We start from the raw sequence: 55,529 nt of genomic DNA, 5'->3' as shown, positions 1-55,529 counted from the left end.
GCGGATGACTCACCGCCGGGGCTTTTTTACGTCAAATGCTTAACGAGCGATTACTTGATCACTTTTACGCTTTTGACGTCCACTTCCACAGAGTTCCAGTCTTTATCGACTTTACCTTCAATGCGGATTTTATCTTTTGGCGAGACGTTCTGACCCTGCCAGCGTTTACCGTCGATCTCCACGTTGAGCGTACCAGTGCTGTCGCGGAAAATATATTTGTCGTGATCGACGCGCTGATCGAGGAAGCCTTCGAGCATCACCCACTGATCGTCTTTCATCGTCTGCACATCTTTCACTGTGCTGAGCGCGGTAGTGCCGGTGAATCCACCCTGCGCCGCCGGTTGTGTTTGGGCTTCCTGCGCGGAAGGGCCGCTGAACCCGCCTGTTTGTTGTGCGAACGCTGTCGCTGAACAAAGTGTAATGAGGGTTGCCAGAGTGATCTTCTTCATCATAATAGGTCGTCCTTAATTTAACGTTTCCAGAGTACATTCCGGCAACAGTGAGATTTTTAAAGCCGTTGCCGCGTTGAGAAACAGTAAAGCAGATTGTTCTTAACAGTTTCTTAAGCTGCGTTGATTATTGTTCAATTTCACTTTGTTTGAAGGAATGTGTTTCACGTTTATGAATCCGGATGATTATAACGATCACGGTATGTTGCGGTTACCTCTGTGGTTCTGGACAATCCTGATTTTGCAGGCCCGCACGTGGCTGCTGTTCGTCATGGCGGGTGCCTCGCGCCAGCAGGGCAGCGATATGCTGTCGCTGTTTTACCCTGATCCGCAGAGTTTCTGGTCCGGCATGTTGCTGGGTTTACCGCCCGCACAGGTTTTCCTGCTGAGCGGACGCCGGCATCTGTGGCCACGCACCTGGCAGGCGGGTTACTGGCTATTGCTGGCGGGGATGTTCGCGACCTTTGCCTTGCAGGGTTTAGGCGTATGGCAAAGTACCGATACGCTGTCGGCAGTGGATATCATACTGGCGCTGCTCGATGCGGCCGCGCTGGCGTACTGGTTGCTCAGCCGCCGTTTGCGCGCCTGTTTCGATGCCGCGCGCCGTCTGGCCTGATGCCATTTCCCGGCCCGCGCTGAACTTTTTCGGAAAGAAAGTACTCGAACTGGCGCTTAACAACGATTTCCAAATAATAAATATGCTGCTGATTTATCCGTCAGGCCGCCCCGGTTTGCGGAAATTTGCAGGAAAGGAGTGTACCGAATGACTGTTCGCTTACGGGCCCGCCCGATGTTGCTGGCGTTACCGCTTTTTCTCGCCGGTTGCTCGTCAATGCCGTCCATGCCGCATATGTCATGGTCAGGTCTGAACCCGCTTAACTGGTTTGGCAGCAGCCTGACCGTGACCGATCAGGGCGTTGGCGGTATCACGGCCAGCACGCCACTGACGGAAACCGCCATCAAAGACGGGCTCAACGGTAACTATTCCCTGCGCAGCGGTATGTCGATGAGTGATGGCAAAATGCTGAGCTTCTTCCAGGCGATGGACGGCAAAGACGTGAAATTGTCCGTCAGCGGCGAGCCGAAAGGTAACGTGCAGCGGGTGGATGTGATGGATCCTGAAGTGGCGAGCGAGTGGGGCGTGAAAATTGGCACGTCGTTCAGCGATCTCTATACCAAAGCGTTTGATTCGTGCGTGAAAGGTGAAGGCGACGATGCGCAGAACGTGGAGTGTAAAGCGCCGCAAAGCGCGCATGTCACCTATGTGTTTAGCGGGATCTGGCACGGCCCGGAATCCCTGATGCCTTCTGACGACGCTCTGAAAGACTGGAAAGTCAGCAAAATCGTCTGGCGCGCGAATCCGCTGCAAACCGGTCAGACGCAGTAACGCCGCTTTTCGCTTGCCGGCGCTTTAGCCTGCAAAAGAAGTCCTCAATGCCTTGCCTTCGCGCAAGGCATTTTTATTGACATCCGGTATGATGGCGCCGGTCAATTTAACGAGGATGAGAAAAATGACTCAGGTTCAGAGCGGCATTTTGCCCGAACATTGCCGTTTCGCCATTTACATTGAAGCGAAAGCTCAGGGCGACCTGGATGCGCTCAGGCAGGGCTGCCGTGCATTTGTGGCCGCATTAAACGATATGCAGCAAAAATTCCCAGCTGAACATGTGGGTGCGGTCGTGGCTTTTGGTCACGACGTCTGGCGCGACCTGTCCGGTAATCAGGGCGCAGACGAGCTGAAAAACTTTGAGCCGCTGGGCAAAGGGCTGGCTCCGGCCACGCAGCGCGACATGCTGCTGCACATTCAGTCATTGCGCCATGATGTTAACTTCGCACTCGCACAGGCCGCGCTGAAAGCGTTTGGCGGTGCGATTGCGGTGCTAGAAGAAACTCATGGTTTCCGGGCCCTCGAAGAACGTGACCTTAGCGGTTTTGTCGACGGCACTGAAAACCCGAAAGCCGACGCCCGCGCTCAGGTTGCCATCATTCCTGAAGGTTCTGTGGATGCAGGTGGCAGCTACGTGATGGTTCAGCGCTGGAAACATAATCTGGTGCAATGGGAACGTTTCTCCGTGCAGCAGCAGGAAGAAGTGATTGGCCGCACGAAGGACACCGACGAAGAATTGGATCCGGAAACGCGCCCTGAAACTTCCCACGTCAGCCGTGTGGATCTGAAAGAAGACGGCAAAGGCCTGAAAATACTCCGCCAGAGCCTGCCTTATGGCACCGCCAGCGGCGAGCACGGCCTGTATTTCATCAGCTATGCCGCGCGTTTATGGAACATTGAGAAACAGCTGCTCAGTATGTTTGGCGATCTGGATGGCAAACGTGACGCGATGCTGCGTTTCACCCGTCCGGTGACCGGCAGCTATTTCTTCGCGCCGTCCCTGACCCGTCTGGCTGCACTGTAAGTTCTTTTTGCCGTAAGCTCTCTGTGCTGTAAAAAATATGCGTTCAGCGCGTCCGTTCCCGGGCGCGCTTTATTCCTTCCCTTCGTGTTTCTCCCTGCGTTTGTTAATGCCTTATAGCTTTTCATGCTTGAAAATCACCAAATGGTATATAAAACCGTTACAGCCTGAACCTCAGTTATAAATACACTGTGTGATATTGAGCGGCTTTTTTGACGCCGCATATCGGTTCATTCACCTGAGGCTGAGCATGAAAACGACGGATTTTGCTGGAAATTTGCTGAAAGGTTCGCTGGCTGCATTGTTGCTGACCAGCGGGGCGGCGTCTGCCACCGAATTGCTGAACAGTTCTTACGACGTTTCCCGCGAACTTTTTGCCGCGCTGAATCCGCCTTTTCAGAAACAGTGGGCAGATCAGAACAACGGCGACAAGCTGGAAATCAAACAGTCGCATGCCGGTTCATCCAAACAGGCGCTGGCCATTTTGCAGGGTCTGAAAGCCGACGTGGTGACTTACAACCAGGTGACGGACGTCCAGATCCTGCATGACAAAGGCAATCTGATCCCCGCTGACTGGCAAAGCCGTCTGCCGAATAACAGTTCCCCGTTCTATTCCACCATGGCGTTTCTGGTGCGCAAGGGAAATCCCAAAAACATCCACAGCTGGGATGATTTAGCCCGTCCCGGCGTCGCTCTGGTGTTCCCGAATCCGAAAACGTCCGGCAATGGCCGTTATACCTATCTCGGTGCATGGGGCGCTTACAATATTGAAGACAACAAAAATACCGCACAAACCCGCGCGAAAATGGCGAGTTTCCTCAAAAACGTGCAGGTGTTTGATACCGGCGGTCGCGGCGCAACAACGACGTTTGTGGAGCGCGGTCTGGGCGATGTGTTAATCAGCTTCGAGTCCGAAGTGAACAACATCCGCAAGCAGTATGGCGATGACAAATACGAAGTCATTGTGCCGAAGGTCGACATTCTGGCGGAGTTCCCGGTGGCCTGGGTCGACAAAAATGTCGAGAAAAACGGCACGGAGAAGGCAGCAAAAGATTATCTGAATTACTTGTGGAGCCCTCAGGCGCAAAAAATCATCACCAGTTTTAATTACCGCGTGTATGACAAAACGGCGATGTCGGCGGCAAAAGGGCAGTTCCCGGACACCAAACTGTTCAAGGTTGAAGACCAGTTCGGCGGCTGGCCACAAGTGATGGAAACCCATTTCAGTACCGGCGGTGAGCTGGACAAACTGTTAGAGCAAGGTCACCAGTAATGTTGTTGACGAGCAAACGCGTATTACCCGGATTTACCCTGAGCCTCGGCAGCAGCCTGCTGTTCGTCTGTCTGGTGTTATTGCTGCCTCTGAGTGCGCTGGTGATGCAGCTTTCCCAAATGACGCTGGCGCAATACTGGGATGTCATTACCAATGGTCAGGTGGTGGCGGCGTATAAAGTCACGCTGCTGGCGGCGGGCGTAGCGAGTATTTTCAACGGCTTATTCGGCATGCTGATGGCCTGGATCCTGACGCGTTATGAGTTTCCGGGCAAAAGCCTGATTGATGGCCTGATGGATTTGCCGTTTGCGTTACCGACCGCCGTGGCCGGTCTGACGCTGGCCGGGCTGTTTTCCACCACCGGTTTTTACGGCCAGTGGCTGGCGCATTTTGATATCAAAGTGGCCTACACCTGGCTGGGTATCGCCGTGGCAATGTCATTTACCAGCATTCCGTTTGTGGTGCGCACCGTGCAGCCGGTTCTGGAAGAACTGGGGCCGGAATATGAAGAAGCGGCCGAGACACTGGGCGCATCACGCTGGCAGAGTTTTCGCCGCGTAGTGTTGCCGGAAGTGATGCCTTCGCTGCTGGCGGGCACGGCGCTGTCGTTCACCCGCAGTCTGGGGGAATTTGGCGCGGTCATTTTCATCGCCGGGAATATTGCCTGGAAGACCGAAGTGACCTCGCTGATGATTTTCATCCGCTTGCAGGAATTTGATTATCCGGCGGCCAGCGCCATTGCGTCGGTGATCCTTGCGGCGTCGCTGCTGTTGCTGTTTGCGATTAACACCTTACAGAGCCGTTATGGCCGTCGTCTGGGAGGCCAGTAATGTCTGATATTCCGGCTTTTGCAGGCGAAACCCGCCAGCGTATCGACTGGGTGAAATGGCTGCTTATCGGCACCGGCGTGCTGATTTGTGTTCTGCTGCTGGTGATCCCGATGATCAGCATTTTTGTGCTGGCGTTTTCGGACGGCATCGCGGCGGTCTGGAAGAATTTGTCAGATTCCGACATGTTGCATTCCATCTGGCTGACCGTGCTGATGGCGCTGATCACCGTGCCGGTTAACCTGATTTTCGGCACGCTGCTGGCCTGGCTGGTGGCGCGGTTTAACTTCCCGGGGCGTCAGTTGCTTCTGACGCTGATCGACATCCCGTTTGCCGTCTCGCCTGTGGTGGCCGGTTTGCTATATCTGCTGTTCTACGGCACCAACGGCCCGCTCGGCGGCTGGCTCGATGCGCACAACATTCAGTTTATGTTCGCGTGGCCGGGCATGGTGATGGTGACGATTTTCGTGACCTGTCCGTTTGTTATCCGTGAGCTGGTGCCGGTGATGCTGAGCCAGGGCAGCCACGAAGATGAGGCAGCGGTGTTGCTCGGGGCGTCCGGCTGGCAGATGTTCCGCCGCGTGACGTTACCCAATATTCGCTGGGCTTTGCTGTACGGCGTGGTGCTGACCAATGCCCGCGCGATTGGCGAGTTCGGTGCCGTGTCGGTAGTGTCCGGTTCTATCCGTGGCGAAACCTACACGTTGCCTTTACAGGTTGAATTACTGCATCAGGACTATAACACCGCGGGCGCGTTTACTGCCGCCGCGCTGCTGACCCTGATGGCGATTGTCACACTGTTTCTGAAAAGCGGCCTGCAATGGCGTCTGAAGCGCCACAACGACCGTCTTGAGCGGGAGGAAAATCATGAGCATTGAAATTAACGGTATCAACAAATACTTTGGCCGCACGAAGGTGCTCAATGATATTTCGCTCGATATTGCTTCCGGTGAGATGGTTGCGCTGCTCGGGCCATCCGGTTCCGGCAAAACGACGCTGCTGCGCATTATCGCCGGTCTGGAGAACCAGAGCGCCGGTCGCCTGAGTTTCCATGACAAAGACGTGACCCGCGTGCATGCCCGCGATCGTCAGGTCGGTTTTGTGTTCCAGCATTACGCACTGTTCCGCCACATGACGGTGTTCGACAATATTGCCTTCGGCCTGACCGTTTTGCCGCGTCGCGAGCGTCCGAACGCCGAAGCGATTAAGCAGAAAGTGACAAAATTGCTGGAGATGGTGCAGTTAAGCCATCTGGCAAACCGCTATCCGGCGCAGCTTTCCGGTGGTCAGAAACAGCGTGTTGCGCTGGCGCGTGCGCTGGCCGTGGAACCGCAGATTCTGCTGCTCGATGAACCGTTTGGTGCGCTCGATGCGCAGGTGCGTAAAGAACTGCGCCGCTGGCTGCGTCAGTTACATGAAGAGCTGAAATTCACCAGCGTATTCGTGACTCACGATCAGGAAGAAGCCATGGAAGTGGCGGATCGCGTCGTGGTGATGAGCCAGGGCAATATTGAGCAGGTGGGCGCACCGCAGGAAATCTGGCGTGAACCGGCGACCCGCTTCGTGCTGGAATTCATGGGCGAAGTGAATAAAATCAGCGGCGACATTCGTGGCTCACAGCTGTATGTGGGCGCACATCACTGGCCGCTGGAGAACCCGCCGCTGCATCAGGGCGCGGTGGATTTGTTCCTGCGTCCGTGGGAGATGGAAATTACCGCCCAGAGTACGCCACGTTGCCCGCTGCCGGTAAAAGTGCTGGAAGTCAGCCCGCGTGGTCACTTCTGGCAACTGATTGTGCAGGCCGAAGGCTGGCATGACGAACCGCTTTCCGTGGTACTTTCTGATACTCACGGCAACGCGGCTCCGCAGCGCGGCGATCGTTTTTATGTCGGCGGGCTGAACGGACGCCTGTATGCGGGCGATCAGCCGCTACAACCCGTTGCGTTAGCGAAGAGCGCCTGATATTTTTTAATCAGCAGGTTTCTCCGGGCGGTCTCTGAGCCGCCCTTTTTATCGTCTGATATCTCTTTATGTAGTTTTTATCAGTTCATAGTTCGTTTTGATATAAGGCAAGCCCCGTGAGTACGCTCGAACATTACATCGGTAATACACCGCTGGTGAGATTACAGCGATTACCCAAAGATCTGGACAGTGAGATTTGGGTCAAGCTGGAAGGCAATAATCCTGCCGGTTCGGTCAAGGATCGCGCTGCGCTGTTTATGATTGAACAGGCAGAAAAGCGTGGTGAAATCCGTCCGGGCGATACGCTGATTGAAGCGACCAGCGGAAATACCGGGATCGCGCTGGCCATGATTGCCGCGCTCAAAGGTTATAAGCTGAAATTGCTGATGCCGGAAAATATGAGCCTGGAACGGCAGGCGTCAATGCGCGCCTATGGCGCAGAGCTTTTGCTGGTCAGTCGTGCGCAGGGCATGGAAGGCGCACGCGATCTGGCGCTGGAAATGGAAAAGCAGGGGCTGGGTAAGGTGCTGGATCAGTTTAATAATCCGGATAACCCGCTGGCGCATTTCACCACCACCGGCCCGGAAATCTGGCAACAAACACACGGGCGCGTCACGCATTTTGTTTCCAGCATGGGCACTACGGGCACAATCACCGGCGTCAGCCGCTTTTTGCGCAGCCAGCATGCGGGCGTGCAGATCATTGGTCTGCAACCGGCGGAAGGCAGCAGCATTCCGGGCATCCGCCGCTGGCCGCAGGCGTATCTGCCCGGCATTTTCAATCCTGAGCTGGTGGATGAAGTGATGGACATGGGGCAGGGCGAAGCAGAAGACACGATGCGCGCACTGGCGCGTGAGGAAGGGCTCTTTTGCGGCGTGAGTTCCGGCGGCGCTGTAGCAGGCGCGCTGCGCGTTGCCAGAAGCCATCCGGGCAGCGTGGTGGTCGCGATTATCTGCGATCGCGGCGACCGTTATCTCTCGACGGGCGTTTTTTCTGACTAAGAACTCCTGACGTAAAGCGTGGTCACATTTAACAGGCAGGCCTTTGCGCCTGCCTTTTGCTTTCTGTTAAACGCTAACAGATTGATTTTAATCTTCTATAATAGTGATAGCGTAAAACACGTTACCTTTATTCCTTACACTCGGGTTTCTGCGGGATGAAATTCTGTCAGAGACTGTGTAAAAAAAGAGTAAAAGCGGCTGCGTAATGCAGGCTTAGTGGTAAAAATGACCAAAATTTTAGCCAGGCGGAAATAAAGAATGAAAATTTTGTTAGTCGATGACGATCTTGAATTAGGCACCATGCTCAGTGAATACCTGATCGCAGAAGGTTTTGACGCCTCTCTGGTGCTGACCGGTAAAGCGGGCGTGGAAGGCGCGATGTCTGGCGAATATACCGCAATGATCCTCGACATTATGCTGCCGGATATGAGTGGTATTGATGTACTGCGTCAGGTGCGCAAAAACAGCCGTCTGCCGATTATCATGCTGACGGCCAAAGGCGACAATATTGACCGCGTGATCGGCCTGGAAATGGGCGCTGACGATTATATGCCAAAACCGTGCTATCCGCGTGAACTGGTGGCGCGCCTGCGTGCGGTGCTGCGTCGTGTTGAAGAGCAGCAGGAGTCGCATTCTGATTCCTCATCGGTTAACTACGGCGACCTGACGCTGAATCCGGCGACCCGCAGCAGCGAATGGCGCGGTGTTCCGTTTGACCTGACGGCTTCAGAATTCAATCTGCTGGAACTGCTGCTGCGTTCGCCTGAACGCGTGGTGTCAAAAGATGAGCTGTCGGAAAAAGGTTTAGGGCGTCCGCGTGAAGCTTACGACCGCAGTATTGATGTGCACATCAGTAACATCCGTCAGAAACTGGGGTCACTGGAAGGTGGCGATATTCTGACTATTGAAACGGTGCGAAGCATTGGCTATCGAATCCGCTAAACGTCTGCGCGGAAGGTTGTTCTGGAAAATCCTCCTGGGATTCTGGTTTACCTTCGTGGCAATCACTCAGGGGCTCTGGGTGGTTTTTGCTTTCTATAATCCGCATGAACCGCCGGAAAGTGGCATTGCCCGGCGCTTTGTAAAGCTACAGATTACCTCGGCAGTTTCCACGCTCCATTCCGGGGGCCTGCCCGCGCTAAATGCCATGATGGCCGACTGGCCGGAAGATGATCGTCAATTCTTCTCGGTAACGCCTTCACTGCTTCCTGCGCAAGGCAGCACGATACAGGATCTGGAGCCGGGTAAGATACCACATGAAGTGGTGGAGTTCGTGCAAGGGCCGGACGGTCAAGGTTACAGGCTTCGTTACGACGTCGCCGGGCTGATGGACGAGTACCGGCCAAGAAGACACCGGGAATTGCTAAACATGCCGCCGCCGTTGCTCTGGCTGGGCGGGTTAGGCGGTCTGTTATTCAGTGCGGTTCTGGCCTGGAATCTGACAAGGCCGATGTTGCAAATGCGTAAAGCGTTCGGGCGGGTTGCACAGGGCGATTTATCGGTGCGTCTGTTTTCCAGTATGGGCAAACGGCACGATGAGTTGTCCGAGGTGGCGCGTGATTTCGACTCGATGGCAGAACGCCTGCAGGTGCTGGTTAAAGCGCGTGAAGAGCTGTTGCACGACGTTTCGCATGAACTGCGTTCTCCTCTGGCCCGTTTGCAACTGGCCATTGGTCTGGCGCGGCAAAACCCGTCTAACGTTGAAACCTCTCTCAGCCGTATTGAGCACGAAGCGGGGCGTCTGGATAAGATGATTGGCGAACTGCTTGCGCTGTCGCGAACGGAAAACAGCGAAATCCCGGACGAAGAGTATTTTGATATGTACGGGCTGGTGGAAGCGGTCGTCAATGATGCCCGTTACGAAGCACAATTGCCGGGCGTGAATATCACGATGCACCCGGAAGTTCCGGATGAAATGGATTATACCGTGAAGGGCAATGCTGAGCTGATGCGGCGCGCGGTCGATAATGTGGTGCGTAATGCCCTGCGTTTTTCCGCGCGCGGGCAGACCATCGGCGTTTCTCTTGCACAGGTTGAAGAGTATTTACAGATTGAAGTGGCAGATCAGGGGCCGGGCGTGGAAGAGGATAAGCTGTCGAGTATCTTTGACCCGTTCGTACGCGTGAAATCACCGCTGTCTGGCAAAGGTTACGGCCTGGGGCTGGCGATTACCCGCAAAGTGATGCTGGCACATGATGGCAAAGTGGATGCCCGTAATGCGCAACCTCACGGGCTGGTGATCAGCCTGATGGTGCCGCACTGGAAATCCGCTTAATAATTCGAGCCGCAGAGATTCAGTTAGTAACAGGCAATAAAAAACGGCGCTGATTAGGCGCCGTTTTTAACTTCTCGCTGAGCGAATTACTTCTTGATGCGGATGATTGGGGTTTCGCCCACAGTCACGCTACCCGTCAGTTTAATCAGCTCTTTGATCTCGTCCATGTTAGAGATAACAACCGGAGTCAGTGTAGACTTCGCTTTCTCTTCCAGCAGGGCCAGATCAAATTCGATTACCAAATCGCCTTTCTTGACGCGCTGACCTTCTTCGGCGATACGTTTGAAGCCTTCGCCTTTCAGTTCAACGGTGTCGATACCGAAGTGAACAAACAGTTCAATGCCACTGTCGGATTCGATTGAGAAAGCATGGTTAGTTTCGAAGATTTTACCGATAGTCCCGTCAACCGGAGCAACCATTTTGTTGCCCGCAGGTTTGATAGCAATACCGTCGCCTACGATTTTCTCAGCGAAAACAACGTCAGGCACGTCTTCTATGTTGACAATTTCACCAGACAGCGGCGCCACGATTTCAATGATGCCAACGTCTTTTTTATCATCCGAAACCAATGATTTCAGTTTATCGAACAAACCCATGATCTTCTCCTAAGCATTAATTTGGGCAGCTATACCAGCATCGCGCAATTAGCAGAGTGTTTTTTCTTCAATGAACTTGTTAACCAGGTTCATCAACTCTTGCGCCGTAGGTTGGGCCAGGGCCTGATCTGCCAGCGCTTTCACATCTTCGAAGTTTGTATTGCGAATAATTTTCTTGATGCGTGGGATAGAGATAGCACTCATGCTGAACTCATCTAACCCCATGCCCAATAGAAGAAGTGTAGCACGTTCGTCACCGGCTAGCTCGCCGCACATCCCTGTCCATTTACCGGCAGCATGAGATGCGTCAATAACTTGCTTAATTAAACCAAGTACTGACGGAGACATTGGGTTGTACAGATGAGAAATCAGTTCGTTACCGCGATCCACTGCCAAAGTATACTGGGTAAGATCGTTTGTACCAATACTGAAGAAATCGACTTCTTTTGCCAGATGATGAGCAATCACAGCTGCAGCCGGAGTTTCAACCATCACGCCCACTTCGATAGTTTCATCGAATGCCTGGCCTTTCTCGCGCAGCTGCGCTTTCAGCATTTCCAGTTCTGCTTTCAGTTCGCGCACTTCTTCAACAGAAATGATCATCGGGAACATGATACGCAGTTTACCGAACGCCGAAGCACGCAGAATCCCTTTCAGCTGGTCGTGAAGAATTTCTTTACGGTCCAGACAGATACGGATTGCACGCCAGCCCAGGAACGGGTTTTCTTCTTTTGGCAGGTTCATGTACGGCAGGTCTTTGTCACCGCCGATGTCCATGGTACGTACGATAACTGCCTGTGAGCCCATCGCTTCAGCAACGGCTTTATACGCCTGGAATTGCTCTTCTTCGGTAGGCAGGCTGTCACGGTCCATGAACAGGAATTCTGTACGATACAGGCCGACACCTTCAGCGCCATTGCGCTCTGCACCGGCGACGTCGCGCACGGTACCGATGTTGGCACAAACTTCAACCTGATGACCATCCAGCGTAATTGCTGGCAAATCTTTCAGTTTAGTCAGTTCGTCTTTTTCTGAAATGTACTGGTTCTGAACGGCTTTCAGCTCATCAATAACGTCTGCTGTCGGGTTCACATAGATTTTATTGTTTACAGCGTCGAGGATCAGATAGTCATCATTTTTGACTTGTTTGGTCACGTCGCTGGTCCCTACGATTGCAGGTAATTCCAGGGAGCGCGCCATGATCGAGGTGTGAGAAGTACGGCCACCCAAATCGGTAATGAAGCCCAGAACCTTGTTCAGGTTCAGCTGCGCGGTTTCTGACGGCGTCAGATCGGTCGCTACCAGGATAACTTCGTCCTGGATTGAGCTCAGATCAACGATGGTCATGTCGAGAATGTTGCGCAGAAGACGTTTACCGATGTCACGCACGTCAGCCGCACGTTCTTTCAGGTATTCATCATCAAGCTCTTCCAGGGCTTTCGCCTGACCTTCAATGACAGAGTAAGCCGCCGCATCCGCAGAAGCGTGCTCGTCTTTGATGAGGGCTATGATTTCCTGTTCAAGCTCTTCGTCTTCCAACAACATGATGTGGCCTTCGAAGATGGCTTCTTTCTCTTCACCGAAGGTCTCACCGGCTTTGGTCTTGATCACTTCCAGCTGGGCTGATGCTTTCGCACGGCCAGCAAGGAAACGTTCAACTTCCTGATCAACCTGATCAGGAGAGATTTTTTTCCGGTTGATGACAATTTCATCTTCTTTCAACAGAAGTGCTTTGCCGAAAGCGATACCGGGAGATACTAAAATGCCTGAAATCATAACCCTACCTTTCTCTTGACTGGTTTAAACTATATAAGAGCGGCTGTTGTTACTCGAGCTCTGCCATCAGTTTTACCAAGTGTTCAACGGCTTTTTGCTCGTCTTCACCTTCAGCTGAGAGGGTCACAACGGTACCTTGGGTCAGGCCCAGAGTTTGCAGTTTGAACAGGCTTTTAGCACTGGCGCTTTTACCGTTTGAAGTCACGGTGATGTCAGAAGCAAAACCTTTGGCTTCTTTCACGAACTGTGCAGCAGGGCGAGTGTGCAGACCATTAGGAGCGGTAATAGTAACTTCTTGCTGGAACATTGTTGTTTCCCCAACTTATTAAAGTAATGTTGTGGGACTAAAGTTTAGCTTATAGGCTTCACTTTAGCCTGTAGAGATTAGCGCCTGACTATGGTTCAGGGGCAGGTTCAGATGCAACAGAAAAGAGAAAATAGCGCACTCAGCGATAAAACACTTTGCCCTAGATCCAAGCTTTCCTGTTATTCCGCCATTATGCCGTTTTTTTCCCTCATGTAACAAATCGGTAAATCGATTCAGCGGGCGGCGTCATGGATGCGATTAATTTCACGCAGCGAAATAATTGTCCGGTTAAATACTAAACCTGGCGCGTAAAATCAATGATGGAGTGGTATAAACTTTGACGTAGCCCACAAAAAAGCACCCCGAAAGGTGCTTTTTTAATCGCTTTTAAGGATGTGGCATTATTGTTGCAATTCTTTTTCCGTAAACAAATCTGCAAACAATGCGGTACTCAGATAGCGTTCGCCGGAGGATGGCAGGATAACGACGATAGTCTTATCGGCAAATTCCGGTTCTTTTGACAATTTCACGGCGGCTTCAACGGCTGCACCGGAAGAAATCCCCGCCAGTATGCCTTCTTCTTCCATCAGGCGACGTGCCATCTGGATTGATTCGTCATTAGTGATCAGCGTGACGCGATCCAGCAGTTCCAGATCCAGGTTACCCGGAATAAAACCGGCACCGATACCCTGAATTTTGTGCGGGCCTGGTTTTACTTCTTCGCCATTCAGTGTTTGAGTAATTACCGGAGAATCGGTTGGCTCAACGGCTACCAGCGTGACGCTGCTTTTTTTACTTTTCAGATAACGGCCAGTACCTGTGATAGTGCCGCCGGTGCCGACACCTGCAATCAGCACGTCAACCGCGCCATCGGTATCTTCCCAGATTTCCGGGCCGGTGGTTTGTTCGTGGATCGCCGGGTTTGCCGGGTTGCTGAACTGCTGAAGGATGAGGTAACGATCCGGATCGCTGGCCTGAATTTCTTCGGCTTTTGCAATCGCGCCTTTCATGCCTTTCGCGCCTTCTGTCAGAACCAAGTTTGCACCCAGCGCTTTCAGCAGCTTACGGCGTTCAACGCTCATGGTTTCCGGCATGGTCAGCGTGAGTTTATACCCGCGCGCGGCTGCGACGTACGCCAGCGCAATCCCGGTGTTCCCGCTGGTCGGTTCAACCAGTTCGATATCCTTGGTCAGAATGCCGCGTTTTTCAGCATCCCAAATCATGTTCGCGCCGATGCGACATTTCACGCTGAAGCTCGGGTTACGTGACTCGACCTTAGCCAGAATCCGGCCATTACCGATACGGTTCAGGCGAACCAGTGGCGTATGGCCAATTGTTAATGAATTGTCTTCATAGATCTTGCTCATAACCCGTCCTTTAACTGTATGAAATATTCACGGTGTGAAGCTTTCAACACTATGAAATTAGTGGGAATCAGAAAAGCATACGCGAACGGCTTTCCGAGTGAAGTAAGGTTTTGGTATTTGCTATACCGATCCGTTATTAAGAAATAAGTTTGGGATAAAAAAGTCAAGCATAGCAAACAGCCGCACGGAGGCGGCTGTTGAGGAAAAAATACAGTTGAAGTGCGGATTGTGCCGCTATTTTCGCGTGGTATTGACGTCGATATTATTTTTTACATACACCACGCGGTAACGGTCGCACCACATGGCAGTGGCCCCGCAAACGGCGACGGGCAGGATCACCAGATTCAGCACCGGAATCATGGTGAACAGGCTGACCAGCGATCCAAACTGCATGTTGTCGATTTTGTTGCTGCCGAGCGAGCGGCGCATATCGGCAAAGCTGACTTTATGGTTATCGAACGGGTAGTCGCAATACTGAATCACCACCATCCACGCGCTGAAGAAGAACCACAGCACCGGCGCGATGGTCTGGCCAATCACCGGAATGAAATACAATGCAAACAACAGCACGGCGCGGGGCAGATAATACGCCAGTTTCTGCCATTCGCGTTTCATGATGCGCGGCAGATCTTTCATGATGTCCCAGATACCGCTGTCAGGCAGCGGTTTGCCGGTCAGGCGCGCTTCGAGCTGTTCCGCGAGTAATCCGCTGAACGGCGCGGCTATCCAGTTAGCAATCGTGCTGAAGAAGTAGCTGAACACCAGCAGCACCGAAAGCACGACGATCGGCCAGACCAGATAATCCAGCCAGCTGAGCCAGGCCGGGACTTTACTCATCATCGCCGGGATCCACTCTCCCAATTTGGTAAACAGCCACCAGAACGCGCCGCCCATCAGGACAACGTTCACGGCCAGCGGTAAAATCACAAAACGTCGTATGCCGGGTAAGGAAATAAGCGCCCAGCCTTGTCTGAAATAATGCACGCCGTTTTCCTGTCTGGCGCTTTGCGATGAAGTCATAAACGAAATTTTCTCTCTGAGTTGAATGACATGGGCTATCATATCGGTATGATTTTCCACTGGCTAGCGGTGGATTGGCTGAAAAAACAGCAAAAAAAGGTGCAACTACCCTATTTATTAGCAGAAAGTAGAGTCGAGACTTGCACTTATCTACGTGGGCAAATAGAGTTAATATTGTGAATGTTTGCCGTGGTGGCAATGAATTAGAACAACAGAGATAGCAATGATGCAGGATTTGCGTCTGATATTAATCGTTGTTGGCGCGATCGCCATAATAGCGTTGTTGTTACACGGTTTGTGGACCAGCCGTAAAGAACGCTCTTCGCTTTTTCGTGATCGCCCAGCTAAACGTGTGAAAAAAGAACGGGAGCAATCTCCGTCTGACGATTTTGTCGATGGAGTGGGTGAAGTGCGCGTGCGTCCTGCTTATCCTCAGGATGAACCGACTTTCGGTCAGTATGACGACGAGCCGGAACAGACTGCACCGCCACGTCAGCCGCAGGTTCCACCTGCGCAGCCAGCGCCTGTTGCCCGTCCTCAACAACCGGTTCGCCCGCAGCAACATGCTGTGCAGGAGGACCCGTTGCTCAGTGGCTATTCCGCCGCTGAACCTGAGGCAACGCGTCGCGAACCTGTCGCTGATTTTGCCCCTGAGGTAAAATCGCACGCGCCGGTTCCACCGCAGGAGATTCATGCCGAGGCCGCACCGGCGGCGAAAGCAGAACCTCAGCCAGCGCCTTTTGCGCCTGCTGAAGAAGCGCCGGCAGAGAAAGCTAAACTGAAAGAAACCGTTCTTGTTCTGCACGTTGCAGCGCATCAGGGCGGCGTGATTGGCGGAGAAGTGTTGCTTAACAGCGTGCTTCAGTCCGGCTTCCAGTTTGGCGCTATGAATATTTTCCATCGTCACGTCAGCCCTGCTGGCAGCGGTCCGGTATTGTTCAGTCTGGCCAATATGGTCAAACCGGGGTCGTTTGATCCTGACAATATGTCCGACTTCTCCACCCCTGGCGTTACGTTGTTCATGATGGTGCCTTGCTACGGCGATGCGCATCAGAACTTCAAATTGCTGCTGCAGTCAGCCCAGCGTATTGCCGATGATGTCGGTGCGATGGTGCTTGATGATGAGCGTCGTATGATTACGCCGCAGAAGCTTGAAACGTACAAAGCGCGGATCCGTGAGGTCCTCGAGGCGACCGCCTGATTCTGGCGTTCGTGAAACACCCATTCCCCTAACCCCCGCTTGCCGGGGGTTTTTTATCTCCACGGTGAGTCATGGCCACTATCGAAGAACAGATCAATCATTTACGCACTCAGCTGCGTCATCACGAATATCAGTATCACGTTCTGGATGCCCCGGAAGTGCCGGATGCCGAATATGACCGCTTAATGCGCGAACTGCGCGAGCTGGAAACCGCGCATCCTGAGCTGATTACTACTGACTCGCCGACTCAGCGCGTGGGCGCCGCGCCGCTATCTGCTTTCGAGCAGGTGAAACACCGTGTGCCGATGCTGTCGCTGGACAACGTTTTCGATGAAGAAAGCTATCTGGCGTTTTATAAACGCGTTCAGGACCGGCTGAAAACCGCTGAACCGCTGACATTCTGCTGTGAGCTGAAGCTCGACGGCCTGGCGGTCAGTTTGCTGTATGAGAATGGCGAACTGGTGCAGGCGGCAACGCGGGGTGACGGCACAACAGGCGAGAACATCACGGCCAATGTGCGCACTATCCGCGCCATTCCGCTGCGTCTGCACGGTGACAATATTCCTGAGCGTCTGGAAGTGCGTGGCGAAGTCTTTATGCCGCAGCCGGGCTTTGAAGCGATGAATGAAGAAGCACGGCGCACCGGCGGGAAAGTGTTCGCGAACCCGCGTAATGCGGCGGCAGGTTCTTTGCGCCAGCTCGATCCGCGTATCACGGCTAAACGCCCGCTGACCTTCTTCTGCTACGGTGTTGGCCTGCTGGAAGGCGGTGAACTACCACGCAGCCACTATGAACGCCTGCAACAATTCAAAGCCTGGGGATTACCGGTCAGCGACCGTGTCCGTGTGTGCACCGGCAGCGATGATGTGCTGGCGTTTTACCGTCAGGTTGAAGCCGATCGCCCGTCGCTCGGTTTTGATATCGACGGCGTGGTGGTCAAAATTGATTCCCTGGATATTCAGGAAACGCTGGGCTTTGTGGCGCGTGCACCGCGCTGGGCAACGGCGTTTAAATTCCCGGCGCAGGAACAGATTACGCTGGTGAAAGACGTGGAGTTTCAGGTCGGGCGTACCGGCGCGATCACGCCGGTGGCACGTCTGGAGCCGGTGCTGGTCGCGGGCGTGATGGTCAGTAACGCCACACTGCATAATGCGGATGAAATCGAGCGGCTGGGTCTGCGTATCGGCGATACTGTGATTGTCCGCCGTGCCGGTGATGTTATCCCGCAGGTGGTGGGTGTCGTGCTGGATGAACGTCCTGAGGATGCCCGTGAAGTGGTTTTTCCGACGCATTGCCCGGTCTGTCATTCAGACGTTGAGCGTGTCGAAGGCGAAGCCGTAGCGCGTTGTACCGCTGGCCTGATTTGTGGCGCGCAGCGCAAAGAGGCGCTGAAGCATTTCGTTTCCCGCCGCGCGCTGGACGTTGACGGTATGGGCGACAAAATTATCGATCAGCTGGTGGAAAAAGAGTACGTCAAAAACCCGGCGGATCTGTTCCGTCTGACCGCAGGAAAGCTCACCGGGCTGGATCGCATGGGGCCTAAATCTGCCCAAAATGTAGTGAATGCGCTGGAAAAAGCCAAAGAAACTACGCTGGCGCGATTCCTCTACGCGCTCGGTATTCGTGAAGTCGGCGAAGCCACTGCGGCCAATCTGGCAGCGCATTACGGTTCGGTGGAAGCCTTGCGGGCTGCAGATATTGAATCGCTGAAAACCGTGCAGGATGTCGGTGAAGTGGTCGCGAAACACGTGGTGAATTTCCTGTCGGAAGAGCATAACCAGCAGGTGATTGATGAGCTGTTAAGCCCCGAAATCAACATTCACTGGCCGGAAGTGCAGGTGATTGTGCCGGAAGAAATCGACAGTCCGTTTGCCGGTAAAACCGTGGTGCTGACAGGATCGCTGTCCATTTTGTCGCGCGATGAAGCGAAAGATCGTCTGACTGCGCTGGGGGCAAAAGTGTCCGGCAGCGTGTCGAAGAAAACCGATCTGGTGATCGCCGGTGAAGCGGCGGGATCAAAACTGGCGAAAGCGCAGGAACTTGGCATCGAAGTCATCGACGAAGCGGAGATGATCCGCCTGCTGGGCGACTAAAATGGAAAAAGAAGATCTGATTAAAATCGCCAATACAGTGATGCCTTTTGGCAAATATGCCGGAAGGGTGCTGATTGATTTGCCTGAGGAATATCTGCTGTGGTTCGCCCGCAAAGATGAATTTCCGGAGGGGAAACTCGGCGAGCTGATGCAACTGACGTTGGCGATTAAAAGCGAAGGGCTGCAAAGCCTGATTAATCCGCTGCGCCGTAACGGGCCGGGCTTGAGCGGTACGGACGAATAATAACGTTTCATGCTGATGCTAAAGGCGCTGATTTCAGCGCCTTTATTTTTGCCATTACTCCGCCACCTGCGCCTGTCTGAGCGCCACTTCCTTTTGCTTTCTCTGATAGCGTTTCGCCAGCACCGCACAGGTCATCAGTTGCACCTGATGGAAAATCATCAGCGGCAGAACCATCATGCCAATCGCACTGACCGGGAAGAGGATATTGGCCATCGGAATACCGTTCGCCAGGCTCTTTTTGGAACCGCAGAACACAATGGTAATTTCATCCGGTTTACTGAACCCCAGCCAGCGTGCGGCGTAGGTATTGATCACCAGAATAATGGCCAGCAGCACCAGACTGAATACCACGATAAACAGCAGCGAACCGAGACCCACCTGATGCCAGATCCCCTGCGTGACGGCTTCACTGAACGCGGAGTACACCACCAGAAGGATCGACGTCTGGTCGGTTTTACCGATTATCTTACGGTGACGTTCCACAAAGCCACCGATCAGCGGACGCAGCAAATGCCCGGCAATAAACGGCACCAGCAGTTGCAGAACGATATGCCCGACCTGCGCCAGACCATTACCGGTTTCGCCCTGAACGTGCATCAGCAAACTGACCAGCAGCGGCGATACAAATATCCCCAGCAGGCTGGACGCCGACGCGCTGCACACCGCCGCCGCGACGTTTCCGCCCGCCAGAGAGGTAAATGCGATAGCTGACTGAACGGTCGCCGGCAAAATACACAGATACACAAATCCGCTGTAAATCTGCGGGCTGACATCGACCGGATGCCACCACTGGAACAGCAGGCCGAGGCTCGGGAACAGAATGAAGGTGCTGAACATCACCCACAAATGCAGCCGCCAGTTATTGCTGCCCTGAAAAATGGCTGCGCGCGACAGCTTGGCGCCGTGCATAAAGAACAACAAGCCGATGGCGAAAATAGTCAGATTGTTGAAAAAGGCGACAAACATCCCGCTGGCAGGAAAGAATGTGGCGAGTAAAACGGTGGCGATCAGCGTTAAGGTGAAACGATCGGGTAAGAAGCGCATGCAGATTCTCTGAAAAGTCGTAATGGAATTCCGCTATTTTGAGCGCTTGCGATACAATTAAAAAATTGATTTATTTAATCCATTGATGTGGAAAATTCATGAATTACTCTCTCAGGCAGCTTCGGGTTTTTGTTGCGGTAGCGCGCTATGGCAGTTTCAGCCGGGCAGGGGAAGCGATCGGTCTTTCACAGTCTGCCGTCAGCCACAGTATGAAAGAGCTGGAAGCCGAAATGGGCGTCCGGTTGCTGGACCGCACAACGCGGGAAGTTGTGCTGACCAGCGCGGGGCTGAGTTTGTCAAAGCGGGTGGAGCCGTTGCTCGATGAACTGCACGCAATGCTGCTCGATACCCGGAGCTTCGGAACACAGCACAATGGCCGCGTCAGAATCGCCTCCAGCCAGACCATTTCCGCGCAACTGATGCCGCAATGTATCGCCAGCGGGCAGGCACAATATCCCGATATTCGCATTTTGCTGCGCGACCAGGCGCAGCAGCTGGTGCTGAGCAGTGTGAGAAATGCGGAAGTGGATTTCGGCATTGTGATCGACCCTGGTGAGAGCACGGATCTCGACTGTGAGCCGATCTTGCATGAGCCTTTTTTGCTGTTGTGCCGCGAGGATCATCCTTTTGCCGTACAAACGGCTGTCGGCTGGCCGTCGCTTAACGGTTGCAAACTGGTGTTGCAGGACTACGCATCAGGTAGCCGGATACTCATCGACGGCGCGCTGAAAGCGCAGAAAGTGAAGGCGGAAATCGTGCAGGAAATTGGTCATCCGGCCACGTTATTCCCGATGGTTGAAGCAGGCATTGGAATCAGCGTGTTGCCCGCACTGGCGCTGCCGATGCCGGAGGGCAGCCGTCTGGTCATAAAACCGCTGGTGCCGGAAATTAACCGCGTACTGATGCTGGTGAAACGCAAAAACCGGTCGCTCTCGCCGGCGGCGCAGGCCATCTGGCAGGTCGTGAAAGAACAGGCGGATTTACTGAGGGAAAAACGCAGCCAGCAGGGCGTTTACAGCTTCTGACGTCTTGCTGGCTGTTTGGATATTTACTGCGATCAGACGTAGATATCGATGGCGTTCGTGTCGGACGGTTTGTTCACGCCTTCTTTCTTCGTTTCAGCGGCAGCTTGTTGCTGCTGTTGCTGCTGAAGCGCTTTCTGAGCTTGCTGCTGTTCGATTTGCGCAATTTGCTGTTGCAGCAATTCGATCTGTTGTTGCAGAAGTTCCTGTTGTTGCTGAACATCTTCAGTGCTGCCGCCTGAGCTGCTCAGGTTTTTAACCTGTTCAGTCAGCTTCGCAATCTGTTTGGTTAACTGAGCAATCTGGCTTGAGCTGCCGGAGTCACTGGTGGACGCCGAGCTCACCGAACTGCTGGTGGCGCTGATAGTAGTCATAATACCTCACTGTGTTGTCATAACGGTGCTGCCATAAAATTTTGCACGTAAGAGTGCTTAACAGGTATCGGCAGCCATCAGCCCGGCTTTACTGAGTTTTCATATTCCTTACAGTGTTAACGCATTTCTTGCACTCTTAGCTCCGGCCATAACGCCAGCCAGCCTTTGTCATTCACGCGTTGCGCGAAAACAGAAGGGATGGCGTGGCGCGGATTCGGCGTGATACTAAAGGCAAACAGCGCTTCCAGCCCTAAAGGCGCGATCAGTTCAATTTGCCCGTCGGCGTTAATTCTCGCGCCGATGGCGGTTTCCACTTCCACCCAATGACTCATCGCTTCTGCGCTGGAAGAATAGGGCGCGTGCCCGTGACGCTCATGCATCCGCGCCTGATTTTTCACCGACCAGGGTAATTCGGGCGAATCTTTCATCAGACGCTGTTCGTAGCGTTCGTCAGCCTGCGCGCTGCAATCCTCGCGATTGAAATACACCACGTCGATGTCATTGAGCGGCGTGGCTTGCGCGTGGCCATGCAGCCGGTCCCAGACCAGATTGCGGACGAATCCCGCCGCCAGCCACGCATCATTGAGTTCCAGCTCCCTGACCTGCAAAAGTGCTTTCAGGTGCAGCGGCTCCTCTGCCAGCCAGGTTGTAATTTGTTGTTCCATTTCCGTCACGCGAAACCTCCCGTTTTGTTGAGCTCAAATTGTAGCGTCTGTGGATGACATTTTCCCTCGCACCGTTTCGGGCAATCCCTTTACTTCGGCGCGCCAAAATGAAGCAAGCCGCCCCGTGGCCAGGCTACAGGCCGCGCCGGCTCTGCCTTTCTTAAGTGGTACAGCCTTTGCAATATCCCCTGCGGGCAAAACAGCTGAAATACTCTTCGAACAATAATTGCATTATCACCGGGCAGGGGATCACATATGCAAACCACGAAAGTCACACCTGTTTTAAAGCGTACGCTTGGCAGTTTTAAACTTTGGGGCATTGCCGTCGGACTGGTTATTTCCGGCGAATATTTTGGCTGGAGTTACGGCTGGGCGCAGGCGGGCACGCTGGGATTTCTTATTACCGCGCTGGTTATTGCCGCCATGTATTGCGCCTTTATCTTTAGTTTCACTGAACTCACCACATCGATTCCGCATGCGGGCGGGCCTTTCGCTTACGCTTACCGCGCATTCGGCCCGACGGGCGGTTTTGTCGCCGGATTTGCCACGCTGGTGGAATTTGTTTTTGCGCCGCCCGCGATAGCCATGGCGATTGGTGCCTATCTCAACGTGCAGTTTCCGGCGATTGAACCGAAATGGGTGGCGGTCGGCGCGTACATTGTCTTTATGGTGCTCAACATACTGGGCGTCAGCATTGCGGCAACTTTCGAATTGCTGGTGACGTTACTGGCAATATTCGAATTGCTGGTCTTTATGGGCGTCGTTGCACCGGGTTTTGAGATATCGAACTTTGTACACGGCGGCTGGGCGGGCAGCGATACCTTCAGCCCGGCGGCATTCTCCGGCATTTTCGCCGCCATTCCTTTTGCCATCTGGTTCTTTCTGGCAATTGAAGGCGCGTCGATGGCCGCAGAAGAAGCCAAGGATCCGCAGCGTACCATTCCGAAAGCGTTTATCGGCGGGATCCTGACCCTGACCGTTCTCGCGCTGGGCGTCATGCTGTTTGCCGGTGGCGTGGGCGACTGGACCAAACTTTCGAACATCAACGACCCGTTACCGCAGGCGATGAAACTGATTGTCGGCAGCAACAGTGGCTGGTTACACATGCTGGTCTGGCTGGGGCTGTTCGGCCTGATCGCGTCATTCCACGGCATCATCATGGGTTATTCACGGCAGATTTTTGCGCTGGCGCGGGCGGGTTATCTGCCTAAACGCCTGTCGAGCGTGAATGCGCGTTTCCAGACGCCGCATCTGGGCATTATTGCCGGTGGTATTGTCGGCATTGCAGCGATTTTCTCTGATTCCCTGATTGTAATTGGCGGGCAACCGCTGACGGCGAATATCGTGACAATGTCGGTGTTTGGCGCGATTGTGATGTATATCATTTCGATGGCGGCGCTGTTCAAACTGCGTCGCAGCGAACCGAACCTGATCCGTCCGTTCCGTGCGCCACTCTATCCTTTTGCGCCAGCACTGGCGCTGGTGCTGGCGGTAGTCTGTCTTATCGCTATGATCTACTACAACACCTTATTGTTTATGATCTTCGCCGCCATGATGTTGCTGGCTTACGCCTGGTTCCGCCTGACCCATCAGGCTCGCGCTGATGCCGCTGAAGATCTGCAATTACGCGGGCTACAGCCGGTTCCGGCCAAAAATGGCAAATAATCCGGCCTGCTAAGGAGTGCTATGTTTCAGACGACATTGAGCCACCGCCGCTATCAGTTTGCGGATTTACGCGAACTGATGGCAAAAGCGTCCCCCGCACGGTCGGGGGATTATCTGGCCGAAGTGGCGGCCGCCAGCGCGGAAGAGCGTATGGCGGCAAAAATGGCGCTGGCGGAGGTTCCGCTCAAGACGTTCCTGCAACAACTGCTGGTGCCTTATGAAGAGGATGAAGTCACCCGGCTGATTATTGATACGCACGACGTCACTGCGTTTGCCGCGATTTCCCATCTGACCGTGGGCGATTTCCGTGACTGGCTGCTCAGTGAAAAAACCGACAGCTTCACGCTGGCCGCCGTGGCAAAGGGCATTACGCCGGAAATGGCGGCGGCGGTCAGTAAGCTGATGCGCAATCAGGACCTGATCCTGGTGGCAAAAAAATGCCGGGTGATCACCAAATTCCGCAATACCATCGGGCTGCCGGGTCACATGAGCGTGCGGCTGCAACCCAATCATCCTACCGATAATTTGCAGGGCATTGCGGCCAGCATGCTCGACGGTTTGCTTTACGGCTCCGGCGACGCGGTGATTGGTATCAATCCCGCCAGTGACAGTTTGCCGTTGCTGGAAAATCTCAATTACATGCTGGATGACATCATCACTCGCTTTGAAATTCCCACGCAGTCTTGTGTGCTGACGCACGTCACCAATACCATCAAACTGGTGGAGCGCGGCGCCCCGGTCGATCTGGTCTTTCAGTCGATAGCGGGAACGGAAGCGGCGAACAGCGGTTTCGGCATCAATCTGGCGCTGCTGGCAGAAGCCCAGCAGGCGGCGCTCAGCCTGAAACGTGGCACACTTGGCGACAACGTGATGTATTTCGAAACCGGGCAGGGTAGCTGTTTATCCGCCAATGCGCATTTCGGGGTCGATCAGCAAACCTGCGAGGCGCGTGCCTACGCCATCGCCCGCCATTTTTCCCCGTTGCTGATTAACACCGTGGTCGGTTTTATCGGGCCGGAATATCTGTATGACGGCAAACAAATTATCCGCGCCGGTCTGGAAGACCATTTCTGCGGAAAATTGCTGGGCGTGCCGCTCGGCTGCGATGTGTGTTACACCAACCACGCCGAAGCCGATCAGGACGATATGGACACTTTGCTGACGCTGCTGGGCGCCGCCGGGCTGACGTTCCTGATTGGCGTGCCGGGCGCGGATGACATCATGCTTAACTATCAGAGCACCTCTTTCCATGACGCGCTGTACATCCGCGAATTACTCGGGCTGAAACATGCGCCGGAATTTGCCGTCTGGCTGGAGAAAATGAAAATAATCGATCCGCAGGGCGCGTTGCAGGATACCCGCGCATCGCATCCTTTACTGCGCCAGTTACCGCAACTCAACTGAGGTCTGCGCTGATGAAGAAAGAAAAAGAGCAGGGGTTATCGCCGCTGGTGCATAACAACCCGTGGGAGACATTGCGCCAGTTTACCGCCGCACGTATTGCGCTGGGACGAACCGGTTCGAGTCTGCCGACGGATGAACTGCTGCGTTTTGGTCTGGCTCACGCACAGGCGCGGGACGCGGTGCATCAGCCGTTCGACAGCCAGTCGCTCGAGCCGGAATTATTTGCACTGGGACTGGAAACCCTGACTGTCGCCAGCGCCGCGCCTGACAGGGCAACGTATCTGTGCCGGCCAGATCTCGGGCGCAGATTGTCCGAAAATAGCCGTCAGGCTTTGCAGCGGCTGACGGCGGAGCCCGCCGACGTGGTACTGGTGATTGCCGACGGGTTGTCATCAAAAGCTGTTCACCGGCAGGCTGTGCCGCTGATTGCGGCGTTATTGCCGTATCTGCGTACCCTTGAGCTGAAATTAGGACCGGTGGTGCTGGCACATCAGTCGCGGGTCGCGCTGGGCGATGACATCGCGCAGGCAATGAAAGCCAGAGCGGTGGCGATTCTGATTGGAGAACGTCCGGGTTTATCTTCACCGGACAGTCTCGGGATTTACATGACCTGGGGGCCGCACACCAAAAGGCTGGAATCAGAACGCAATTGTATTTCGAATGTGCGCCCGGAAGGACTGAACTATCCGCAGGCGGCTTTTAAGCTGGCATGGCTGCTCGAACAATCGTTTCAGCGCAAATTATCGGGCGTGAACCTGAAGGATGAAAGCGATAACCCGGCGCTGCACAATAAAGTGGTGCCGATGTTTAAGCTGGAGTAGGGGAGGGGAAAGGGTTACCGAAGTACAGATGCGAAAAAAGCGCCTAAAGGCGCTTTTCTCTGAATTGGTGGGCCGTGCTGGATTCGAACCAGCGACCAATTGATTAAAAGTCAACTGCTCTACCAACTGAGCTAACGGCCCGCAGAAGTGGTGGGCGATGACGGGCTCGAACCGCCGACCCCCTCCGTGTAAAGGAGATGCTCTACCAACTGAGCTAATCGCCCACTTCTGGGTACTTCCCCATGTAAGAAGAAACGTGCTGAGAAATGGTGGGCGATGACGGGCTCGAACCGCCGACCCCCTCCGTGTAAAGGAGATGCTCTACCAACTGAGCTAATCGCCCATTTCTCAATTCTTCCTACTTATCACAACGCGGCACTCTTAAAGAGTGGTGGGCGATGACGGGCTCGAACCGCCGACCCCCTCCGTGTAAAGGAGATGCTCTACCAACTGAGCTAATCGCCCCCGTCGTGATGGAGTCGCATTATAGGGATACTTGAAATTACGTCAACGCTTTTTAAAAACAAAAATGATCGTTCGGCTTATTTTTAGTCAACCTGACGCGTTTCTCGCCCGCGTAGTCGATTCTTTACGCATTCATGGCCTTAAACAAGGTTACTGCCGTTGTATCAGCGTTGAGGAATCAGGGCAGAGTGGTAGAATGTCAGCCACTTTTTGTTAATTGATAGCGACGTTTTACGGCGTTGCGTTATTAAGGTTGCACCCAGATGAAAATCAAAACCCGTTTTGCCCCAAGCCCGACCGGCTATCTGCACGTCGGTGGCGCCCGTACCGCGCTTTATTCCTGGCTTTTTGCCCGCAACCTGGGCGGCGAGTTTGTGCTGCGTATCGAAGACACCGATCTCGAACGTTCCACTCAGGCTGCAATTGACGCGATTATGGATGGCATGAACTGGCTGAATCTGGACTGGGATGAAGGCCCGTATTTCCAGACCAAACGCTTTGACCGTTATAACGCGGTGATTGATGAAATGCTGGAAAACGGCACAGCGTATAAATGCTATTGCTCTAAAGAGCGTCTGGAAGCGCTGCGTGAACATCAGATGGCCAATAACGAAAAGCCTCGTTATGACGGTCGTTGCCGCGACAGCCACGAACATCACGCCGCTGATGAACCTTGCGTGGTGCGTTTTCGTAACCCGCAGGAAGGTTCGGTCATCTTTGATGACCAGATCCGCGGCCCGATCGAATTCAGCAATGACGAGCTTGATGATCTGATCATCCGCCGTACCGACGGTTCCCCGACCTATAACTTCTGCGTGGTGGTGGATGACTGGGATATGGAAATCACTCACGTTATCCGTGGCGAAGATCATATCAACAACACTCCGCGTCAGATCAACATCCTGAAAGCGCTGGGCGCACCGGTACCGGTTTACGCGCACGTTTCTATGATTCTGGGCGACGACGGTAAAAAACTGTCTAAACGTCACGGCGCGGTTGGCGTCATGCAGTACCGTGATGACGGTTATCTGCCGGAAGCGCTGCTGAACTATCTGGTGCGTCTGGGCTGGTCCCATGGCGATCAGGAAATTTTCAGCCGTGACGAAATGAAAGCGCTGTTCTCACTGGAAAACGTCAGCAAATCTGCCAGTGCGTTCAACACAGAAAAACTGCAATGGCTGAACCACCACTATATCAATACGATGGATCCGCATTATGTGGCGACCCATCTGCTGTGGCACGTGGAGCAGGCCGGTATCGAAACCCGCAACGGCCCGCAGCTGTTCGAAATCGTTACTTTGCTGGGCGAACGTTGCAAAACTCTGAAAGAAATGGCGGAGTCCTGCCGTTACTTCTACGAAGATTTCGCAGAGTTCGATGCCGATGCGGCGAAGAAACACTTGCGTCCGGTTGCACGTCAGCCGCTGGAAGTGGTTCGCGCGAAACTGGCTGCCATTACTGACTGGACGGCTGAAAATATTCACCATGCGATTCAGGGCACGGCGGATGAGCTGGAAGTCGGGATGGGTAAAGTCGGGATGCCACTGCGCGTTGCTGTCACCGGCGCGGGTCAGTCTCCGGGCGTGGACGTGACCGTTCATGCAATCGGTCAGAGCCGTGTACTGGCGCGTATCGATATGGCGTTAGCCTTCATTGCTGAACGTGAAACACAAGCGCAGTAATCGCTGTTAAATAGCGATAAAAAAAGCCAGCGCGGGAAACCGGCTGGCTTTTTTGCTTTCTGTGAAACGCTTGCCTGAAAACGTCTTAATTAACGTTGTTCAGTCGCAGGTGCTGCAACGGTAGGACGGTAGGCCAGGAAATACATCAGGCCCACGAAGCCCGCGCCACCGACCGCGTTGCCGAGGAACACGGCTGCGAAGTTCGGGAAGTACTGTGACCAGCTCAATGCACCGGCAAAGATTGCCGCGGGCACGATGAACATGTTTGCAACAACGTGCTGGAAGCCGATAGCCACGAATGCCATCACCGGGAACCACATCCCGATCACTTTGCCGCCGACTTCTTTACTGGCGAAGGCCAGCCAGATCGCCAGACACACCAGCCAGTTGCAGCCAATTCCGGAAATGAAGGCATGCATAAAGTCTGCATTCACTTTTGCGGTGGCGGTGGCAACGGTTTTGCTCAGGAAAGCGCCTTCGGTCAGCCCCAGAACGTGGCCGAAGAAATAGGCCACGGCCAGGCTTCCCAGCAGGTTAGCGAGGGTCACCCAGAACCAGTTGCGCAGAACAGCGTAAAGGCTGATCTGACGCGCGAACCAGGCGATAGGTAAGGTCATCATGTTACCTGTCAGCAGTTCTCCCCCTGCTAAAACGGTCAGAATAATCCCTACCGGGAACACGGCGGCGCCCAGTAAGTTACTGAATGATCCCCAGGATGCAGGTAACGTCCCTATTACGTGCAGATCCAGCAGGAAACCGGTGGCGATGAATGCGCCAGCCAGAAAGCCCAAAATTAACAAATTCAACACGGAAGCATGGCTTTTATTAACGCCTGCCGTGACAGCGATGGATGCGATTTCTTTAGGTGAATACAAGGACATGAGATTGCTCGAAGTAGTAAGTTATGATTATTGCGCGAGCAGTCTATTCTTAGAATTATCTCAAAACAAGCCGATCTTCATAGTCTGCTAACATTCCATTAATCATTCAGACATAGATGTTAAGAAAATGCATAGGCAGATCATAAAGCTAGTCACCACGCGGGCTTGCGGGCAAATTGTAAAACAATTCATCACACCAAAAATTTCGGTGAGGGCAGAGGTTTTTTCCCTGCAAAATGGGGTATTTGGCGGCTTTTTCAGCGCTTGAATTGAGAAACGGATTTAGCCGTTGACAGGGTTAGCGACGTTTCATATTATGCGCCCCGTTCACCCGTTTTTACGGGCACGAATTGGGGGTATAGCTCAGCTGGGAGAGCGCTTGCATGGCATGCAAGAGGTCAGCGGTTCGATCCCGCTTATCTCCACCAACTTACTTACCAGAGTGAGTGGGTGAGTTCCTCAAAAGGGAACACAAGAAGTACAATGTGGACGACCTCGTGTGGGGGTATAGCTCAGCTGGGAGAGCGCTTGCATGGCATGCAAGAGGTCAGCGGTTCGATCCCGCTTATCTCCACCAAATATTAAAGAAACCCGCTTCGGCGGGTTTTTTGTTTTCTGCTATCTCCCTTTCGGTTCCCTGAATTGCAGGCATAAAAAAAGGCGCCGGAGCGCCTTTCTTTGTCGTTCTGTTGCTACTTACTACGCCAGTACCAGACCCGCTATAGAAGCTGACAACACGCTGACCAGCGTTGAGCCGTACAGCAGTTTCAGGCCGAAGCGTGAAACTACGTTGCCCTGGTGTTCGTTCAGGCCTTTGATAGCGCCGGCAACGATACCGATAGACGAGAAGTTGGCGAAAGACACCAGGAACACGGACAAGATCCCCACGCCGCGTGGTGAAAGTTCGGTCGCCACTTTTTGCAGATCCAGCATCGCAACGAATTCATTGGAAACCAGTTTGGTTGCCATGATGCTGCCGACCTGTAACGCTTCGTGACTTGGCACGCCCATCATCCATGCGAATGGATAGAAGACATAACCCAGCACGCCCTGGAAGGTGATACCGAACACCACATCGAACAGCGCATTCAGGCAGGAAATCAGAGCGATGAAACCAATCAACATGGCTGCAACGATGATCGCGACTTTGAAACCGGCCAGGATATATTCACCCAGCATTTCAAAGAAGCTCTGACCCTGGTGCGTGTTACCGATTTGCAGGTCTTCTTCTGAATCAACTTTATAAGGGTTAATTAACGACAGTACGATGAAGGTACTGAACATGTTGAGCACCAGCGCAGCAACAACGAAGCGCGGTTCCAGCATGGTCATGTACGCACCCACAATCGACATAGAAACGGTCGACATAGCTGTGGCTGCCATGGTGTACATACGTTTTTCAGACATTTTGCCCAGAATATCTTTATACGCGATAAAGTTTTCTGACTGACCCAAAATCAGGGAGCTGATGGCGTTGAAAGATTCCAGTTTTCCCATGCCATTAATTTTCGACAAGACTGTACCGATGATACGGATGACGAAAGGCAGTACGCGAATGTGTTGTAAAATACCGATCAGTGCGGAAATAAACACGATCGGACACAAGACTTTCAAGAAGAAGAACGCTAATCCTTTATCGCTCATGCCTCCAAATACGAAGCCGGTCCCTTCCGCAGCGAATCCTAATAATTTCTCAAACAAGTCTGAGAAGCCTTTCACAAAACCTAAACCGATTGAAGAGTTCAGGAAGAAATAGGCTAATAAGACTTCGATGACCAACAGCTGAACAATGAAACGTAAACGGATATTCTTCCGGTCACGGCTCACCAGTAAAGCGAGTGCAGCGACAACGGCCAACGCTAATACAAAGTGCAATATTCGGGACATGGGTGCTCCAAATTAGAGGCAGGCTATATTTCGACGGACATTTTATGTAACGCGTACATTTAAAACGTGAAGTCGCTTGCAAATATAGAAATTACAGACACGAATTGCAACAAATCGAGGCCTATCACACAAAAAATCAAGATGTTAATAAAACTAAGCACAGTTAGCATTCTTGTGCTAGTTTTATCATGTGCCGTAATGCGTTCTGAATCTGGCCAGTAAATGTCTGTTTTAGGAAAAAGCGTTCTGTAAGTCTTTATGAAAGCTCACAGAATGATTAACCACTCAGTTCACACTTTGCCGCTTACGCTACTGCCTATCAAAGTAATTACTCAGATCATTCTAAATGCACTTGATAATCATTATCAATTAGCTATGATTTATGTAAGCGTAACAATCGTAAGGGTTAACTGACTATGCTGAACAGCCGGGCCGAATCTACAGGCCGCGCAGCCAGAAAGATGAAGCTTTCACTGATGGGACCGGCGTTTATTGCCGCCATCGGTTACATCGATCCGGGCAACTTTGCGACTAACATTCAGGCCGGTGCCTCGTATGGTTATCAGTTGCTGTGGGTGGTGGTCTGGGCCAATGTCATGGCGATGCTGATCCAGCTCTTGTCTGCCAAACTGGGTATTGCCACCGGGAAAAACCTCGCTGAACACATCCGTGACCGTTTCCCGCGTCCTGCCGTCTGGGCTTACTGGGTGCAGGCAGAAATCATCGCGATGGCGACCGACCTCGCTGAGTTTATCGGTGCGGCGATCGGCTTCAAATTACTTCTCGGGGTTACCCTGCTTCAGGGCGCCGTGCTCACCGGGATTGCCACCTTTATTATCCTGGGTCTGCAAAAACGCGGGCAAAAACCGCTGGAACTGGTTATCGCCGGTTTGTTGCTGTTCGTGGCCGCCGCCTATATTGTCGAGCTGTTTTTCTCTCAGCCAAGCATGGTGGCGCTGGGCAAAGGCATGCTGATCCCTGCACTGCCCACCAGCGATTCCGTCTATCTGGCCGCCGGTGTGTTGGGCGCGACCATCATGCCGCACGTCATTTATCTTCACTCTTCGCTGACTCAGCGAGGCGGTAAGGCATCGAAAGAGCAGCGTTATTCCGCGACAAAACTGGATGTCGGTATCGCGATGACTATCGCCGGTTTCGTTAATCTGGCGATGATGGCGACCGCCGCCGCTGCGTTCCATTTCAGCGGACACAGCGGGATCAGTGAACTCGATGAAGCTTATCTGACGCTGCAACCGCTGCTCGGCCACGCCGCTGCGACGACATTTGGCCTGAGCCTGGTCGCTGCCGGTTTATCCTCAACCGTGGTGGGTACACTGGCCGGTCAGGTGGTGATGCAGGGCTTTGTTAAATTCTACATTCCGCTGTGGGTGCGCCGTACGGTCACTATGATGCCGTCTTTTATCGTGATTCTGATGGGGCTGGATGCCACGCGAATTCTGGTCATGAGCCAGGTACTGCTGAGTTTCGGGATTGCACTGGCGTTGCTGCCGCTGCTGGCGTTTACCGGTAACCGCAGCCTGATGGGCGAAATGGTGAATACCAAAACCGTGCAGTGGGCGGGGCGCATCATCGTGCTGATTGTCGTCAGCCTCAACCTTTATCTGCTGATCGGTATGCTGAAATAATATCCGGCTGAAAGATTCAGGCCATAAAAAACGGGACAGTTTGCGCTGTCCCGTTTTTGTTTGTGTCATTCACTGAATTAATGGCGATGATCGCCATGCCCGCCGCGGTGATCCCGGTCGTGTCCGTGACCGCGATCCGGTCCGCGGCCGTGGTCATAATGCGGACGTCCGTGGTCGCCATGATAATAACGCGGCGGCGGCATCGGACGACGTGGTGGATGGCGATGATTCCACCAGCCCTGATCGCGCCAGCGGTAGCCGTCCCAGTAATCCCCGCGCGGGCCACGATGACCATAATTGTGACCACGGTAACTGTTCCACCAGCTCGGGTTGCGCCAGTCGTACCCATCCCAGTAATAACCGCGACGGTCACGGTCGCCAATGCTGATGGAAAGACCGGGTGTATTGAGACTAAAGTTGCTGGCCTGTACAGCAGGCGCTGCGGCAGGCAGCAAAGCAAACAGCAATGTCCCGAGAAGTATTGGCTTAATCATAGACGGCCCCAGATTCCTTATAATTTATGCTGACAGTTATAAGGGGAAGAGGGGGCGGGTTCTATTGCTTACAATCCTGTTTTGATTGATTTACGCGCCTTAACGGAAACCTTACGGAAACTCCATAAAGGCGCGTTTATTAAGCAGGTGGGTAACCGTTTACACTAAAATCGCTTCGATGGCCGCCAGTTCTTCCGGGCTGAAATGACGGTTAGCCATCATGCCAACCGCATCATCAATTTGCCCGGTTTTGCTGGCGCCAATCAGCACAGACGTCACGCGATCGCCGCGCAGCACCCAGGCCAGTGCCATCTGGGAAAGTTTCTGCCCGCGCGCCTGCGCAATGTCATTCAGCTTACGCACTTTCGCCAGTTTTTCTTCCGTCAGCTGTTCGGCGGTCAGGAATTTACTGTCGCTGGCCGCGCGGGAATCTTCAGGAATGCCCGCCAGATAGCGGTCCGTCAGCACGCCGCCCGCCAGTGGCGAAAAGGCAATCGAGCCCACGCCGTAATCCGCCAGCGTATCGAGTAAATCGGCTTCAACCCAACGTTCAAACATCGAGTATTTCGGCTGGTGAATCAGGCACGGCGTACCGAGCTGTTTGAGGATCTCAAAGGCTTCTTTGGCGCGCGCAGCGGGATAATTGGATAAGCCGACGTACAGCGCTTTGCCCTGACGCACGATCAAATCCAGCGCCGCCATGGTTTCTTCCAGCGGTGTGTCCGGATCCGGGCGGTGATGATAGAAGACATCCACGTAATCCAGCCCCATGCGTTTCAGGCTTTGATTCAGGCTGGCAACCAGATATTTTTTTGAACCCCAGTCGCCGTAAGGGCCGTCCCACATGGTGTAACCGGCTTTGGAAGAGATGATCAGCTCGTCACGATACGGCAGCAAATCTTCCTGCAAAATACGGCCAAAATGCTGCTCGGCAGAACCCGGAGGCGGGCCATAGTTATTTGCGAGGTCAAAGTGGGTGATCCCGTGGTCGAAAGCGTGGCGGATAAGCTTCCGGCCATTCTCAAAGTGAGCGTTATCCCCGAAATTGTGCCAGAGGCCAAGGGAAACGACAGGGAGTTTTAGCCCGCTCTGGCCACAGCGGCGGTATTCCATTTTCTCGTAACGATTGGGACTCGCTAAATACGGCATAGAGACCTTTCTTTTAAATTGTATGAATCATGTAAGAATGAGGTAAAAAGCCCTTTTAGTGTATGCGCTTTCACACGCATTTCCAGATATTCAGATCACATCCGGAACAATCCTTATTTCCTGTTTACGTAGCGCTTGTTTGCATGAATAAAGGCGCAGCAGCTTAAATCCCGGATTCTTTTTCTATTACCGTAACTGCTGAACAAAGACGCCTGCGTGATCTCAGTGCAATGCTGTAACTCTGCGTTTCCACATTCTATTTCGAATAATAAATATCCTATTCCCCTGTTTGGAGTAATACTTAGGCTAGTGGGATTAACTGTTTACTCTATTTTTAACAGAGGATCGTCATGGATAATATCTATACCGTAGGTGACTATCTCTTAGACCGCTTATCATTTAGCGGGATCTCCGAACTGTTTGGCGTGCCGGGGGATTACAACCTGAAATTCCTCGACAGCGTGATTAATCATCAGCAAATCACCTGGGTCGGCTGCACTAATGAACTTAATGCCGCGTATGGTGCAGACGGATATGCGCGTACCAAAGGCATCGGCGCGCTCCTGACGACCTTTGGCGTGGGCGAACTGAGCGCGCTCAATGGCGTTGCGGGCAGCTTTGCCGAATATGTTCCGGTGATCCACATTGTCGGATCACCGGCGCTGACCTCGCAGCGCAAAGGCGAACTGATGCACCACACGCTGGGCGACGGCAATTTCGGCCACTTCATGCGGATGTCGCAACCGGTGAGCGTCGCGCAAGCCGCGCTGACGCCGGAAAATGCGCTGTCTGAAATCGACCGCGTGATTGAAGAAGTGATCTACCACTCACGTCCGGGCTATATTTTGCTGCCCAGTGACGTCGCTGCGTTGCCGGTCACAACCCGAGCCCACGCGCTCCCGGCGCGTCAGCCGCCATTTTCGCCATCTTCTCTGGAAGCTTTTGTTGCCGCCGCTGAAACTCAGTTGCGCGATGCAAGACGCGTTTCGCTGCTGGCAGATTTCCTTGCCGACCGCTTTGACGTCAAAGCCGCGCTGGAAGAGTGGATGGAAGAAGTGCCGCTGCCGCACGCCACCTTGCTGATGGGCAAAGGGCTGTTTAACGAGCAGCAAACGAATTTCGCCGGAACCTATTCCGGCGCAGGCAGCGCGGCGTCAACCCGCGAGGCCATTGAAGGCGCGGATGTGGTGATTAACGTCGGGGTGAAATTTACCGACACGATCACCGCCGGATTTACCCAGCAACTCCCCGACGGCAAATGCATTGATCTCCAGCCATTTTCTGCCCGCGTGGGCGATCAGATTTTCCACCAGTTACCGATGGCTAAAACCGTCAGCGTCCTGCATCGCCTGACCGCGGAACTGGCTTCCGGCTGGCAACCCTACCCGGTGAAACGCACGGCGCTGCCTGCCTCGCACGAAGGACATTTCGGGCAATACGAATTCTGGCAGCAGATTCAGGATTTCCTGCAACCAGGCGATATTCTGGTCGCCGAGCAGGGCACCGCATGTTTCGGCGCGGCGGCGCTGAACCTGCCGGAAGATTGCCAGTTTGTCGTCCAGCCATTGTGGGGCTCGATTGGTTTCACGCTGCCCGCCGCGTTTGGCGTACAGATTGCGGCTCCCGCGCGCCGCGTGGTGTTGCTCATCGGCGACGGTTCTGCACAACTGACCCTGCAGGGGCTGGGCGCGGCGATCCGCTATGGATTGCCGCCAGTGATTTTCGTCATTAATAATGACGGTTATACGGTTGAGCGGGCGATCCACGGCGAAACGCAGCGCTACAATGACATCGCGCAGTGGAACTGGACGCAGTTCCCGTCGGCGTTTGGCGGCAATGATGTTTTCACCGCGCGGGCCGATTCTCCTCAGGCGCTGAAAGAGGCGATCGAAAAAGCCGGTGCGCATCGCCAGATGGCCTGGATTGAAGTGGTTCTGCCGAAAATGGATATCCCCGAACTGTTAAGCTCGGTGACAAAATCGCTGGCGAAACGTAACTCAGGGCAATAAATCGTCGTCCGTTTCCGGCGGGTCAATCAGCTGGTCGATGAACCAGCTTCCCGCCGGGCCGGGCTGATTATTTTTACTCCACACCGCATCCACGGAAATCTTTTTCGGCCAGCCGCGCAACGGCAGCGTCATCAGTTTGTCATGCCCGAACTGTTTCACCAGCCAGTGGGGCAGCGTCGCCCAGCCAAATCCCTGTTCCGCCATTTCCAAAAGCATCAGATAACTGGGCGCTGACCACACCTGGCCCTGCGCGCGCGGCATTTCGCGACGGCTGTATGGCTGTAAACACAGCTCGCGAAACGTGTGTAACTGCTCGGGTTGCAGGCTCTCCATTTTCGCCAGCGGGTGTTCACGGCTGCAAAAAATCGACATATCCGTCTGCTCGGGCAGACGCGCCGCGCCAATATCCGGCGGATAACTTGCCTGCGCTTCCACCATACCGATATGCGCGCGACCTGACTGCAACAGCTCGATGACGTCCTGATCTTCGGCAATCTGACATTCAAATTCGATATCCGGATAACGCTGCTCAAACCGGCGCAGCAGCGCTTCATGGTGGGTCGGCTGATAGGTATCGGAAAGCACAAACGTCAGGCGGGTTTCTGGCTGCGTGGATAACCGCACGGCCAGCTCATCAAGGCGCTCGCTGGCGGCCAGAATGGCCTGAACGTGGCTCAGAACGCGCTGTCCGGCGGGCGTAAGCACCGGATGGCGGCTCTGGCGATCAAACAACGTTACGCCTAAATCCACTTCCAGATTGGCAATCGCCATGCTGACCGTCGACTGGCTTTTGCGCAATTTGCGCGCGGCGGCGGAGAAAGATCCGGCGTCGGCCGCCTCTACAAATGCCGTCAGGGCTTCCGGTGAATAGCGCATAAACAACTCTCCTGTGATTTCAATCCATCTATTTTATCGATACTTACTATCTTTCATCCATCTTATTTAGTGATGATAATGCCCGCCTGTGACAACCGTCACCCATTAATTATCAGGAATCAGGCAGGTTTTTATGTCTAAGCAAACACGCAATTCATCTCAGAAAACATTGGGCGAGCGCATCTTTCATGCCGTCGGCTTCGAGACGCTGGCCGTCCTGATCTCCGCCCCGGTCGCCGCATGGGCGCTGAATAAACCGATCTGGGAAATGGGCGCGCTGGCTATCATGTTGTCGACGACGGCAATGGTGTGGAACATCATTTACAACACCTTCTTCGACAAATTCTGGCCGGTGACCCGCGTGGTGCGAACGCTGAAAATCCGTATTGCTCACGCGCTGGGTTTCGAGGGCGGGTTCATTCTGATTGGCCTGCCGATTGCCGCGCTGTGGCTGGGTATCGGCCTGCTCGATGCGTTTATGCTGGAAATCGGGTTCTTCCTGTTCTTCCTGCCGTACACCGTGGCGTATAACTGGCTGTACGACACGCTGCGCCAGCGCTGGATGCAGCGCCGCGAAATGGTTCAGGATTGCCCGGCGAAGCATTAATTCCCGCTGACCTTCGTCCGGAAAAAGCCCGCAGACATTTTCTTTGTTTGCGGGCTTTTTGTCGGTTATGGTTTTGTCACGCAGACAAAAGGGAAGCAGAAATGAAAACGTTAGGGCTGATTGGCGGCATGAGCTGGGAATCCACCGTGCCGTATTACCGGATGATTAACGAACACATAAAACAACAGTTGGGCGGATTACACTCGGCCAAACTGTTCCTCTACAGCGTCGATTTCTACGAGATTGAAAAGCTGCAAATGGCCGGTGACTGGCACCAGGCGGGCGAACTTCTTGGCAACGCGGCCCGCTCGCTGGCGCGCGCCGGGGCTGATGTCATTGTGGTCTGCACGAATACGATGCATAAAGTGGCCGGTGATATTGAGCGGATTGGCGGCCTGCCGTTGCTGCACATTGCCGATGCTACCGCCGGAAAAATCAAAGCGCACGGGCTGAAGAAAATTGGCCTGCTGGGCACGCGTTTCACCATGGAACAGGATTTTTACCGCGGACGTTTACAGGAACTGCATCAGATTGATGTCGTGACGCCGGATGCCGGTGACCGCGACATCATCCATCGGATCATCTACGAAGAGCTCTGTCTGGGGATTATCCGGGACGACTCACGCGAGGAATACCGGCGGATTATTGCCAGCCTGGAACAGCAGGGCGTGGAAGGCATTATTTTCGGCTGTACCGAAATCACCCTGCTGGTCGGCGCTGAAGACGCGGACGTTCCCGTTTTCGATACCACTGCCATTCACGCGCTGGCAGCGGCCCAGTTCGCCCTGAAAGACCATTAACCGGCGTCAGGATCCTGACGGCGTAATGACTGTTTCGCCACCAGCATCATCGGTTTACCGGCCAGCATCAGCCAGGCTGGTAACATCACGATACACAGCAGCGGCAGCAATTTAAGCCCCGGTACCACAGCGGCAGCCATAAACAGGCTGAGCCAGCCATCGCGCGTGACCACTAAAACCATGCCCATCACGGCGCAGGAAACGGTGACCGCTGCCGGCACATCCGGGGCATACTGATGCAACATCAGACCCAGTGAAACCCCGACGAAAACCGCCGGGAAAATACGCCCGCCACGAAAACCGCAGGCCGCCGCGACCACTAACGCCGCCAGCTTGGTGAGCGTGATCGCCAGCAGCGGCCCCATCTCAAACAGCTGATTCGAATGCGCCAGCTCCTTCATCTCATCAAGCCCTTTGAACAGCGTGATTTCTCCGCCAATCAGCGCCAGCAGCCCGAGCACAAACCCGCCGAGACCCAGCCGCAGCACAGGATTCTGGATACTGTTAAACAACCGGTGCATATGCGGAAAGAGCCAGACGGCGAGCATCCCCAGCGCAATCGCAATTAACACCACCACCGAACCGCTGAAAATATCAATCAGCCGTGAGCTGTCATAAGCCGGAATGGTCAGCGAGAAGTCAGGCTGGAAAAACTGATCGGTGGTAATCGCCCCCGCACCCGCGGCGAGCAGCGGCGCGAAAAGCCGGTCCCACAGCGGCACATCTTTATTGGTGCCCAGCGTTTGCGAGAAAATCAGCGCGGCGGCAATCGGTGTACCAAACAACGCGCCGATGGTTCCGGCGGCAGCCAGAATCACCCAGTCGGTGGTCGGTACTTTCGGCATAAACCGCGCGCCAAACGCGGCGGCCAGCGCAATGTTAATCACGGTAATCGGATATTCAGGACCGAGACTGACGCCCCCGGCCAGCCCGAGCATTAAGGCTAACGCCAGACCGGTCAGTGAACTGACTGCAACCGGCGCGCCAATCAGCGATTCGGTCGCCGGATCCGGCCCCGCGTGGCCCGGCATATATTTAATTAATGCGCCCACGCCGACCCCGGTCAGCGTCAGCATGAACAGCGTCCAGCTGGCGGACTGAGTATTCACATTTAAAACCGCGGGAATGTTTTGCCAAAGCAAAGTTTGTAACGCACCGGCAAGCATCATAATGGCGACCAGAATCAGGCTCGACAGCACGCCGATAATGATCGCAGGCAACGCAAAGGCCAGCATGAGTCTGGCGCGGGGATGAAACATGCAAGTATTTCCTTATTTTATAGTTTTGTTTGCCCTAATAGCTTAGATGAAACTCAGCAAGGTCTGTTTACCGGCGGTCGACATTATTTTGTGTGACATGCCGCATAAATGTGCGTTGGTTCAAAACTGCGTTGCAGCGTATAGCAATTACCGCTATTTTGCCCACACGAATCTGTAAGCTTTGCCCCGCTGGCAGGCTTTCGCCGGTCGTTAAGTGATGTGCAGCTTACATCAGCGCGCCCGGCAGCGTACTCTTTAGCACAGCAACTTTTGCGCGGGTGCGCAGCATAACGAATTTACTTTTTGTGGAGAATAACATGACCAAATACTCCCTGGTGGGCGATGTCGGGGGCACCAACTGCCGCCTGGCGCTTTGCGCTTTGGACAGCGGTGAGATTTCTCAGTCGAAGACCTTTTCCGGGCTGGAATATGACAGCCTCGAAGCCACGGTTCGTGAGTATCTTTCGCAGCAGCAACAGGAAGTTGAGGATGCATGTATCGCGATTGCCTGCCCGATTACCGGCGACTGGGTTGCGATGACTAACCACACCTGGGCCTTCTCCATTGCGGAGATGAAGAAAAGCCTCGGGTTGAAACATCTGGAAGTGATTAACGATTTCACCGCCGTTTCCATGGCGATCCCGATGCTCAAAGAAGCGGATTTGCTGCAGTTTGGTGGCAAAAAAGCGCAGGACGGCAAACCGGCGGTGATTTACGGCGCGGGTACCGGTCTGGGGGTTGCGCATCTGATCCACGCCAACAAACAGTGGATGAGTTTGCCGGGCGAGGGCGGTCACGTTGATTTCGCACCAAACAGCGAAGAAGAAGACATTATTCTGGAACAGCTGCGCACCGAAATGGGCCACGTTTCTGCGGAACGCATTCTGTCAGGACCGGGGCTGGTGAATCTGTACCGCGCTATTGTGAAATCCGATAACCGCGTACCGGAAAACTTCAAACCTAAAGATGTCACCGAGCTGGCGCTGTCAGACGAAAACGTCGACTGCCGTCGTGCGCTGTCGTTATTCTGCGTCATCATGGGGCGTTTTGGCGGCAATCTGGCGCTGAACATGGGGACGTTTGGCGGTGTGTATATCGCAGGCGGGATTGTGCCGCGCTTCCTGGAATTTTTCAAAGCCTCCGGTTTCCGTGCGGCGTTCGAAGATAAAGGGCGTTTCAAAGATTACCTGATGGATATTCCGGTGTTTCTGATCACCCACGATCAGCCGGGATTACTGGGCGCAGGTGCCTATCTGCGTCAGTCGATTGGTTTGACGATTTAATGTTTACGGCCTCCCTTGTAAAGGGGAGGCCGTAACATCAGAACCGCATTAACTGCCTGAATTCCTTTACCTTGCTCCGGCTGACCGGCACTTCGAAATCCAGATCACTTAACCGCAAAATGTAGGTGTTGTTAAACCACGGCACAATCTCGCGGATTTTCGACAAGTTCACGCAATACGAACGGTGGCAGCGGAAAAAATGCTCCTCCGGCAGGCGGTTGCACAGTTCGGTGATATTCATCGGCATGGTGAATTCTTCTTTGCGGGTATACACCTGCGTCACCTTTTCCTGCGCAGCTGCGTAATAAATATCGTTAATGTCCGTCACGATAATGCGCTCATCTTTGATGAGATTAATGCTGTGGCTGACGCGCGGCGCGTTACTCGGCGCGGGGGCGGCGGCTTCCTGCTTATCCTGGCTGTCACGCTGAAAATGCGATTCGAGTTTTTGCAGCATCGTGACGATGCGGGATTCGTGATACGGCTTGAGAATGTAGTCAAACGCTTCGATTTCAAAGGCTTCGGCGGCGTGTTCTTTGTAGGCGGTGATAAAGACAATGTAAGGCTTATGCGCAAATTTACTGATATTTTGCGCCAGCAACACACCGTCGAGCGAAGGAATGCTGATATCGAGGAAAATCGCATCGATTTCATTCGTTTGCAGATATTTCAGCACATCCAGCCCGTCATCGAATATCGCTTCAATTTTGATGCTGCTGTGCGTATTAATCAGATAACTCAGTTCTTCCTGAGCCGGTATTTCATCTTCGACGATAATGGCTTTCATGGAATATTCCCCGATGCGTTCGCCCGAAACGCGGGCGGCAGGTTAAATGCTTCAAAAAATGATAATTAGCGAACAGTAACTGCACGGGTCTTCCGCTTCAGGCTATTTTGCTCTCAAGGGCATTTGCCACTGCGGAAGAGGCCTTGGTGATTAAAAATGAAATATCCGTCCCCGGTTCAAGGCGGCGGATTGTCAGCCCCCGGCCGTATAACAGCGAAACGCGGTGATGCACATTTAGCAGGCCGATTTTATTGCCCGGCATTTCGTTGCGCTCAACGCGGTCAATGGTTTCCTGATTGATGCCGTGGCCGGTGTCTTTCACTGAAACCTTCACGCCGTCAGGCTGATGCTTCACTGAAATCACCACCACACCTTTTCCGCTGCACTTCTGGATCCCGTGGACAATAGCATTCTCCACCAGCGGCTGGATCAGCAGGCTGGGGATTTTCACCGAAATATCGTCATCAATGTCATAAATCACCGTCAGCTTGCTGCCAAACCGCGCCTGCTCGATGGCGATGTAATCCTGCACCTGATGCAGTTCCTTGCGCAGATCAATCAGCTCATCGTTCAGTTCCAGGTTATAGCGCAAATAGCGGGAGAGATTGATGATCAGCTGCCGTGCGACGTCAGGGCGGGCGCGAATTGAAGACGATATGGCATTCAGTGCGTTAAACAGAAAATGTGGGTTAATTTTACTTTGCAGGGCGCGCATTTCAGCTTTATTCGCCATCTCACGCAGCTGCTCGGTGCGCGAAACTTCCATCTGCGTCGACATAATTTGCGACAGCCCGATCGCCATGACTTTCAGGGAATAGGTTATTCGGTGCGGGTCGCAATAATAGATTTTCAGGGAACCGGTCACTTCGCCTTTTTCCCACAGCGGGATAATAATCAGCGAGTGAATTTGTGGTGTGCGGTGCATCTCGTCGTTATTTTTGACGGTAATCTGGCCGCTTTCCAGCGTAGCCTTGGTGATCTCGCTGAGCGCTTCGTGGCCGATATTGTATTCTTCCGCGCCCGTGCCGACGTACGCAAGAATGTTCCTGGTATCGGTAATGGCGACGGCATCGGCGTCGATATCATCGCGGATAATCCGGCAAATGCTGTCTAACGATTCAGCATTGATATTCCTGAAGTAGGGCAGCGTTTTATTGGCGATATCCAGCGCGAGCCGCGCCTGCCGGGCAGCAATAACTTCTTTTTCATCCTCGACGCTTTGCACCAGAATCACGATAAGGCCAATCGAACTGGCACCGAGGATCAGCGGCGCGGCGATATTCATCACGATATCCAGCCCGAGCGAAAACGGGCGGGCCATCAGTAAAATCAGGATCATGGTCAGCGTTTCGCACAGCATGCCGGCCAGAATACCGACTTTCCAGTGCAGCGCTTTTTTGACTTTTTTATTGATATAGCCAGAAAGAAAACCGGCGGTAATACTGGTGATCAGACACGGAATGGACGTCGGCCCGTGAATGTCGATAAGAAAACGGTGAGTACCCGAAATCACACCGGTAATAATACCGACCCACGGCCCGAACAGAATGCCGCCGGACATAATGGCGATAGTCCGCACGTTAATCAGCGAGCCTTCAACGTTTATCCCCGAAAGTGTGCCGAAAATCGCAAACAGCGAGAAAATCGCGGTGACCGCCGCCAGTTCCAGCGCCGTATGATTATCATTTTCTTTGTGCAGCAGTTTACGGAACAGCGGGGTACGCGTGAGGAAGAACAGACAGATGAGCATCAGCGCCGCACGGTCAAAGACCGCCAGCAGCATATCAAACATGTGAGGCATGGTGATTTCTCTGCACAGTAATACATATCTGTGCCAAATGGATTCAGCCGTTATTATAAATAAAAGGTCAGAGATTCACCACCAAAGGACGGAATGCGGTCCGGTTCAGGTCCAAAACGCTATCTAAAAATGGAGAACAGCCAGAAATGATCTCGTTATCAACGCCGCGGCTTATCATGCAGCCAATCCAGACTGACGACTGGGCGTTCTTTTTGCGGTTGTACCAGACGCCGGAAGTCATGCGTTTTATCGGTGATATCGAAACGCCCGCGCAGGTTCACAGCCGTTTTGAGCAGCGTCTTGGCAACTGGGATCGCTACTGCGATTTCTGGCTCTGCCTGCTGATCCGCGAAAAAGAAACCGGCGCGGCGGTGGGGCTGACCGGATTTTTCCCCGACTGGCGTCCGTATCAGCAGGGCGAAGTGGGCTTCATTCTGGCACCGGAACATCAGCGCAAAGGCTATGCGGTCGAGTCATTACGCGAAGTATTAAATTTTGCTTTCGATCAGTGCGGATTCCACCGTTTGCAGGCCAACGTGCTGGAAGGTAACGACGCATCGCGACGCGTGCTGGAGAAATGTGGTTTTCAGTATGAAGGCAGGCTGCGTGACAGCTACCGCATTGGCGACGAATGGAAAAATGACTGGCTGCTGGGGCTGCTTGCCAGCGATACGCGCCTTTAGTTAAAGATCTTAGCTAAAAACTTTAGTTAAAAAAATGTTGCTCAATCTCTCGACAGATTTTTTCCTCTGCGATATGTTCGTTGAAGGCCGCAACGCGGCCAGCGTCGCTCGGACGGTCCGGGCGCTTACGTATCCCAGAGGAAATTATGGCTGATTCCAGTTCACCCCGTCGTTTTTCGCGCATTGATCGTCTTCCCCCTTATGTTTTCAACATTACTGCTGAGCTGAAAATGGCTGCACGCCACCGTGGCGAGGACATTATCGATTTCAGTATGGGGAATCCTGACGGCCCGACACCGCCGCACATCGTGGAAAAGCTGGTGCAGGTTGCACAGCGTGAAGACACGCACGGTTACTCGACATCCCGCGGCATTCCGCGTCTTCGCCGGGCGATTTCCCGCTGGTATGCCGACCGCTATCAGGTTGAAATCGATCCGGAAAGCGAAGCTATCGTCACCATCGGGTCGAAAGAAGGGCTGGCGCATCTGATGCTGGCGACGCTCGATCACGGTGATACCGTTCTGGTGCCAAACCCAAGTTATCCGATCCACATCTACGGCGCAGTGATTGCCGGTGCGCAGGTGCGCTCCGTGCCGCTGGCGGAAGGTGTGGATTTCTTTGCCGAGCTGGAAAAAGCCATTCGCGAAACCATTCCGCGACCGAAAATGATGATCCTCGGTTTCCCGTCGAACCCGACGGCGCAATGCGTGGAACTGGATTTCTTCGAGCGCGTGGTGGCGCTGGCAAAACAATACAACGTACTGGTGATCCACGACCTGGCGTATGCCGATATCGTGTATGACGGCTGGAAAGCGCCGTCGATCATGCAGGTGCCGGGCGCAAAAGACATCGCGGTGGAATTCTTCACGCTGTCCAAAAGCTACAACATGGCGGGCTGGCGTATCGGCTTTATGGTCGGCAATCCTGAGCTGGTCAGCGCGCTGGCGCGTATCAAGAGTTATCACGATTACGGCACATTTACCCCGTTGCAGGTGGCGGCGATTGCGGCGCTGGAAGGCGACCAGCAATGCGTGAAAGACATTGCCGAACAATATCGTCAGCGCCGAAACGTGCTGGTGCGCGGGCTGCACGAGGCGGGCTGGATGGTGGAAAATCCGAAAGCGTCGATGTACGTCTGGGCGAAAATCCCGCCTGCGTATGCCCACTTAGGCTCGCTGGAATTCGCCAAACGTCTGCTGGCGGATGCGAAAGTCTGCGTGTCGCCGGGCATTGGTTTCGGTGATTACGGCGATACCCATGTGCGTTTCGCGTTAATCGAAAATCAGGATCGCATCCGTCAGGCGGTGCGCGGCATTAAAGCGATGTTCCGCGCCGATGGCCTGCTGGCACCGAAAAAAAACGGTAACGAACCGCCGGCTGAATCTGAATAATTTTCTGACGCGTTAACAGCGGAAAACTTGAAAGCCAGTCATCTGAGGTGACTGGCTTTTTTATTCACTCTTTTTATTAACGGCTCTTTGTTTAACGGATGTCAGCAGGTGAACAGCCAAACCGCTCGCGAAAACGCAGGGAAAACCGCGAACTGGCGCGATAGCCGCACGCATCGGCGATTTGTGACAGGCTCCAGCGCGTGGTTTGCAGCAGGGTCATGGCGTGATGCATGCGGATATCCTGCAACAATGTCCGGAAGCTGATTTGCTCTTCCACCAGCCGCCGCCGCAGCGTGGCTTCACTCATAGCCAGTTGCTGGCTGGCGCTGGCGGCGGTCCAGGCAAATTCCGGCGCGGAAGCCAGCAGCGTGGTCAGCCGGGTGCCCAGCGGTTCACCGGCGCGCGGCATGAATAAAATTCCGCGCTCCGCCAGTGCGATCAGCACGCCGGTCAGACGGTTTTGCTGCACCGCCGTGCTGGCCGGATTTTTCAGACCGTGCAGACAATAATCCAGCGTTTCCTGTAATTCATCGTCCAGCGGTACGATCTGAAAGCCGTTAAGCGGCGTGAGGGGCGACAGCAGCGGGGCGTTATCGCGGTAAAACCCGGCGATCAGCGCAGGCGAAAACCCGAGAAACAGCGACGAGAAAATCCCGCTTTCTGCGCTGACGGTTTTGCTGACGTGCGCCTGCGTATGTTGCGAAATCACCATCAGATGCGGCGTGTTTCCCAGCTTCACCGGCGCGTCGTGCTCCTGACTCAGCGTCAGTTGCCCGGAATTCACCCGCAGCAGCGATGGCTCGAAAAACCGGAAACTGGACACCTGATGCGGCTGTTGCAGATAAGGCCGCGCCAGCGAAAAAAGCCGGTCGTGGATGACCGGCAGTTGGTTTGGCAGAAGATTTTCTGCATTGCTGCGACCTTCAGAGGGCATAGTTTCTCCTGCCAGAGGGCATTACTTCACGTCCGGATTTAAGGTGTAAGTCCCGGTCAGGCTGGCCTGTGCCAGAACGTGGCCTTCGATAGCGGCCAGCACATCCGGGCCGTAGAATTTATCCTGTAACTCCAGTGAAGGAATATCCAGTGCATACAGCGTAAACACGTAGTCGTGCGCAATTTCATCATTCCACGGCGGGCAGGCACCGTCGTAACCGTAGTAATCGCCGCCCATATTTTCGTCGTCGCCAAACCACGCGGTATAACCGTTGATGCCATGACGCATTCCGGCTTCAGCGGGCAACGCCGGTTTACCTTTTGGCGTCACGCTGTCGCTGTGGCTGCCTTCGGCAATCTCACGGGTATCAGCAGGAATATCCACCAGCAGCCAGTGGAACAGATCGATACGCGGCAATGATGCGGAAACCACCTTGCCTTCCTGATTCACGTCGTCCGGACGGCCCGGCACATGCGGATCCACACAAACCAGCGCAAACGAACGGGTGTTTTCCGGTACGTCGCTCCAGGCTAAGTGCGGGTTACGGTTGGAGGAAAGCGCCAGGTGGTTTTGTGCATCCTGAACGGCAAATGCCAGCTCGCCCGGCATCGGTGCGCCGTTCTCAAAATTCTGACTGATCAATTTCATTGGAAAATCCTCTGCATGTCATTGGACTGGGGTATGGAGAGATTCTATCGCGATGCGCTTGCGGCAGGATGACATATCCCGTCAGATTATTCACTTTTCCCGTCATAATGACCGGAAGGGTGAGTCCTGCGGTCTTCATAAAGTCTGCGTATTTATTTCCTATACTCATTTTTCGTGCCGATGGTTCCCTGATACTTATCTCCGGACAGGAAACGATTTATGAAAACCCGTTATTCGCTTTCCCAGATAAGCCTGCACTGGGCGACGTTACTGATGATTATTCTGACCTACGCCGCCATGCTGACCCGCGATTATTTCCCGGAAGATAATCAGCCGCTGGTGCGATTGCTGCATTTCAATTTCGGGATTTGCGTCTGGCTGCTGATGTGGGTGCGCATTTTCCTGCGCACGCGAAATACCACGCCGGCCATCACGCCGCCGCTGCCGCGCTGGCAGATTGCGGCGTCTCACGCCGTACACGCTGTTTTGTATCTGCTGTTTCTTTCGCTGCCGGTGCTCGGCGTGCTGACGCTGGAATTTGGCGGGCGCGACTGGGTTTTGTTTGGCTGGCAGGTGCCGCAGTTTATCTCGCCGGATCCTTCTGCGCGCCGCACGGTGCGCACGGCCCATGAATTCCTGGCGAACTGCGGGTATTACCTGATTGGCTTACACGCGCTGGCGGCGATTTATCATCACTATTTTCGCAAAGACGATACCTTTACGCGGATGCTGCCGGGAAAATAGTCCGGGGGAATGCAAATGCGGGAAGCTTCACCGGCAGGGCGCCTGCCGGTGAAGAAATCAATCAGTCGTTATCGCTGTTGTAGTGGATCACCCGACGCTTGCCGTCGATCTGCACGTCTGCCCATTTCCGTTGTACAGGCCTGACCTCACCGTTGCGCAGCGCCTGAATCAGCGCGTCTTTATCCTTCCCTTCATACAGATAAAGCTCTCCGGTTTGTGCCCATTTTCCGGCCTGACGGGCGAAAATCCGGCAGTTGATGGACGGCGTATCAAACGTATTACAGAAGAAAATTTCTTTCTGCTTATCGTTGTTCAGATCCAGCGTATTGATGATGCATGCGCCTTCTAAACTCAGACAATCGCGCAGGGTACTTCGGTAATTCTCCAGGTCAGGCAGGCTTTTCCACCAGGAGTCATCCGGCTGCGATGCGCCTTTGGCCAGGAGGATCTGTTTTTTCGCGTCTTCAATGCGGTAGTTTTTCGCGGCGTTTTCAGCCTCTTTAACGCTGTAAGCACCCCAGCGGGAAGTTTGCGCCAGCATGTTTTTCAATGACGCCTGCAATCGTGGATCCCGGGTGAACGCCGGATTCTCCTGGAGTTTCACCAGCGCCTCATTCCCCCGTCGGCCCGTGTCGAAACGCAGCAGATTCAGCGAGAGATCTTTAGCCTGCGTTTTCCCGCTGTCCAGCCGCGCAATCTGGCTATTCACGCTGATGCGGTAAGGATCCAGCAGCGGGCTGTTGCAGGCAATCACCAGTAAAACCACCAGCAGCGACAGTGGTTTGTTGAACTGCGTAATGCGCGGCAACCAGTCCGGGCGCTTATCGATAACGGAAAAACTGTAGCAAACCGACGCGATCAGCGTGACGACAATAATCTGCATCGCCCAGATCCGCGACGGCGTCCAGCCGTATTGCGACACGCGCAGACCGGTGGCGTACAGCGCCAGTGCGGCATACACCGGCAGCAGCAAAATCGCGGCGTTGACCATCAGGCGGATGGCTCGCGGATAAGGCTTCACCGGGCTGTCAGTTTCCCGCACCACATTTACCAGGATCAGCACGCTCAGCGCCATGGTGGTCAGCAGACTTGCCGCCGACCACGCCTGAGACAGCGCGTTCAGGCCGGTAAACGGCAGCGCAAACAGGAAAATCAGCGCGATAAACGCCACCAGCGGCAACAGACCTTTCAGGATAAAACGGATGATGTTGCGCGTCGTGTTCATCAGCGAAGGCTGGGTGCGGCAGGTGACAATGCTGATGCCCAGAAGCACGCCGTAAAGCAGCCAGCCGACCAGCGGCGTATCGTAAAACAACTGGTGGAAGTATTCGATGCCGATCAGCCGGAACAGTGCCGCCCACAGCGCGACCACCGCAACGGCCAGCAGCATCAGCAGCACCGTTAACATCACGCACAGAATATTCTGGCTGTAACAGGCCGCCAGATGGATGTAGCGGTAGCGCGTCTCCGGCGGGAAAGCCTGAACCTGAAGCCACGGCAAAATAAAGAACGTCAGTAACCCCAGCGACAGCTGGAATGGAACAAGAATGCTGTCCGTCATATTTGCAAAAATATTACTTTTTGCCCATGCCGCCAGCCCGGCCAGCAGCAGGGTGAAGACGATAATACTTGCCCAGAACCGGCCGTCTTTCAGCCGCGTAACCGCCAGCGAAATCAGCACCGGTAATACCAGTGCCATAGTTTGCCCGTAAATATTATGCGTAAAGCGAATTAGCGCGGGCGTTTCCGGGGCAGAGAAAAAGAAATACAGCAACAGGCCCTGCAACAGGCATATCGCCATGATAAAAGCACGTGCGGGCGAAGGAACAGGGGGCATTGCGCTTCCTGCCCGGTTGAACTGAGGCATCCGTGACTCTCCAAAGTGTAAGGGGACATGATCAGAAAATTCTTGCCAGTGTAGAGAATTCCGCGGCTGAGTGCAGAAAACTCTTCTCCGGACGGTACTGGCAATTTTGTGAGCCTCACCGCATAACTGGCAAAATCAGCGGCAGTCACTAGGCTTAAATATTGGATGGAGAATTTCGAGGTGAAAATGGCTGAACACGAACTGAAAGAAAAACGCATTGAAATCGTTAAGAATTTCTACGCCAAACTGGATCAGGCGGATGCTTCATTGTTAGATCTCTTTGCTGAAGACGTCGTGCTGTTCTTCCCGAAATTTGGTACCGCCCAGGGTAAATCGTCATTGGGAGAGCTGGGCAAACGTTTTGCGCTGGAGATAGACAAAATTCAGCATATTCAGGATGCTTTCGCCTTTCTGAGTGATGGCGACACGATTGTGCTGGAAGGACAGATGCGCGGCGTGATGCAAAACGGCGACCGCTGGCCAACGTCAGAAGCGGGGCGTCATCATTTCTGCACGGTGTTTGTGTTCGAGGATTTACTGATAAAACGGGTCAGTATTTATCTGGATCCGGACTTTAATCTTGAGGACAAAAAGCGCGTCAGCAATTACCGCCAGACAGTGAAAGCTGAACCATCTTAAAAAAGAAGGGAAGTGGCTTCAACCCGCCACTTCCCTTCGCAACTCCCCTCCATTATCAGGAATCGGTGGGGACAACGCTGTTTTTGTAGCGTTGCAGGATCGGAGAATTGATATCCGAAGGATTCTGCAACTGCCACAGATTGCGGTCGATACCATCATTCACCAGATAAATTACACCCGACTCAATGGCCGACATCAGGCACAACATCACCGGTTCGTTGGTGGTGTAACCGAGTTCGCCTTCCAGCAGACGCTGGTAATCGATAAAGCGGAACACCCCGGCCTGCACTTCATACGACAGGATTGTTTTGCTGGTATTTACCGATGACAACACTTCCCCGGTATTGACGTCGACCGCGCGCAGGTTCACCGCAATCTGATCCAGCTGATACTGCGTGCTGGCGCCAATGCCGAAATAACGTGCCCCGATCCCGCCTGATTTCACATTGCTTTCATAGCCAATAATCGAGCCTTCAATCAGGATATTCGCGGCCACCAGAGAGGAAAGCGGGCGCTGGTTATTGATGGCGACGCTGCCGTTATCCTGTGCGGCACGGATAATTTTGCGTTCATTGAGCAGGTTTTGCAGACCCTGACGTTCCAGAGGAATAAACCATTTCGAATCTTTCAATGCGGAAACCAGCATGGCCGTGGCGCTCTGCGGTACTGCCGTCGAGAAGTTACTCGCCGGATACGGTTTGAACTGGCCCGTTTCATCCTGAATATTGTAAACCGAGACAAAAATTCGCCCTTGGGGTGACGGGAGATGCGTCAGATCCGTATAACTTTGTGCTCTCGGCAATAACGTGGGTTTGGCGGCTTCTTTCGGTGCTGCTGTGAGGCACCCGCTCAGCACAAAAACTGCGATGAGTAATAAATAGCTGCGCATGATGTTGTTCCTGTTTTTATTGGTCATCGGAATCAGTTAGTCGTTGCAGACAAACCCTGAACCTGAATAGTGGAAATTTTGCCGGTTTTGCGGTCAGTGACATTCATCACCAGCTGCCCGTCGGTATTCTGGATATCCACAATAAAGTCCTGTGTCACCAGCCGCCCCGGTTTCCCCTGATTCACGTTACCCATCAGGCTGCCCAGTAATTGCGACTGGATAGACGCGGTAAAGTTATCCAGCGCTGAAGTACTGGACGTGCCGAAATCATACGCATCGGGGTCTTTATACGAGTTTTGCGCCTGCGCCTCATTGAGCAGAAACGCGCCATTATTCGGGTTGCCGCCGAAATTCGGGTTGATGAACTGGAAAACCATATTGCCGCCCCAGGACAACGGGGACGCCGTCAGCAATGCCAGCAGCATCACCGAACGCGGGACAGAGACTGGAATATTCACGATGCTCTCCTTAAAAGAGGCTGTGCATTAAAATTCGTCATGGGCAAGATCCCCGGTGCCAAGTAGTGCTTTGTCTAGCTGCCGCCGTGATAAGGCTTCCGTGACCCCGGCAATGGCGGTATCGATGTCCTTATTAAAATTGCGACGGTTCGGAAACAGCAGAGTCTGATACAAGGTGTCCTGACCTATTTTTATGGTGATCCAACTGCCCCAGCGGGCGCTGGGTCTTTCTGAAATAGTGATCGTTTCCGGGTAGTTCTGATCCCAGCGGTCGGTAAAACCACGGTAAAAATCGTGACCCACCGACGTCACCGTGCGGTCGGTAATCAACCCCGGATCCCGTACATCAGCGGCCTGGACATGCACGCAGGTAGCACAAAGCAGCGCCAGCCAGAGCCAGAACGATTTCATACAAGGAGTCATGATGTCAGCGCTTGAGATTGTCGTTAGCCCAGGAAGCCGCCTGAGTACGGTTCTTGACGGAAATTTTCCTAAATAAATTATAAAGATGCGTTTTGACGGTGTTCTCGCTGATAAACAGCAGACGTGCGATTTCCGTGTTCGACGCGCCAACACGTAACTTATTCAGGATCTCTTTTTCACGGTGGGTCAGACCGGTGTCTTCACTGTGAAGATGGCGGAAAGCGCCGGACTGATTGATCAGATAGCTGGCGAACCCCTGAGAGAAATAGCATTCCCCGCGGATCACGCTTCTGATACCTTCCACCAGATGCTCTTCATCGGTCGAAAGATAAAAAACGGCGCTGATCCGTGGCCAGGTTTCGATTTCACGGAAATGATAATTATCGGGCGTATTCAGCAGCAGTAACTTTACGCTGCTGTGATACCGGTTAATGGCTGACTGCCAGGATTCAATGGTCCTGCGGTCCGCTTCCATCATATCGAAGAGAATTAATGTCTCCTGAAGATATTGATCGTCCAGAGACTTATGAATATTGTGCAACCGGGTATTAACGTAAAGTTGTTGTTTTAATTGCTGCAATAAAGCGCTGGCTTGTAATGATGGTTTGGTCACTAATAAAAGAATATTATTATTGATTGCTGCTTCATTACTCATAATGAAACCCTGCCCTGATTTATTATCGCCACAGCCGGCCAATGCCTGACAATTAAAACAGGCATAAAATAGACTGTGATTTTATTTTGCTAAATCTATAGCTGTATGTTTGCTGTGTATATCTGAAAACTGAAAATATACGCAACCTGAGGCACATAATATTTCAGGTCGTTTTATGTGCGGTACAGACTCAATTTAGCTTTTGGTTTTCCTTACGCAAGGCTTATTTATGTTTCAAAATGTAACGTAAAATGTATAAAATTTTCTTAATGTATTGTATTAATTTTTCAGCGCCCAGCTTAAAGAGAATTTAAGTAATGAACTTACACAATCTTAACGTTCGTCCTTGTTAAGGCTGCGAATTTAAGGATTACTTAACGCAAATATCCCTCCGGAAACTGCAACGGTCTGCATGATTCATCGTGAATAAACCCATTATCAGCCTCTCATACATTTGATTTAGCTTAGGTGAGGCTGTGCAAAAGCCCTTTTGCGGCCAGATAACGCGGGGTGAAGCAAGCTGAACAGGAGCTTTACGGGCAATGTTAAGGGTTGGAAATGTGCGAAAGATCTCTTTTATGGCCGAATGCATGTCAGTATTTTATTAAGAATAGTTGCATTTGTGTGATTATTTGACCGGCTATTTTTTAGCACTTTAGGATTAATGCCATGGGGTAGATTAGCCGCGCTGACCTTTTACTCAAATGTTCTGGTCAATCCGCATGAGAAGTGCATCCTCATACTTTTTGATGAAGCTGGAAATTAAAATACGACGTGCGGGTGAGTTTCTTATTCGGATGAAACACCATAATCAATTCGTCAGCAGCAATAAAACCGGCGAGCTTATTATCAGGCGTCGGGTTTAAAAAGGTGACGAAATGAAGAAGACATTACTGACCCTGGCGTTACTTTCCATATCCTGGGTCGTTCACGCACAACAATCTGACATGGGTTACTCAGATTTAAATTCTGACAGTCCGGATCAGTATTTTGCTGGCGCGAGAAATTCATCAGGGAATTCATCAACGATTTACCAGAACGGTAACAGTAATGTGGCCTATACGAATCAGACGAGTTCCGGCAGTTCAAGCGTTATTCGTCAGATAGGTACAGAAAATACCGCGGTGGTAAATCAGAGAGGTAATGGGAATAACGCTGATATTTCCCAAAGCGGCAGCGATAATTTTGCCTACATATCGCAAAGCGGCGGCGGGGATGCATCCATTACGCAACAAAATTTTGGCAATACGGCTTACATTCTGCAAAAAGGCCGGAGTGTGACGGAAATTCGCCAGAATGGTACGAACCAGAGCAGCGGTGTCGTACAAAACTCGTCAGGAATGGCGATTAGATTGACACAGCATTAACAAACATACGTTCTTATGACATGACATCCGATATTAAACCAATGGGGTAGCATCATGAAACTTTGGAAAATTGTGGCAGTCTCCGCTTTAGTCGTCAGTGGCAGTGCATTTGCAGGTGGTGGGTACGGTGGGGGCGGTTCTGGCCCATCCGGTCCGTCCACTCCTCCGTCAACAGTACCCACATTCTCAACGACTCAGTGGAACTCTGAAATCCAGATCTATCAGGAAGGTAACGGTAACTATGCCAATGCTGACCAAAGCGGGGTTAAGAATTCACTGACCGCTATTAATCAGAATGGCTACAAAAATGCCGCAACCACGTCTCAAACCGGTGATAAGAGCCTGATCAGCATTATTCAGAAAAATGGCGGTCTTAACACGGCTAACGTGAACCAAAGCGCCGATCAGAGCCAGGTTCTGGTATCTCAGTCTGGCTGGGCCAACTTGTCTCAGAACAGTCAGAGTGCCAATGGCAGCCTGACCAGTGTGACTCAGGTAGGCACTTCAAACGTGGCTTATACTAACCAGCACTAAGCCTGCGCGCGAAATGAAAAACAGGGCACGAGCCCTGTTTTTTTTCGACTGGATCCAGAGGATAAATGTGATGCACTTACTTCTGATTGCCGCCGTAATGTCCAACCAGCTCTGGTTTGATACCCATAATGACGCCCAAACCTACACGGTAACGCCGATGGTCAGCCTCACCAAAGCCTGCGCTTGTCAGGTAGCGGTGTCCGTTTCGCAGGAAAGCACCGCCGGAACCAGCACCAGCCGCCAGAGCCAGAACATGAATCTCGCCGCCAGCCAGGCGCAACCGCTCGGGCAAATGCGTTTTGCCGTCAGACCCGGTGGGAAAACGCAAATCATGATTACGGTTACGGACGGCGATAAACTGCGGCTGGAAAAACAGCTAACGCTGCCCAATGATGCATAACGGTTAACATATAGAGCAGACGGCGTTTAAACGAGTCAGACCGCCAGACTGTCGTAGCCTTTGCGGCGATAATTGAGGGCGGAAATGCCCCAGAACACCACAAAAATTGCCACGGCGGCATACCCGACGCTGCCCATATTGTCATTGAGTTCTCCGACAACGCGCCAGAATGCGCCGTGCAAATCCAGCTTGTCTGCCATCAGCCCGAGCGCTTCCAGCCCGCCGATAAACAGGGCGATAAATACGCTGGTGGCCGTAATGGTCATATTGTAATAGAGCTTGCGAACCGGTTTATCAAACGCCCAGCCGTACGCGCCCACCATGACAAAATTGTCGAGCGAGTCGACAAGTGCCATGCCGCTGGCGAACAGCGCCGGGAAAATCAAAATACTCCAGACCGACATCCCGGAAGACGCGCCCGCCGCGGAAATGCCCAGCAGACCGATTTCCGTGGCGGTATCAAACCCCAGCCCGAAC

General features: G+C 53.4%; 55 protein-coding genes and 6 tRNA genes (1 of these 61 cut by a window edge). 32 read left to right on the top strand and 29 right to left on the bottom strand.

What is annotated here, in order from left to right; translation table 11 throughout:
• Positions 1–50: 50 nt before the first annotated feature.
• Positions 51–449, bottom strand: a complete 399-nt coding sequence (locus J1782_RS22350; protein WP_193333091.1) for a YgiW/YdeI family stress tolerance OB fold protein — start codon at positions 447–449, stop codon at positions 51–53.
• Between the two features lie 172 nt (positions 450–621).
• On the opposite strand from J1782_RS22350, the gene J1782_RS22345 reads away from it, so the two are divergent.
• From J1782_RS22345 to J1782_RS22300, 10 genes are all read left to right on the top strand, one after another.
• Positions 622–1,065, top strand: a complete 444-nt coding sequence (locus J1782_RS22345; protein WP_217153921.1) for a DUF2919 domain-containing protein — start codon at positions 622–624, stop codon at positions 1,063–1,065.
• 147 nt (positions 1,066–1,212) lie between these two features.
• Positions 1,213–1,836, top strand: coding sequence for an RpoE-regulated lipoprotein (locus J1782_RS22340; protein WP_208951296.1), 624 nt, complete (start codon positions 1,213–1,215; stop codon positions 1,834–1,836).
• A 124-nt stretch (positions 1,837–1,960) separates the two neighbouring features.
• Positions 1,961–2,860, top strand: coding sequence for a Dyp-type peroxidase (locus tag J1782_RS22335; protein ID WP_152324522.1), 900 nt, complete (start codon positions 1,961–1,963; stop codon positions 2,858–2,860).
• A 247-nt stretch (positions 2,861–3,107) separates the two neighbouring features.
• Positions 3,108–4,130 (top strand): sulfate ABC transporter substrate-binding protein, encoded by a 1,023-nt coding sequence (locus J1782_RS22330; protein WP_152324521.1) that lies wholly within the window; start codon positions 3,108–3,110, stop codon positions 4,128–4,130.
• Complete coding sequence (gene cysT / locus J1782_RS22325) at positions 4,130–4,960, top strand: sulfate/thiosulfate ABC transporter permease CysT (protein ID WP_101076275.1); 831 nt, start codon at positions 4,130–4,132, stop codon at positions 4,958–4,960. Before J1782_RS22330 ends, cysT begins: the two co-directional genes overlap by 1 nt.
• Positions 4,960–5,835, top strand: coding sequence for a sulfate/thiosulfate ABC transporter permease CysW (gene cysW / locus J1782_RS22320; RefSeq protein WP_152324520.1), 876 nt, complete (start codon positions 4,960–4,962; stop codon positions 5,833–5,835). Before cysT ends, cysW begins: the two co-directional genes overlap by 1 nt.
• Complete coding sequence (gene cysA / locus J1782_RS22315; RefSeq protein ID WP_165058434.1) at positions 5,825–6,919, top strand: sulfate/thiosulfate ABC transporter ATP-binding protein CysA; 1,095 nt, start codon at positions 5,825–5,827, stop codon at positions 6,917–6,919. Before cysW ends, cysA begins: the two co-directional genes overlap by 11 nt.
• Positions 6,920–7,035: 116 nt before the next feature.
• Complete coding sequence (gene cysM, locus J1782_RS22310) at positions 7,036–7,920, top strand: cysteine synthase CysM (RefSeq protein ID WP_152324518.1); 885 nt, start codon at positions 7,036–7,038, stop codon at positions 7,918–7,920.
• Between the two features lie 258 nt (positions 7,921–8,178).
• Positions 8,179–8,862, top strand: a complete 684-nt coding sequence (locus J1782_RS22305; protein ID WP_101076260.1) for a response regulator transcription factor — start codon at positions 8,179–8,181, stop codon at positions 8,860–8,862.
• On the top strand, positions 8,843–10,195 hold the full coding sequence (locus J1782_RS22300; RefSeq protein WP_152324517.1) for an ATP-binding protein: 1,353 nt from the start codon (positions 8,843–8,845) through the stop codon (positions 10,193–10,195). The genes J1782_RS22305 and J1782_RS22300 overlap by 20 nt, the downstream gene beginning before the upstream one ends.
• 86 nt (positions 10,196–10,281) lie before the next feature.
• Here J1782_RS22300 and crr read toward each other — a convergent pair whose 3' ends face one another.
• From crr to cysZ, 5 genes are all read right to left on the bottom strand, one after another.
• Positions 10,282–10,791 (bottom strand): PTS glucose transporter subunit IIA, encoded by a 510-nt coding sequence (gene crr, locus J1782_RS22295; protein ID WP_152324516.1) that lies wholly within the window; start codon positions 10,789–10,791, stop codon positions 10,282–10,284.
• A gap of 48 nt (positions 10,792–10,839) precedes the next feature.
• Positions 10,840–12,567, bottom strand: coding sequence for a phosphoenolpyruvate-protein phosphotransferase PtsI (ptsI, locus tag J1782_RS22290; RefSeq protein ID WP_217153920.1), 1,728 nt, complete (start codon positions 12,565–12,567; stop codon positions 10,840–10,842).
• A 49-nt stretch (positions 12,568–12,616) separates the two neighbouring features.
• Positions 12,617–12,874 carry a phosphocarrier protein Hpr gene (gene ptsH / locus J1782_RS22285; RefSeq protein ID WP_013574433.1) on the bottom strand — a complete coding sequence of 86 codons (258 nt, stop codon included), beginning with the start codon at positions 12,872–12,874 and terminating at the stop codon, positions 12,617–12,619.
• A gap of 401 nt (positions 12,875–13,275) precedes the next feature.
• Positions 13,276–14,241, bottom strand: a complete 966-nt coding sequence (gene cysK, locus J1782_RS22280; protein WP_152324514.1) for a cysteine synthase A — start codon at positions 14,239–14,241, stop codon at positions 13,276–13,278.
• A gap of 234 nt (positions 14,242–14,475) precedes the next feature.
• Complete coding sequence (cysZ, locus tag J1782_RS22275) at positions 14,476–15,261, bottom strand: sulfate transporter CysZ (protein ID WP_217153919.1); 786 nt, start codon at positions 15,259–15,261, stop codon at positions 14,476–14,478.
• A 223-nt stretch (positions 15,262–15,484) separates the two neighbouring features.
• On the opposite strand from cysZ, the gene zipA reads away from it, so the two are divergent.
• From zipA to J1782_RS22260, 3 genes are all read left to right on the top strand, one after another.
• Complete coding sequence (zipA, locus tag J1782_RS22270; protein ID WP_152324512.1) at positions 15,485–16,462, top strand: cell division protein ZipA; 978 nt, start codon at positions 15,485–15,487, stop codon at positions 16,460–16,462.
• Between the two features lie 71 nt (positions 16,463–16,533).
• Complete coding sequence (gene ligA, locus J1782_RS22265; protein ID WP_217153918.1) at positions 16,534–18,555, top strand: NAD-dependent DNA ligase LigA; 2,022 nt, start codon at positions 16,534–16,536, stop codon at positions 18,553–18,555.
• A gap of 1 nt (position 18,556) precedes the next feature.
• Positions 18,557–18,799 (top strand): DUF3820 family protein, encoded by a 243-nt coding sequence (locus tag J1782_RS22260; RefSeq protein WP_217153917.1) that lies wholly within the window; start codon positions 18,557–18,559, stop codon positions 18,797–18,799.
• A gap of 54 nt (positions 18,800–18,853) precedes the next feature.
• On the opposite strand, the gene J1782_RS22255 is transcribed toward J1782_RS22260, so the two are convergent.
• The gene (locus tag J1782_RS22255; protein WP_217153916.1) at positions 18,854–19,843 is read right to left on the bottom strand and encodes a bile acid:sodium symporter family protein; all 990 of its coding nucleotides are present in this window, start codon (positions 19,841–19,843) and stop codon (positions 18,854–18,856) included.
• A 98-nt stretch (positions 19,844–19,941) separates the two neighbouring features.
• Between J1782_RS22255 and J1782_RS22250 the strand changes: the two genes are divergently transcribed.
• Positions 19,942–20,868 carry a LysR family transcriptional regulator gene (locus J1782_RS22250; protein ID WP_217153915.1) on the top strand — a complete coding sequence of 309 codons (927 nt, stop codon included), beginning with the start codon at positions 19,942–19,944 and terminating at the stop codon, positions 20,866–20,868.
• Positions 20,869–20,900: 32 nt separating this feature from the next.
• Here the strand turns inward: J1782_RS22250 and J1782_RS22245 are convergent, their stop codons facing one another.
• Positions 20,901–21,239 carry a FlxA-like family protein gene (locus tag J1782_RS22245; protein ID WP_152324507.1) on the bottom strand — a complete coding sequence of 113 codons (339 nt, stop codon included), beginning with the start codon at positions 21,237–21,239 and terminating at the stop codon, positions 20,901–20,903.
• A gap of 116 nt (positions 21,240–21,355) precedes the next feature.
• Entirely contained in the window at positions 21,356–21,904 is a 549-nt protein-coding gene (locus J1782_RS22240; RefSeq protein WP_217153924.1) for a nucleotidyltransferase family protein, read from the bottom strand.
• A gap of 255 nt (positions 21,905–22,159) precedes the next feature.
• Between J1782_RS22240 and eat the strand changes: the two genes are divergently transcribed.
• The 3 genes from eat to eutC are packed head-to-tail and all read left to right on the top strand — an operon-like array spanning position 22,160 to position 25,794.
• Positions 22,160–23,569: an ethanolamine permease gene (eat, locus tag J1782_RS22235; protein WP_152324505.1), complete on the top strand. Its 1,410-nt coding sequence runs from the start codon at positions 22,160–22,162 to the stop codon at positions 23,567–23,569.
• Between the two features lie 21 nt (positions 23,570–23,590).
• Positions 23,591–24,973 carry an ethanolamine ammonia-lyase subunit EutB gene (locus tag J1782_RS22230; RefSeq protein ID WP_165058425.1) on the top strand — a complete coding sequence of 461 codons (1,383 nt, stop codon included), beginning with the start codon at positions 23,591–23,593 and terminating at the stop codon, positions 24,971–24,973.
• A gap of 11 nt (positions 24,974–24,984) precedes the next feature.
• Positions 24,985–25,794, top strand: coding sequence for an ethanolamine ammonia-lyase subunit EutC (eutC, locus tag J1782_RS22225; RefSeq protein ID WP_165058424.1), 810 nt, complete (start codon positions 24,985–24,987; stop codon positions 25,792–25,794).
• A 65-nt stretch (positions 25,795–25,859) separates the two neighbouring features.
• Here the strand turns inward: eutC and J1782_RS22220 are convergent.
• The 4 genes from J1782_RS22220 to J1782_RS22205 all read right to left on the bottom strand — a co-directional run bounded on the left by J1782_RS22220 (position 25,860) and on the right by J1782_RS22205 (position 26,259).
• Positions 25,860–25,935: transfer RNA gene (locus tag J1782_RS22220), tRNA-Lys, on the bottom strand.
• 7 nt (positions 25,936–25,942) lie between these two features.
• Positions 25,943–26,018 (bottom strand) — tRNA-Val (locus J1782_RS22215).
• Between the two features lie 43 nt (positions 26,019–26,061).
• Positions 26,062–26,137: transfer RNA gene (locus tag J1782_RS22210), tRNA-Val, on the bottom strand.
• Between the two features lie 46 nt (positions 26,138–26,183).
• Positions 26,184–26,259, bottom strand: a tRNA-Val gene (locus J1782_RS22205).
• Between the two features lie 263 nt (positions 26,260–26,522).
• Between J1782_RS22205 and gltX the strand changes: the two genes are divergently transcribed.
• Positions 26,523–27,941: a glutamate--tRNA ligase gene (gene gltX / locus J1782_RS22200; RefSeq protein ID WP_152324502.1), complete on the top strand. Its 1,419-nt coding sequence runs from the start codon at positions 26,523–26,525 to the stop codon at positions 27,939–27,941.
• Between the two features lie 89 nt (positions 27,942–28,030).
• Here gltX and J1782_RS22195 read toward each other — a convergent pair whose 3' ends face one another.
• Entirely contained in the window at positions 28,031–28,822 is a 792-nt protein-coding gene (locus J1782_RS22195) for a formate/nitrite transporter family protein (protein WP_165058420.1), read from the bottom strand.
• 352 nt (positions 28,823–29,174) lie between these two features.
• On the opposite strand from J1782_RS22195, the gene J1782_RS22190 reads away from it, so the two are divergent.
• Together J1782_RS22190 and J1782_RS22185 are read left to right on the top strand one after the other, a co-directional pair.
• Positions 29,175–29,250 (top strand) — tRNA-Ala (locus J1782_RS22190).
• 73 nt (positions 29,251–29,323) lie between these two features.
• A tRNA-Ala gene (locus tag J1782_RS22185) sits at positions 29,324–29,399 on the top strand.
• Positions 29,400–29,521: 122 nt separating this feature from the next.
• Here J1782_RS22185 and J1782_RS22180 read toward each other — a convergent pair.
• Positions 29,522–30,709 (bottom strand): NupC/NupG family nucleoside CNT transporter, encoded by a 1,188-nt coding sequence (locus J1782_RS22180; protein ID WP_152324500.1) that lies wholly within the window; start codon positions 30,707–30,709, stop codon positions 29,522–29,524.
• 416 nt (positions 30,710–31,125) lie between these two features.
• Here J1782_RS22180 and J1782_RS22175 point away from each other — a divergent pair, with 416 nt between their 5' ends.
• A complete protein-coding gene (locus J1782_RS22175) occupies positions 31,126–32,355 on the top strand; it encodes an Nramp family divalent metal transporter (RefSeq protein ID WP_152324499.1) in 1,230 nt (409 codons plus the stop codon).
• Positions 32,356–32,432: 77 nt separating this feature from the next.
• Here J1782_RS22175 and J1782_RS22170 read toward each other — a convergent pair whose 3' ends face one another.
• Positions 32,433–32,849 (bottom strand): DUF2502 domain-containing protein, encoded by a 417-nt coding sequence (locus tag J1782_RS22170; RefSeq protein WP_152324498.1) that lies wholly within the window; start codon positions 32,847–32,849, stop codon positions 32,433–32,435.
• 159 nt (positions 32,850–33,008) lie between these two features.
• On the bottom strand, positions 33,009–33,998 hold the full coding sequence (gene mgrA, locus J1782_RS22165) for an L-glyceraldehyde 3-phosphate reductase (RefSeq protein ID WP_165058418.1): 990 nt from the start codon (positions 33,996–33,998) through the stop codon (positions 33,009–33,011).
• A 350-nt stretch (positions 33,999–34,348) separates the two neighbouring features.
• Here mgrA and J1782_RS22160 point away from each other — a divergent pair, with 350 nt between their 5' ends.
• Positions 34,349–36,007 (top strand): alpha-keto acid decarboxylase family protein, encoded by a 1,659-nt coding sequence (locus tag J1782_RS22160; protein ID WP_152324496.1) that lies wholly within the window; start codon positions 34,349–34,351, stop codon positions 36,005–36,007.
• Here the strand turns inward: J1782_RS22160 and J1782_RS22155 are convergent.
• Positions 35,996–36,883 carry a LysR family transcriptional regulator gene (locus tag J1782_RS22155; protein WP_217153914.1) on the bottom strand — a complete coding sequence of 296 codons (888 nt, stop codon included), beginning with the start codon at positions 36,881–36,883 and terminating at the stop codon, positions 35,996–35,998. The genes J1782_RS22160 and J1782_RS22155 overlap by 12 nt on opposite strands.
• A gap of 133 nt (positions 36,884–37,016) precedes the next feature.
• On the opposite strand from J1782_RS22155, the gene J1782_RS22150 reads away from it, so the two are divergent.
• Together J1782_RS22150 and J1782_RS22145 are read left to right on the top strand one after the other, a co-directional pair.
• On the top strand, positions 37,017–37,490 hold the full coding sequence (locus tag J1782_RS22150) for a multidrug/biocide efflux PACE transporter (RefSeq protein WP_152324494.1): 474 nt from the start codon (positions 37,017–37,019) through the stop codon (positions 37,488–37,490).
• Positions 37,491–37,591: 101 nt separating this feature from the next.
• Positions 37,592–38,290, top strand: a complete 699-nt coding sequence (locus J1782_RS22145) for an aspartate/glutamate racemase family protein (protein WP_217153913.1) — start codon at positions 37,592–37,594, stop codon at positions 38,288–38,290.
• Here the strand turns inward: J1782_RS22145 and J1782_RS22140 are convergent.
• Positions 38,287–39,549: an ion channel protein gene (locus tag J1782_RS22140; RefSeq protein ID WP_217153912.1), complete on the bottom strand. Its 1,263-nt coding sequence runs from the start codon at positions 39,547–39,549 to the stop codon at positions 38,287–38,289. The two genes, J1782_RS22145 and J1782_RS22140, sit on opposite strands and share 4 nt — an antisense overlap.
• Positions 39,550–39,866: 317 nt before the next feature.
• On the opposite strand from J1782_RS22140, the gene glk reads away from it, so the two are divergent.
• Positions 39,867–40,832 (top strand): glucokinase, encoded by a 966-nt coding sequence (gene glk / locus J1782_RS22135; RefSeq protein WP_152324491.1) that lies wholly within the window; start codon positions 39,867–39,869, stop codon positions 40,830–40,832.
• 37 nt (positions 40,833–40,869) lie between these two features.
• Here glk and J1782_RS22130 read toward each other — a convergent pair whose 3' ends face one another.
• Both J1782_RS22130 and J1782_RS22125 read right to left on the bottom strand, forming a co-directional pair.
• On the bottom strand, positions 40,870–41,619 hold the full coding sequence (locus tag J1782_RS22130) for a LytTR family DNA-binding domain-containing protein (protein WP_217153911.1): 750 nt from the start codon (positions 41,617–41,619) through the stop codon (positions 40,870–40,872).
• Positions 41,620–41,716: 97 nt separating this feature from the next.
• The gene (locus J1782_RS22125) at positions 41,717–43,420 is read right to left on the bottom strand and encodes a sensor histidine kinase (protein WP_152324489.1); all 1,704 of its coding nucleotides are present in this window, start codon (positions 43,418–43,420) and stop codon (positions 41,717–41,719) included.
• Between the two features lie 146 nt (positions 43,421–43,566).
• Between J1782_RS22125 and J1782_RS22120 the strand changes: the two genes are divergently transcribed.
• Both J1782_RS22120 and alaC read left to right on the top strand, forming a co-directional pair.
• On the top strand, positions 43,567–44,103 hold the full coding sequence (locus tag J1782_RS22120; protein WP_152324488.1) for a GNAT family N-acetyltransferase: 537 nt from the start codon (positions 43,567–43,569) through the stop codon (positions 44,101–44,103).
• Between the two features lie 146 nt (positions 44,104–44,249).
• Positions 44,250–45,494, top strand: a complete 1,245-nt coding sequence (gene alaC, locus J1782_RS22115; RefSeq protein ID WP_152324487.1) for an alanine transaminase — start codon at positions 44,250–44,252, stop codon at positions 45,492–45,494.
• Between the two features lie 91 nt (positions 45,495–45,585).
• Here the strand turns inward: alaC and J1782_RS22110 are convergent, their stop codons facing one another.
• Entirely contained in the window at positions 45,586–46,428 is an 843-nt protein-coding gene (locus J1782_RS22110) for an AraC family transcriptional regulator (protein WP_165058404.1), read from the bottom strand.
• Between the two features lie 21 nt (positions 46,429–46,449).
• Entirely contained in the window at positions 46,450–47,076 is a 627-nt protein-coding gene (locus J1782_RS22105) for a YbhB/YbcL family Raf kinase inhibitor-like protein (RefSeq protein ID WP_165058402.1), read from the bottom strand.
• A gap of 219 nt (positions 47,077–47,295) precedes the next feature.
• On the opposite strand from J1782_RS22105, the gene J1782_RS22100 reads away from it, so the two are divergent.
• A complete protein-coding gene (locus tag J1782_RS22100) occupies positions 47,296–47,820 on the top strand; it encodes a cytochrome b (RefSeq protein ID WP_152324484.1) in 525 nt (174 codons plus the stop codon).
• A 61-nt stretch (positions 47,821–47,881) separates the two neighbouring features.
• On the opposite strand, the gene J1782_RS22095 is transcribed toward J1782_RS22100, so the two are convergent.
• Complete coding sequence (locus J1782_RS22095) at positions 47,882–49,657, bottom strand: DUF4153 domain-containing protein (RefSeq protein WP_254303137.1); 1,776 nt, start codon at positions 49,655–49,657, stop codon at positions 47,882–47,884.
• 216 nt (positions 49,658–49,873) lie between these two features.
• Here J1782_RS22095 and J1782_RS22090 point away from each other — a divergent pair, with 216 nt between their 5' ends.
• The gene (locus J1782_RS22090) at positions 49,874–50,326 is read left to right on the top strand and encodes a nuclear transport factor 2 family protein (RefSeq protein WP_152324482.1); all 453 of its coding nucleotides are present in this window, start codon (positions 49,874–49,876) and stop codon (positions 50,324–50,326) included.
• 55 nt (positions 50,327–50,381) lie between these two features.
• Here J1782_RS22090 and csgG read toward each other — a convergent pair whose 3' ends face one another.
• The 4 genes from csgG to csgD are packed head-to-tail and all read right to left on the bottom strand — an operon-like array spanning position 50,382 to position 52,751.
• A complete protein-coding gene (gene csgG, locus J1782_RS22085) occupies positions 50,382–51,215 on the bottom strand; it encodes a curli production assembly/transport protein CsgG (RefSeq protein WP_152324481.1) in 834 nt (277 codons plus the stop codon).
• A 32-nt stretch (positions 51,216–51,247) separates the two neighbouring features.
• The gene (gene csgF, locus J1782_RS22080) at positions 51,248–51,640 is read right to left on the bottom strand and encodes a curli production assembly/transport protein CsgF (RefSeq protein ID WP_152324726.1); all 393 of its coding nucleotides are present in this window, start codon (positions 51,638–51,640) and stop codon (positions 51,248–51,250) included.
• A 60-nt stretch (positions 51,641–51,700) separates the two neighbouring features.
• Positions 51,701–52,084, bottom strand: a complete 384-nt coding sequence (csgE, locus tag J1782_RS22075; protein ID WP_152324480.1) for a curli production assembly/transport protein CsgE — start codon at positions 52,082–52,084, stop codon at positions 51,701–51,703.
• A gap of 16 nt (positions 52,085–52,100) precedes the next feature.
• Entirely contained in the window at positions 52,101–52,751 is a 651-nt protein-coding gene (csgD, locus tag J1782_RS22070; RefSeq protein ID WP_152324479.1) for a biofilm master transcriptional regulator CsgD, read from the bottom strand.
• Positions 52,752–53,629: 878 nt separating this feature from the next.
• On the opposite strand from csgD, the gene J1782_RS22065 reads away from it, so the two are divergent.
• The 3 genes from J1782_RS22065 (at position 53,630) to csgC (ending at position 55,052) form a co-directional block, all read left to right on the top strand.
• Positions 53,630–54,118 (top strand): curlin, encoded by a 489-nt coding sequence (locus J1782_RS22065; RefSeq protein ID WP_217153909.1) that lies wholly within the window; start codon positions 53,630–53,632, stop codon positions 54,116–54,118.
• A gap of 54 nt (positions 54,119–54,172) precedes the next feature.
• Positions 54,173–54,652: a curlin gene (locus J1782_RS22060; protein WP_152324477.1), complete on the top strand. Its 480-nt coding sequence runs from the start codon at positions 54,173–54,175 to the stop codon at positions 54,650–54,652.
• Between the two features lie 70 nt (positions 54,653–54,722).
• Positions 54,723–55,052, top strand: a complete 330-nt coding sequence (gene csgC, locus J1782_RS22055; RefSeq protein ID WP_152324476.1) for a curli assembly chaperone CsgC — start codon at positions 54,723–54,725, stop codon at positions 55,050–55,052.
• Positions 55,053–55,087: 35 nt separating this feature from the next.
• Here csgC and J1782_RS22050 read toward each other — a convergent pair whose 3' ends face one another.
• Positions 55,088–55,529, bottom strand: the 3' end of a protein-coding gene (locus J1782_RS22050) for a HoxN/HupN/NixA family nickel/cobalt transporter (RefSeq protein ID WP_217153908.1). Its footprint extends 584 nt past the window's final position; only the last 442 of its 1,026 coding nucleotides appear in the window; its start codon lies off the right edge, out of view; the stop codon is at positions 55,088–55,090.

This window comes from Rahnella sp. BCC 1045 (genome assembly GCF_019049615.1).
Classification (GTDB): Bacteria; Pseudomonadota; Gammaproteobacteria; order Enterobacterales; family Enterobacteriaceae; genus Rahnella; species Rahnella contaminans.
This window is presented reverse-complemented; position numbering and strand designations above follow the sequence as displayed.

Coding starts and splice junctions, on each gene's coding strand:
- J1782_RS22180 (WP_152324500.1), bottom strand. CDS start 30,709: ATGTCCCGAATATTGCACTTTGTATTAGCGTTGGCCGTTGTCGCTGCA.
- cysK (WP_152324514.1), bottom strand. CDS start 14,241: ATGAGCAAGATCTATGAAGACAATTCATTAACAATTGGCCATACGCCA.
- J1782_RS22175 (WP_152324499.1), top strand. CDS start 31,126: ATGCTGAACAGCCGGGCCGAATCTACAGGCCGCGCAGCCAGAAAGATG.
- csgD (WP_152324479.1), bottom strand. CDS start 52,751: ATGAGTAATGAAGCAGCAATCAATAATAATATTCTTTTATTAGTGACC.
- J1782_RS22150 (WP_152324494.1), top strand. CDS start 37,017: ATGTCTAAGCAAACACGCAATTCATCTCAGAAAACATTGGGCGAGCGC.
- J1782_RS22345 (WP_217153921.1), top strand. CDS start 622: ATGAATCCGGATGATTATAACGATCACGGTATGTTGCGGTTACCTCTG.
- J1782_RS22145 (WP_217153913.1), top strand. CDS start 37,592: ATGAAAACGTTAGGGCTGATTGGCGGCATGAGCTGGGAATCCACCGTG.
- cysZ (WP_217153919.1), bottom strand. CDS start 15,261: ATGACTTCATCGCAAAGCGCCAGACAGGAAAACGGCGTGCATTATTTC.
- glk (WP_152324491.1), top strand. CDS start 39,867: ATGACCAAATACTCCCTGGTGGGCGATGTCGGGGGCACCAACTGCCGC.
- J1782_RS22240 (WP_217153924.1), bottom strand. CDS start 21,904: ATGGAACAACAAATTACAACCTGGCTGGCAGAGGAGCCGCTGCACCTG.
- J1782_RS22110 (WP_165058404.1), bottom strand. CDS start 46,428: ATGCCCTCTGAAGGTCGCAGCAATGCAGAAAATCTTCTGCCAAACCAA.
- J1782_RS22100 (WP_152324484.1), top strand. CDS start 47,296: ATGAAAACCCGTTATTCGCTTTCCCAGATAAGCCTGCACTGGGCGACG.
- J1782_RS22305 (WP_101076260.1), top strand. CDS start 8,179: ATGAAAATTTTGTTAGTCGATGACGATCTTGAATTAGGCACCATGCTC.
- cysA (WP_165058434.1), top strand. CDS start 5,825: ATGAGCATTGAAATTAACGGTATCAACAAATACTTTGGCCGCACGAAG.
- csgC (WP_152324476.1), top strand. CDS start 54,723: ATGCACTTACTTCTGATTGCCGCCGTAATGTCCAACCAGCTCTGGTTT.
- zipA (WP_152324512.1), top strand. CDS start 15,485: ATGATGCAGGATTTGCGTCTGATATTAATCGTTGTTGGCGCGATCGCC.
- ptsI (WP_217153920.1), bottom strand. CDS start 12,567: ATGATTTCAGGCATTTTAGTATCTCCCGGTATCGCTTTCGGCAAAGCA.
- gltX (WP_152324502.1), top strand. CDS start 26,523: ATGAAAATCAAAACCCGTTTTGCCCCAAGCCCGACCGGCTATCTGCAC.
- J1782_RS22090 (WP_152324482.1), top strand. CDS start 49,874: ATGGCTGAACACGAACTGAAAGAAAAACGCATTGAAATCGTTAAGAAT.
- J1782_RS22170 (WP_152324498.1), bottom strand. CDS start 32,849: ATGATTAAGCCAATACTTCTCGGGACATTGCTGTTTGCTTTGCTGCCT.
- ptsH (WP_013574433.1), bottom strand. CDS start 12,874: ATGTTCCAGCAAGAAGTTACTATTACCGCTCCTAATGGTCTGCACACT.
- J1782_RS22130 (WP_217153911.1), bottom strand. CDS start 41,619: ATGAAAGCCATTATCGTCGAAGATGAAATACCGGCTCAGGAAGAACTG.
- crr (WP_152324516.1), bottom strand. CDS start 10,791: ATGGGTTTGTTCGATAAACTGAAATCATTGGTTTCGGATGATAAAAAA.
- J1782_RS22095 (WP_254303137.1), bottom strand. CDS start 49,657: ATGCCCCCTGTTCCTTCGCCCGCACGTGCTTTTATCATGGCGATATGC.
- J1782_RS22125 (WP_152324489.1), bottom strand. CDS start 43,420: ATGCCTCACATGTTTGATATGCTGCTGGCGGTCTTTGACCGTGCGGCG.
- csgE (WP_152324480.1), bottom strand. CDS start 52,084: ATGAAATCGTTCTGGCTCTGGCTGGCGCTGCTTTGTGCTACCTGCGTG.
- alaC (WP_152324487.1), top strand. CDS start 44,250: ATGGCTGATTCCAGTTCACCCCGTCGTTTTTCGCGCATTGATCGTCTT.
- J1782_RS22195 (WP_165058420.1), bottom strand. CDS start 28,822: ATGTCCTTGTATTCACCTAAAGAAATCGCATCCATCGCTGTCACGGCA.
- J1782_RS22155 (WP_217153914.1), bottom strand. CDS start 36,883: ATGCGCTATTCACCGGAAGCCCTGACGGCATTTGTAGAGGCGGCCGAC.
- J1782_RS22340 (WP_208951296.1), top strand. CDS start 1,213: ATGACTGTTCGCTTACGGGCCCGCCCGATGTTGCTGGCGTTACCGCTT.
- J1782_RS22105 (WP_165058402.1), bottom strand. CDS start 47,076: ATGAAATTGATCAGTCAGAATTTTGAGAACGGCGCACCGATGCCGGGC.
- eutC (WP_165058424.1), top strand. CDS start 24,985: ATGAAGAAAGAAAAAGAGCAGGGGTTATCGCCGCTGGTGCATAACAAC.
- J1782_RS22255 (WP_217153916.1), bottom strand. CDS start 19,843: ATGCGCTTCTTACCCGATCGTTTCACCTTAACGCTGATCGCCACCGTT.
- J1782_RS22230 (WP_165058425.1), top strand. CDS start 23,591: ATGTTTCAGACGACATTGAGCCACCGCCGCTATCAGTTTGCGGATTTA.
- csgG (WP_152324481.1), bottom strand. CDS start 51,215: ATGCGCAGCTATTTATTACTCATCGCAGTTTTTGTGCTGAGCGGGTGC.
- ligA (WP_217153918.1), top strand. CDS start 16,534: ATGGCCACTATCGAAGAACAGATCAATCATTTACGCACTCAGCTGCGT.
- eat (WP_152324505.1), top strand. CDS start 22,160: ATGCAAACCACGAAAGTCACACCTGTTTTAAAGCGTACGCTTGGCAGT.
- J1782_RS22245 (WP_152324507.1), bottom strand. CDS start 21,239: ATGACTACTATCAGCGCCACCAGCAGTTCGGTGAGCTCGGCGTCCACC.
- csgF (WP_152324726.1), bottom strand. CDS start 51,640: ATGCTGCTGGCATTGCTGACGGCGTCCCCGTTGTCCTGGGGCGGCAAT.
- J1782_RS22120 (WP_152324488.1), top strand. CDS start 43,567: ATGATCTCGTTATCAACGCCGCGGCTTATCATGCAGCCAATCCAGACT.
- J1782_RS22350 (WP_193333091.1), bottom strand. CDS start 449: ATGAAGAAGATCACTCTGGCAACCCTCATTACACTTTGTTCAGCGACA.
- J1782_RS22335 (WP_152324522.1), top strand. CDS start 1,961: ATGACTCAGGTTCAGAGCGGCATTTTGCCCGAACATTGCCGTTTCGCC.
- J1782_RS22060 (WP_152324477.1), top strand. CDS start 54,173: ATGAAACTTTGGAAAATTGTGGCAGTCTCCGCTTTAGTCGTCAGTGGC.
- J1782_RS22140 (WP_217153912.1), bottom strand. CDS start 39,549: ATGTTTCATCCCCGCGCCAGACTCATGCTGGCCTTTGCGTTGCCTGCG.
- mgrA (WP_165058418.1), bottom strand. CDS start 33,998: ATGCCGTATTTAGCGAGTCCCAATCGTTACGAGAAAATGGAATACCGC.
- J1782_RS22260 (WP_217153917.1), top strand. CDS start 18,557: ATGGAAAAAGAAGATCTGATTAAAATCGCCAATACAGTGATGCCTTTT.
- J1782_RS22330 (WP_152324521.1), top strand. CDS start 3,108: ATGAAAACGACGGATTTTGCTGGAAATTTGCTGAAAGGTTCGCTGGCT.
- J1782_RS22250 (WP_217153915.1), top strand. CDS start 19,942: ATGAATTACTCTCTCAGGCAGCTTCGGGTTTTTGTTGCGGTAGCGCGC.
- J1782_RS22160 (WP_152324496.1), top strand. CDS start 34,349: ATGGATAATATCTATACCGTAGGTGACTATCTCTTAGACCGCTTATCA.
- cysT (WP_101076275.1), top strand. CDS start 4,130: ATGTTGTTGACGAGCAAACGCGTATTACCCGGATTTACCCTGAGCCTC.
- cysW (WP_152324520.1), top strand. CDS start 4,960: ATGTCTGATATTCCGGCTTTTGCAGGCGAAACCCGCCAGCGTATCGAC.
- J1782_RS22065 (WP_217153909.1), top strand. CDS start 53,630: ATGAAGAAGACATTACTGACCCTGGCGTTACTTTCCATATCCTGGGTC.